Annotated in this window: 57 protein-coding genes (1 of these 57 running past the window's edge); 34 read left to right on the top strand and 23 right to left on the bottom strand. The window is 68.2% G+C overall.

The features are described from left to right. The first annotated feature begins 73 nt into the window (after positions 1-73). A complete protein-coding gene (locus tag ACSVDD_RS04525) occupies positions 74-1,057 on the top strand; it encodes a threonine/serine dehydratase family protein (RefSeq protein WP_448188090.1) in 984 nt (327 codons plus the stop codon). Between the two features lie 4 nt (positions 1,058-1,061). Here ACSVDD_RS04525 and ACSVDD_RS04520 read toward each other — a convergent pair whose 3' ends face one another. Further along, on the bottom strand, positions 1,062-1,844 hold the full coding sequence (locus ACSVDD_RS04520) for an oxepin-CoA hydrolase, alternative type (protein WP_448188089.1): 783 nt from the start codon (positions 1,842-1,844) through the stop codon (positions 1,062-1,064). A gap of 119 nt (positions 1,845-1,963) precedes the next feature. Here ACSVDD_RS04520 and ACSVDD_RS04515 point away from each other — a divergent pair, with 119 nt between their 5' ends. Then, positions 1,964-2,356: a RidA family protein gene (locus ACSVDD_RS04515; protein ID WP_448188088.1), complete on the top strand. Its 393-nt coding sequence runs from the start codon at positions 1,964-1,966 to the stop codon at positions 2,354-2,356. On the opposite strand, the gene ACSVDD_RS04510 is transcribed toward ACSVDD_RS04515, so the two are convergent. Beyond that, positions 2,353-3,189 carry an alpha/beta hydrolase gene (locus ACSVDD_RS04510; RefSeq protein ID WP_448188087.1) on the bottom strand — a complete coding sequence of 279 codons (837 nt, stop codon included), beginning with the start codon at positions 3,187-3,189 and terminating at the stop codon, positions 2,353-2,355. The genes ACSVDD_RS04515 and ACSVDD_RS04510 overlap by 4 nt on opposite strands. Positions 3,190-3,398: 209 nt before the next feature. Beyond that, positions 3,399-5,033 (bottom strand): AMP-binding protein, encoded by a 1,635-nt coding sequence (locus tag ACSVDD_RS04505; protein WP_448188086.1) that lies wholly within the window; start codon positions 5,031-5,033, stop codon positions 3,399-3,401. Positions 5,034-5,225: 192 nt separating this feature from the next. On the opposite strand from ACSVDD_RS04505, the gene ACSVDD_RS04500 reads away from it, so the two are divergent. The 5 genes from ACSVDD_RS04500 (at position 5,226) to ACSVDD_RS04480 (ending at position 9,933) form a co-directional block, all read left to right on the top strand. Next, the gene (locus ACSVDD_RS04500) at positions 5,226-5,915 is read left to right on the top strand and encodes an ABC transporter ATP-binding protein (protein WP_448188510.1); all 690 of its coding nucleotides are present in this window, start codon (positions 5,226-5,228) and stop codon (positions 5,913-5,915) included. A 42-nt stretch (positions 5,916-5,957) separates the two neighbouring features. Further along, positions 5,958-7,121 carry an ABC transporter substrate-binding protein gene (locus ACSVDD_RS04495; RefSeq protein ID WP_448188085.1) on the top strand — a complete coding sequence of 388 codons (1,164 nt, stop codon included), beginning with the start codon at positions 5,958-5,960 and terminating at the stop codon, positions 7,119-7,121. A 162-nt stretch (positions 7,122-7,283) separates the two neighbouring features. Beyond that, entirely contained in the window at positions 7,284-8,213 is a 930-nt protein-coding gene (locus ACSVDD_RS04490; RefSeq protein ID WP_448188084.1) for a branched-chain amino acid ABC transporter permease, read from the top strand. Next, entirely contained in the window at positions 8,210-9,175 is a 966-nt protein-coding gene (locus ACSVDD_RS04485; RefSeq protein WP_448188083.1) for a branched-chain amino acid ABC transporter permease, read from the top strand. The genes ACSVDD_RS04490 and ACSVDD_RS04485 overlap by 4 nt, the downstream gene beginning before the upstream one ends. Beyond that, the gene (locus ACSVDD_RS04480) at positions 9,172-9,933 is read left to right on the top strand and encodes an ABC transporter ATP-binding protein (protein WP_448188082.1); all 762 of its coding nucleotides are present in this window, start codon (positions 9,172-9,174) and stop codon (positions 9,931-9,933) included. Before ACSVDD_RS04485 ends, ACSVDD_RS04480 begins: the two co-directional genes overlap by 4 nt. 405 nt (positions 9,934-10,338) lie before the next feature. Here ACSVDD_RS04480 and fabA read toward each other — a convergent pair whose 3' ends face one another. Further along, the gene (gene fabA / locus ACSVDD_RS04475; RefSeq protein WP_448188081.1) at positions 10,339-10,905 is read right to left on the bottom strand and encodes a bifunctional 3-hydroxydecanoyl-ACP dehydratase/trans-2-decenoyl-ACP isomerase; all 567 of its coding nucleotides are present in this window, start codon (positions 10,903-10,905) and stop codon (positions 10,339-10,341) included. 5 nt (positions 10,906-10,910) lie between these two features. Beyond that, positions 10,911-11,879, bottom strand: a complete 969-nt coding sequence (locus ACSVDD_RS04470) for a class I SAM-dependent methyltransferase (RefSeq protein ID WP_448188080.1) — start codon at positions 11,877-11,879, stop codon at positions 10,911-10,913. A 469-nt stretch (positions 11,880-12,348) separates the two neighbouring features. Here ACSVDD_RS04470 and ACSVDD_RS04465 point away from each other — a divergent pair, with 469 nt between their 5' ends. Next, complete coding sequence (locus ACSVDD_RS04465; protein ID WP_448188079.1) at positions 12,349-13,479, top strand: LuxR C-terminal-related transcriptional regulator; 1,131 nt, start codon at positions 12,349-12,351, stop codon at positions 13,477-13,479. A 72-nt stretch (positions 13,480-13,551) separates the two neighbouring features. Here the strand turns inward: ACSVDD_RS04465 and ACSVDD_RS04460 are convergent, their stop codons facing one another. The 5 genes from ACSVDD_RS04460 to ACSVDD_RS04440 form a co-directional block, all read right to left on the bottom strand. Then, positions 13,552-14,442: an IS1595 family transposase gene (locus ACSVDD_RS04460; RefSeq protein ID WP_448188078.1), complete on the bottom strand. Its 891-nt coding sequence runs from the start codon at positions 14,440-14,442 to the stop codon at positions 13,552-13,554. 245 nt (positions 14,443-14,687) lie between these two features. Further along, the gene (locus ACSVDD_RS04455; protein WP_448188077.1) at positions 14,688-15,122 is read right to left on the bottom strand and encodes a hypothetical protein; all 435 of its coding nucleotides are present in this window, start codon (positions 15,120-15,122) and stop codon (positions 14,688-14,690) included. 1,093 nt (positions 15,123-16,215) lie between these two features. Next, positions 16,216-16,404, bottom strand: coding sequence for a hypothetical protein (locus ACSVDD_RS04450; protein ID WP_448188076.1), 189 nt, complete (start codon positions 16,402-16,404; stop codon positions 16,216-16,218). Positions 16,405-16,587: 183 nt separating this feature from the next. Beyond that, positions 16,588-17,553 carry a CAP domain-containing protein gene (locus ACSVDD_RS04445; protein ID WP_448188075.1) on the bottom strand — a complete coding sequence of 322 codons (966 nt, stop codon included), beginning with the start codon at positions 17,551-17,553 and terminating at the stop codon, positions 16,588-16,590. Between the two features lie 87 nt (positions 17,554-17,640). Continuing rightward, the gene (locus tag ACSVDD_RS04440) at positions 17,641-18,165 is read right to left on the bottom strand and encodes a hypothetical protein (protein WP_448188074.1); all 525 of its coding nucleotides are present in this window, start codon (positions 18,163-18,165) and stop codon (positions 17,641-17,643) included. 189 nt (positions 18,166-18,354) lie between these two features. Between ACSVDD_RS04440 and ACSVDD_RS04435 the strand changes: the two genes are divergently transcribed. After that, positions 18,355-18,597, top strand: coding sequence for a helix-turn-helix domain-containing protein (locus ACSVDD_RS04435; RefSeq protein WP_448188073.1), 243 nt, complete (start codon positions 18,355-18,357; stop codon positions 18,595-18,597). 49 nt (positions 18,598-18,646) lie between these two features. Here ACSVDD_RS04435 and ACSVDD_RS04430 read toward each other — a convergent pair whose 3' ends face one another. Then, entirely contained in the window at positions 18,647-18,904 is a 258-nt protein-coding gene (locus ACSVDD_RS04430; protein ID WP_448188072.1) for a DUF6471 domain-containing protein, read from the bottom strand. A 113-nt stretch (positions 18,905-19,017) separates the two neighbouring features. Here ACSVDD_RS04430 and ACSVDD_RS04425 point away from each other — a divergent pair, with 113 nt between their 5' ends. Then, on the top strand, positions 19,018-20,010 hold the full coding sequence (locus ACSVDD_RS04425) for an IS1595 family transposase (RefSeq protein WP_448188071.1): 993 nt from the start codon (positions 19,018-19,020) through the stop codon (positions 20,008-20,010). A 4-nt stretch (positions 20,011-20,014) separates the two neighbouring features. Further along, entirely contained in the window at positions 20,015-20,272 is a 258-nt protein-coding gene (locus ACSVDD_RS04420; protein ID WP_448188070.1) for a hypothetical protein, read from the top strand. A gap of 92 nt (positions 20,273-20,364) precedes the next feature. Here ACSVDD_RS04420 and ACSVDD_RS04415 read toward each other — a convergent pair whose 3' ends face one another. After that, positions 20,365-20,793, bottom strand: coding sequence for a hypothetical protein (locus ACSVDD_RS04415; RefSeq protein ID WP_448188069.1), 429 nt, complete (start codon positions 20,791-20,793; stop codon positions 20,365-20,367). Between the two features lie 214 nt (positions 20,794-21,007). Beyond that, on the bottom strand, positions 21,008-23,287 hold the full coding sequence (locus tag ACSVDD_RS04410) for a bifunctional salicylyl-CoA 5-hydroxylase/oxidoreductase (RefSeq protein WP_448188068.1): 2,280 nt from the start codon (positions 23,285-23,287) through the stop codon (positions 21,008-21,010). A gap of 142 nt (positions 23,288-23,429) precedes the next feature. Between ACSVDD_RS04410 and ACSVDD_RS04405 the strand changes: the two genes are divergently transcribed. From ACSVDD_RS04405 to boxB, 7 genes are all read left to right on the top strand, one after another. Then, positions 23,430-24,194, top strand: coding sequence for an SDR family NAD(P)-dependent oxidoreductase (locus ACSVDD_RS04405; RefSeq protein ID WP_448188067.1), 765 nt, complete (start codon positions 23,430-23,432; stop codon positions 24,192-24,194). A gap of 2 nt (positions 24,195-24,196) precedes the next feature. Beyond that, positions 24,197-24,703 (top strand): MarR family winged helix-turn-helix transcriptional regulator, encoded by a 507-nt coding sequence (locus ACSVDD_RS04400; RefSeq protein WP_448188066.1) that lies wholly within the window; start codon positions 24,197-24,199, stop codon positions 24,701-24,703. Then, positions 24,700-25,494 (top strand): enoyl-CoA hydratase family protein, encoded by a 795-nt coding sequence (locus tag ACSVDD_RS04395; protein ID WP_448188065.1) that lies wholly within the window; start codon positions 24,700-24,702, stop codon positions 25,492-25,494. Before ACSVDD_RS04400 ends, ACSVDD_RS04395 begins: the two co-directional genes overlap by 4 nt. After that, a complete protein-coding gene (locus ACSVDD_RS04390; protein ID WP_448188064.1) occupies positions 25,494-26,669 on the top strand; it encodes an acyl-CoA dehydrogenase family protein in 1,176 nt (391 codons plus the stop codon). The genes ACSVDD_RS04395 and ACSVDD_RS04390 overlap by 1 nt, the downstream gene beginning before the upstream one ends. Beyond that, positions 26,662-27,069, top strand: coding sequence for a RidA family protein (locus ACSVDD_RS04385; RefSeq protein WP_448188063.1), 408 nt, complete (start codon positions 26,662-26,664; stop codon positions 27,067-27,069). The genes ACSVDD_RS04390 and ACSVDD_RS04385 overlap by 8 nt, the downstream gene beginning before the upstream one ends. 112 nt (positions 27,070-27,181) lie before the next feature. Beyond that, a complete protein-coding gene (gene boxC, locus ACSVDD_RS04380) occupies positions 27,182-28,807 on the top strand; it encodes a 2,3-epoxybenzoyl-CoA dihydrolase (RefSeq protein ID WP_448188062.1) in 1,626 nt (541 codons plus the stop codon). A 2-nt stretch (positions 28,808-28,809) separates the two neighbouring features. Beyond that, positions 28,810-30,237, top strand: coding sequence for a benzoyl-CoA 2,3-epoxidase subunit BoxB (gene boxB, locus ACSVDD_RS04375; RefSeq protein ID WP_448188061.1), 1,428 nt, complete (start codon positions 28,810-28,812; stop codon positions 30,235-30,237). A gap of 1 nt (position 30,238) precedes the next feature. Here boxB and msrA read toward each other — a convergent pair whose 3' ends face one another. Continuing rightward, on the bottom strand, positions 30,239-30,871 hold the full coding sequence (msrA, locus tag ACSVDD_RS04370) for a peptide-methionine (S)-S-oxide reductase MsrA (RefSeq protein WP_448188060.1): 633 nt from the start codon (positions 30,869-30,871) through the stop codon (positions 30,239-30,241). Between the two features lie 279 nt (positions 30,872-31,150). Here msrA and ACSVDD_RS04365 point away from each other — a divergent pair, with 279 nt between their 5' ends. From ACSVDD_RS04365 to ACSVDD_RS04315, 11 genes are all read left to right on the top strand, one after another. Then, positions 31,151-32,191, top strand: coding sequence for a C-terminal binding protein (locus ACSVDD_RS04365; protein ID WP_448188059.1), 1,041 nt, complete (start codon positions 31,151-31,153; stop codon positions 32,189-32,191). A gap of 3 nt (positions 32,192-32,194) precedes the next feature. Next, positions 32,195-33,268 carry an ABC transporter ATP-binding protein gene (locus ACSVDD_RS04360; RefSeq protein WP_448188058.1) on the top strand — a complete coding sequence of 358 codons (1,074 nt, stop codon included), beginning with the start codon at positions 32,195-32,197 and terminating at the stop codon, positions 33,266-33,268. 72 nt (positions 33,269-33,340) lie between these two features. Then, on the top strand, positions 33,341-34,648 hold the full coding sequence (locus ACSVDD_RS04355; protein WP_448188057.1) for an ABC transporter substrate-binding protein: 1,308 nt from the start codon (positions 33,341-33,343) through the stop codon (positions 34,646-34,648). Positions 34,649-34,709: 61 nt separating this feature from the next. Beyond that, complete coding sequence (locus tag ACSVDD_RS04350; protein ID WP_448188056.1) at positions 34,710-35,654, top strand: carbohydrate ABC transporter permease; 945 nt, start codon at positions 34,710-34,712, stop codon at positions 35,652-35,654. Between the two features lie 12 nt (positions 35,655-35,666). Further along, positions 35,667-36,563 carry a carbohydrate ABC transporter permease gene (locus tag ACSVDD_RS04345; protein ID WP_448188055.1) on the top strand — a complete coding sequence of 299 codons (897 nt, stop codon included), beginning with the start codon at positions 35,667-35,669 and terminating at the stop codon, positions 36,561-36,563. A 4-nt stretch (positions 36,564-36,567) separates the two neighbouring features. Continuing rightward, positions 36,568-37,269 (top strand): RraA family protein, encoded by a 702-nt coding sequence (locus ACSVDD_RS04340; RefSeq protein WP_448188054.1) that lies wholly within the window; start codon positions 36,568-36,570, stop codon positions 37,267-37,269. A gap of 4 nt (positions 37,270-37,273) precedes the next feature. Then, a complete protein-coding gene (locus ACSVDD_RS04335) occupies positions 37,274-38,008 on the top strand; it encodes a FadR/GntR family transcriptional regulator (RefSeq protein ID WP_448188053.1) in 735 nt (244 codons plus the stop codon). Next, positions 38,005-39,735, top strand: a complete 1,731-nt coding sequence (gene araD, locus ACSVDD_RS04330) for an L-arabinonate dehydratase (protein ID WP_448188052.1) — start codon at positions 38,005-38,007, stop codon at positions 39,733-39,735. Before ACSVDD_RS04335 ends, araD begins: the two co-directional genes overlap by 4 nt. Before the next feature lie 10 nt (positions 39,736-39,745). Continuing rightward, a complete protein-coding gene (locus ACSVDD_RS04325; RefSeq protein ID WP_448188051.1) occupies positions 39,746-40,492 on the top strand; it encodes an SDR family NAD(P)-dependent oxidoreductase in 747 nt (248 codons plus the stop codon). A gap of 19 nt (positions 40,493-40,511) precedes the next feature. Continuing rightward, a complete protein-coding gene (locus ACSVDD_RS04320) occupies positions 40,512-41,255 on the top strand; it encodes an SDR family oxidoreductase (protein WP_448188050.1) in 744 nt (247 codons plus the stop codon). 16 nt (positions 41,256-41,271) lie between these two features. After that, on the top strand, positions 41,272-42,114 hold the full coding sequence (locus ACSVDD_RS04315; RefSeq protein WP_448188049.1) for an ureidoglycolate lyase: 843 nt from the start codon (positions 41,272-41,274) through the stop codon (positions 42,112-42,114). A 40-nt stretch (positions 42,115-42,154) separates the two neighbouring features. On the opposite strand, the gene ACSVDD_RS04310 is transcribed toward ACSVDD_RS04315, so the two are convergent. Together ACSVDD_RS04310 and ACSVDD_RS04305 are read right to left on the bottom strand one after the other, a co-directional pair. Then, positions 42,155-42,547 (bottom strand): type II toxin-antitoxin system VapC family toxin, encoded by a 393-nt coding sequence (locus ACSVDD_RS04310; protein WP_448188048.1) that lies wholly within the window; start codon positions 42,545-42,547, stop codon positions 42,155-42,157. Then, positions 42,544-42,798, bottom strand: coding sequence for a type II toxin-antitoxin system VapB family antitoxin (locus ACSVDD_RS04305; protein ID WP_448188047.1), 255 nt, complete (start codon positions 42,796-42,798; stop codon positions 42,544-42,546). The genes ACSVDD_RS04310 and ACSVDD_RS04305 overlap by 4 nt, the downstream gene beginning before the upstream one ends. A 205-nt stretch (positions 42,799-43,003) precedes the next feature. Between ACSVDD_RS04305 and ACSVDD_RS04300 the strand changes: the two genes are divergently transcribed. The 5 genes from ACSVDD_RS04300 to ACSVDD_RS04280 all read left to right on the top strand — a co-directional run bounded on the left by ACSVDD_RS04300 (position 43,004) and on the right by ACSVDD_RS04280 (position 49,275). After that, positions 43,004-43,558, top strand: coding sequence for a gamma carbonic anhydrase family protein (locus tag ACSVDD_RS04300; RefSeq protein ID WP_448188046.1), 555 nt, complete (start codon positions 43,004-43,006; stop codon positions 43,556-43,558). A gap of 201 nt (positions 43,559-43,759) precedes the next feature. Next, positions 43,760-45,553, top strand: a complete 1,794-nt coding sequence (locus ACSVDD_RS04295) for an FAD-dependent oxidoreductase (RefSeq protein ID WP_448188045.1) — start codon at positions 43,760-43,762, stop codon at positions 45,551-45,553. Further along, positions 45,538-47,379, top strand: a complete 1,842-nt coding sequence (locus ACSVDD_RS04290; RefSeq protein WP_448188044.1) for a 2-oxoacid:acceptor oxidoreductase subunit alpha — start codon at positions 45,538-45,540, stop codon at positions 47,377-47,379. Before ACSVDD_RS04295 ends, ACSVDD_RS04290 begins: the two co-directional genes overlap by 16 nt. Continuing rightward, complete coding sequence (locus ACSVDD_RS04285; protein ID WP_448188043.1) at positions 47,376-48,428, top strand: 2-oxoacid:ferredoxin oxidoreductase subunit beta; 1,053 nt, start codon at positions 47,376-47,378, stop codon at positions 48,426-48,428. Before ACSVDD_RS04290 ends, ACSVDD_RS04285 begins: the two co-directional genes overlap by 4 nt. 34 nt (positions 48,429-48,462) lie before the next feature. Beyond that, positions 48,463-49,275 (top strand): universal stress protein, encoded by an 813-nt coding sequence (locus ACSVDD_RS04280; protein ID WP_448188042.1) that lies wholly within the window; start codon positions 48,463-48,465, stop codon positions 49,273-49,275. Between the two features lie 149 nt (positions 49,276-49,424). On the opposite strand, the gene ACSVDD_RS04275 is transcribed toward ACSVDD_RS04280, so the two are convergent. From ACSVDD_RS04275 to ACSVDD_RS04245, 7 genes are all read right to left on the bottom strand, one after another. Next, positions 49,425-50,081 (bottom strand): hypothetical protein, encoded by a 657-nt coding sequence (locus ACSVDD_RS04275; RefSeq protein ID WP_448188041.1) that lies wholly within the window; start codon positions 50,079-50,081, stop codon positions 49,425-49,427. 323 nt (positions 50,082-50,404) lie between these two features. After that, on the bottom strand, positions 50,405-51,508 hold the full coding sequence (locus ACSVDD_RS04270; RefSeq protein ID WP_448188040.1) for an NAD(P)H-dependent flavin oxidoreductase: 1,104 nt from the start codon (positions 51,506-51,508) through the stop codon (positions 50,405-50,407). Positions 51,509-51,603: 95 nt separating this feature from the next. Then, positions 51,604-52,491, bottom strand: coding sequence for a LysR family transcriptional regulator (locus tag ACSVDD_RS04265; protein WP_448188039.1), 888 nt, complete (start codon positions 52,489-52,491; stop codon positions 51,604-51,606). A gap of 38 nt (positions 52,492-52,529) precedes the next feature. Further along, entirely contained in the window at positions 52,530-52,844 is a 315-nt protein-coding gene (locus ACSVDD_RS04260) for a hypothetical protein (protein WP_448188038.1), read from the bottom strand. Positions 52,845-52,901: 57 nt separating this feature from the next. Beyond that, positions 52,902-53,075: a hypothetical protein gene (locus tag ACSVDD_RS04255; RefSeq protein WP_448188037.1), complete on the bottom strand. Its 174-nt coding sequence runs from the start codon at positions 53,073-53,075 to the stop codon at positions 52,902-52,904. Positions 53,076-53,293: 218 nt separating this feature from the next. After that, positions 53,294-54,451, bottom strand: a complete 1,158-nt coding sequence (locus ACSVDD_RS04250; protein WP_448188509.1) for a Rid family hydrolase — start codon at positions 54,449-54,451, stop codon at positions 53,294-53,296. Between the two features lie 21 nt (positions 54,452-54,472). Next, on the bottom strand, positions 54,473-54,720 hold the end of the coding sequence (locus ACSVDD_RS04245; protein ID WP_448188036.1) for a 2OG-Fe(II) oxygenase family protein. It continues 430 nt past the right edge of the window; 248 of the gene's 678 nt are visible here — the last part of the coding sequence; its start codon lies off the right edge, out of view; its stop codon occupies positions 54,473-54,475.

The following is a 54,720-nucleotide window of genomic DNA, read 5'->3' as shown; positions in this document are numbered from 1 at the left end:
CGCCGCGCCGTGCTAAAGCGCCTGCAAGCAGCTGTAAGGCGTGAACAAAACAACGGGTTGGGGAGAGACGCTCATGCGGAATGAGACCCTGTCCATCGGCTTTGCCGACGTCGAAGCCGCCGCCGCCCGGCTCGCCGGCAAGGCGGTCGTCACGCCGCTGCTGGAGAACCGCCAGCTCAACGAGCGCGTCGGCGGGCGCGTGCTGCTCAAGCCGGAGACGCTGCAAGTCAGCGGCTCGTTCAAGTTCCGCGGCGCCTACAACCGGCTGAGCCAGCTCGACGAGGCGCAGCGCCGCGCCGGAGTCGTCGCGTGGTCGTCGGGCAACCACGCGCAAGGCGTGGCGGCGGCGGCGGCGATGCTCGGCGTGCACGCGACCATCGTCATGCCCGAGGACGCGCCCAAGCTGAAGATCGCCAACACCCGCGGCTACGGTGCGGAGGTGCGGCTGTACGACCGCTGGCGCGAAAGCCGCGAGGAGATCGCCCAATCCATCGCCGCGGAGCGCGGCGCCGTTGCCGTGCCGCCCTACGACGACCCGCACATCATCGCCGGGCAGGGCACGGTCGGCCTGGAACTGGCCCGGCAGGCGCACGCTCTGGGCGCCACGCTCGACGCCGTGCTGGCGCCGTGCAGCGGCGGCGGCCTGATCGCCGGCATCGCCACGGCGGTCAAGCACGGGGCGCCGCGCGCGCAAGTCTACAGCGTCGAACCCGCCGGCCTCGACGACCTCGCCCGGTCCTTGGAGGCCGGCGAGCGTGTGCGCAACGCGCCCGACGCGCGGTCGTTCTGCGATGCGCTGATGGCGCCGACGCCGGGCGAGCTGACCTTCCCGATCCACCGGGCGCTGCTGGCCGGCGGCCTCGCGGTGACCGACGAGGAGGTGGCGCAGGCCATGGCCTACGCCTTCTCCGTGCTCAAGCTGGTGGTCGAGCCGGGTGGGGCGGTGGCGCTGGCGGCGGTGCTGACCGGCAAGCTGCCCACCGCCGGCCGCACCGTCGCCGTCGTGCTGAGCGGCGGCAACGTCGACTCCGGCACCTTCACCAAAGCGCTTGGCTGACCGGTCAGCTCTTGTGGAACACCGGCGGCCGCTTCTCGAAGAAGGCGGTGATCGCCTCGTGCGCCTCGGGGTGGTGCAGCGCTTCGACGAACTGGTCGCTTTCGCGGCCGAGCTGGGCGAGCAGTGAGCTGTAGGCCTGCTCGATCAGCCGTTTGGCGCGCCCGATGGCGACGGTCGGCCCTTCGGCCAGCCGGTTGCCCCAGGCCACCGCCTCGTCCAGCGCCTGCCCCTTGGGCACCACCTTGTTGACGACGCCCAGCGTGTAGAGCCGTTGCGGGTCGATCCCGCCGCCCTCGAACAGCAGCTCGGCGGCGAGCTGGGGCGGCAGGGCGCGGGCCAGCGAGCCGGAGATGCCGCCGTCCGCGGTCAGGCCGACCTTGGCGTAGGCGGCCAGGAACTGCGCGTCTTCCGCCGCGACGATCAGGTCCGACGCCAGCGCCAGCGCGAACCCGGCGCCGGCCGCCGGCCCTTCGACGGCGGCGATCACCGGCTTGGCGCAGTCGCGCATGGCGCGAATCCAGCCGTGGAAGCGCTCGATGCCGGTGCGGTTCTCCGAGCGCGCCTGGGTGCGGTGGTTGTACAGGCGTCCGAGGTGGCCGCCGGAGCTGAAGGCATCGCCGGCCCCGGTCAGCACGACGGCGCCGACTCCGGAATCCTGGATCGCCTGATCGAACGCGTCGCGGGCGCCGTCCATCATCTCCACGCCCAGCGCGTTGCGGCTCGGCGGATCGTTCATGGTGAGAACCAGGACACGCCCCTTGCGTTCGACGTCGATACGACCGGTCATCGTCAGCCTCCCCTTGGTTTCGTGGTCCCGGACAAAGGATGGCCCCGTTTCGTCCGTTCGTCCAACGCACCATTGCCGCAGGCGTGTGCTATCCTCGGGGAAAACAGGGGAGGCGACCGATGGATATCCTGCAACCGCCGGGCTGGGTGCGGCCCAAGGGCTACAGCAACGGAATTGCCGCGCGCGGCCGCACGGTGTTCGTCGCCGGCATGGTGGGCTGGAACGCTCGGGAGTGCTTCGAAGCCGATGATTTCGTTGGTCAGGCCGCCCAGGCGTTGCGCAACATCGTTGCCGTGCTGGCCGAGGCGGGCGCCCGGCCCGACCACCTCGTCCGCCTGACGTGGTTCGTCACCGACAAGCGCGAGTACCTCGCCAGTGGCAAGGAATTGGGCGCCGCTTACCGCGACATCATCGGCCGCCACTACCCCGTCATGTCGGTGGTCGAGGTGAAGGGCCTGATCGAGGACGGCGCCAAGCTGGAGATCGAGGCGACCGCGGTGGTGCCGGATTAGCCGGCCAACGCCTCCACCGTCCACCACGGCCGCCCGTAGGGCGAGGCGAGGTCGTCGAGGACGTCGAAATGGTGCCGTCCCTCGACCTCCAGCAGCTTCGCCCCGGTCGCCGCGGCGTAGTCGGCGGACTGCCGGCGGAACTCGGCGCTCTCGGCACCGCCGACGGCGACGGCCAGCGGCACGGGCTGTGTGGGCCGGTGGCGCATGGGGCTCTGCGCAAGGACTTCGTCGCCGCTCAGCTGGAGGGTGGGCTGAAGCCACGACCAGCGGAGCGGCTCCAGGTCGAACAGGCCACTGATCGGCAGCGCCGCCTTGATCACGTCGTCGGGGATGCCGTAGTCGCGCTGCCACGCGGTGGCCAGCAGCCGCGCCACCAGATGCCCGCCGGCGGAATGGCCGGACACGCTGATGCTCTGCCGGTCGGCGCCGAATTCGACGGCATGTTGCCACGTCCAGGCCAGCGCGGCGCGGGTCTGCCGGACGATCTCGGTGATGCTTACCTGCGGGCACAGCGCGTAGTTCATCACCACCGTGCAGCAGCCGCGCGCCACCGGCCCTTCGGCGATGAACGAGAAGTCGCGCGCGGTGAACGACCGCCAGTAGCCGCCATGCACGAACAGGTGCACCGGCGCGTTCGGCCGCGTCGCCGGGAAAACGTCCACATACTCCGCCAGAGTCGGCCCATAGGGAATGCCGAGCCGCCCGCCGAGCTTACGCCGCGCTTCCTCGCTGCGCTGCGTCCAGCCGGCCATCAGCGCCTCGGCATCCGGCACGCCAAGGCGCGGGTTGTACTCGCGGTCGATCGCGTCCTGGGTGGTGAGGTGACGGTACATGGGGGCTTCCGTGAGGAGCGTGGTGAAAACCCTCTCCCGCCCCGGGAGAGGGTGGACGGCGCCAGACGGCCGGGTGAGGGTGCGTCCAAGGATCCTTGCCTTACCCTTACCCGGCGCTTCGCGCCACCCTCTCCCGGGGCTCTCGGCGGCCAAAGGCCGCCTGACGCCGTCAGCGCCCGCAAGCGGGCGCGAGAGGCGGGAGAGGGAAATCAACCCGCCTTCGGCAGCGCCTGCTCATCCATCTGGCGCAGCTTGAAGCGCTGGACCTTGCCGGTCTCGGTGCGTGGCAGGGTGTCGATGAACTCGACGGCGCGGGGGTATTTGTACGGCGCGATGGTCTGCTTGACGAAGTCCTGCAACGCCTTGGCGTCCGGCACCGCGCCCTCGCGCAGCACGACGAACGCCTTGACGATGGCGCCGCGCTCGGCGTCGGGCGCGCCGACCACCGCGCACTCCGCCACGTCCGGGTGGGCGAGCAGTGCCTGCTCGACCTCCGGGCCGGCGATGTTGTAGCCGGACGAGATGATCATGTCGTCGTTGCGCGCCTGGAACCAGAAATAGCCGTCCTCGTCCATCACGTAGGCGTCGCCGGTGACGTTCCAGCCATTCTCCACATAGACGCTCTGCCGCGGGTCGGCGAGGTAACGGCAGCCCGTCGGCCCGCGCACCGCCAGCCGCCCGACCTGACCGGGAGGAAGCGGGGCGCCCGCGGCGTCGAGGATGCAGGCCTGATAGCCGCGGACCGGCTTGCCGGTGGCGCCGGGACGGATGTCGTCGTCGGCCGAGGCGATGAAGATGTGCAGCATTTCGGTCGAGCCGATGCCGTCGATGATCTTGATGCCCGTCGCGTCATAGAACGCCTGCCACGTCGGCAGCGGCAGCGTCTCGCCGGCCGACACGCATCGGCGCAGCGAACTTATGTCGTGGCTGGGAATCAGCGGCAGCATGGCGCGGTAGCCGGTCGGCGAGGTGACGCAGACGCTGGCCCGCTGCCGCTCGATGGCCTCGGCCAGCAGCACCGGCGGCGAGGCGGCGGGCAGCAGCAGCGTGCTCGCCCCGAAGCGCATGGGGAAGATCACCAGCCCGCCCAACCCGAAGGTGAAGGCCAGCGGCGGGCTGCCGCAGAACACATCGTCCGGCTCCGGCTTCAGGACCCCGCGCGGGAAGCAGTCGGAGGCCGCCATCACGTCGCGATGGAAGTGCATGGTTCCCTTCGGCACACCCGTGGTGCCGGAGGTGAAGGCGATCAGGCAGACGTCCTCGGCTGAGGTGTCCACGTTGGCGAAGTCGCTGCCCTTGGTCCGCATACGCGCTTCCAGCCCATCGGCGGCGTCGCTGTCGAACATCGCCACATGGCGCAGGGTGGGGCATTTCGGCCGCGCCAGATCCAGTTCCTCGGCCAGCGCCGCGGCGCACAGGGCGTGGCTGACCTGCGCCTTGTCGATGATGGTGGACAGTTCCCTGGCGCGCAGCAGCGGCATGGTGGCCACGGCGATGCCGCCGGCCTTCATCACCGCGAACCAGCAGGCGACCATCATCGGCGCGTTGGCCGAGCGCAGCAGCACGCGGTTGCCGGGCACCAGGCCGAAGTCCTCGGTCAGCACGCGGGCGATGCGGTTGGCTTTCTCCAGCAGGTCGGCGTAGGTCCAGCGCTCGGCCGGCGACAGCACGCACGGGCGGTCGGCGAAGCCGCCGGCCACCATGCGGTCCAGCAGCTCGACGCCGCAGTTCAGACGCTTGGGGTATTGCAGTTCCGGCAGATCGAAGCTCATGACCGGCCAGAGATCCCGCGGCGGCAGGTTGTCGCGGGCGAAACGGTCCACATGCGCGGTGTCGTCCGACATCGGTCCTCCCCGAGCGCTTTTGCTTGAAGCTTAAAATTGGTCGATTCGGTTGTCCACGTACAAATCGGCGTATCGGCCGAAGGACGGCCCACCAGCAGAAAAAGCCTTGAGCCACCGTATGCGTGGCTTATCCTGGCGGCGAGCGCCGACACGCGGCACGGGGAAGATGGGGGTATGGGATTGGCCGTGCCGATGCTGGAGGTGTCGGGCCTGCAAGCGTCGTACGGCGCCGGGCAGGTGCTGTTCGGCGTCGACCTTCGGGTGGGCGAGGGCGAGGTGGTGACGCTGCTCGGCCGCAACGGCATGGGCAAGACCACCACCATCAACGCCATCATGGGGCTGCTGGCGCCCAAAGCCGGGCGCGTGGCGTTCTGCGGCCGCGAGCTGACCAGCCGACCGCCGCACGAGGCGGCCCGCGCCGGCCTGGGCCTGGTGCCCGAGGGGCGGCAGATCTTCGCCAACCTCTCTGTGCGCGAGAATCTGGTGGCGACGGCCAACGGCGGCGGCGCCTGGACGCTGGAGCGGGTGTTCGACCTGTTCCCGCGCCTGCACGAACGGCAGGACCAGATGGGCAGCAGCCTGTCGGGCGGCGAGCAGCAGATGCTCGCCATCGGCCGGGCGCTGATGACCAATCCGCGCCTACTGCTGCTGGATGAGGCGACGGAGGGCTTGGCGCCGCTGATCCGCAAGGAGATCTGGCAGGTGCTGGTGAACCTCAAACACGCCGGGCAGTCGATCCTGGTGATCGACAAGAACCTCAAGGCGCTGAAACGCATTGCCGACCGCCACTATGTGCTGGAAAAGGGGCGCATCGTTTGGCAGGGCACCAGCAACGAACTGGACGCCGACCGCGACCGGCTGGAACGCCATCTCGGCGTATGAACACAGAAGAACGATCCGATTAAGAAGGACTGGGGGAAGATCATGAGGACACGTGCACTGGCGGCCCTGATGGCGGGGGCGGCGCTGCTGGCGATGCCGGCGGGGGCCGAGGAACTGCGCATCGGCTTGATGTCGACGCTGACCGGGCCGCAGGCGGTGACCGGGCAGCATCTGCGCGACGGCTTCATGCTGGGCGTCGAGCACGCCGGCGGCAAGCTGGGCGGCATGGACACTAAGATCACCGTCGCCGACGACCAGCTCAAGCCCGACGTGGCGGTGCAGGAGGTCGAGGGCCTGCTGAAGCGCGACAACGTCCACATCGTGGCCGGTGTCGTCTACTCCAACATCCTGATGGCGGTGTACAAGCCGGTGGTGGAGTCGGACGCCTTCCTCATCTCGTCCAACGCCGGGCCGGCGCCGGTGGCGGGCAACCGCTGCTCGGAGAACTTTTTCGCCACCTCCTGGCAGAACGACCAGACGCACGGCGCCGTCGGCAAGTACGTGTCCGACAGCGGCATCAAGAAGGTCTTCCTGCTCGCCCCCAATTATCAGGCCGGCAAGGACGGCTTGACCGGCTTCAAGCGCCATTACAAGGGCGAGGTGGTGGACGAGGTCTACACCAAGCTCGGTCAGCTCGACTTCTCCGCCGAGATCGCCAAGATCCAGTCGGCGAAGCCGGATGCCGTCTACACCTTCATGCCCGGCGGCATGGGCGTGAACTTGGTCAAGCAGTACGCGCAGGCCGGGCTGAAGGACAAGATCCCACTGTTCTCCGCCTTCACCGTCGATGAGTCGACGCTGCCGGCCACCGAGGACGCGGGATTGGGCCTCTACAGCGCATCGATCTGGACGCCGGACCTGGACAACGCGGCGAACAAGAAGTTCGTCGAGGACTTCCGCAAGAAGTACGGCTACGTCCCGTCCTTCTTCGCGTCGCAGGCGTACGACGCGGCGCGCCTGATCGACGCGGCGGTGCGCCAAGCAGGCGGCGTGGCCGACAAGGCCAAGCTGCGCGCGGCGTTGCGGCAGGCGAAGTTCGACAGCGTGCGCGGCAGCTTCAAGTTCAACACCAACCACTTCCCGGTCAGCGACTTCTACCTCGTGCAGGCGGCGAAACTGCCGGACGGCGCGCCGGCCATGCTGAAGCGCAAGCTGGTGTTCGAGAACTACGCCGACGACTACGCCAAGGACTGCCCGATGAAGTGATGAGTGGGTGAAGAGCCCTCTCCCCTCCGGGGAGAGGGTGGCCGCGCAGCGGCCGCCCGCAAGTCGGGCGACCGCGCTACGCCTACGATCGCCTTCGGCGCTCGTTGCCTTCGGCACCGGCTCCACGCTCCCGGGGCGGGAGAGGGAAATCTAGGAGACCCCATGGACCCCATCCTGCTCGCCGTCCAGACGTTGAACGGGCTGCAACTCGGCGTGCTGCTGTTTCTGGTGGCCGCCGGGTTGACGCTCGTCTTCGGCATCATGGACTTCATCAATCTGGCGCATGGCGTGCAGTACATGGTGGGCGCCTATCTCGCCGCGACCTTCACCGCACTCACCGGCTCGTTCCTGCTCGGCGCCGCGCTGGCGCTGCCTGCGGCGGTGCTGGTCGGTGTGGTGCTGGAGCGCGTCGTGTTCCGCCATTTCTACGGCCGCGACCACCTCGATCAGGTGCTCGCCACCTTCGGCGTCATCTTCTTCCTGACCGAGCTGGTGCGGGTGATCTGGGGGCCGACGCCGCTGTCGTTCCCGGTGCCGACCTGGGCCAAGCATTCGGTCGAGCTGTTCGGCGGCGCCACCTACCCGGCCTATCGCCTGTTCATCATCGCCGGCGGGCTGGCGGTGGCGGCCGGGCTGTACGTCCTGGTGGCGCGCACGCGCTTCGGCATGCTGGTGCGCGCCGGGGCGAGCAACCCGCGCATGCTCCAGGCGCTGGGCACCGACATCAAGCGGCTGTTCCTGCTGGTCTTCGCGCTGGGCGCCATGCTCGCCGGCTTCGCCGGGCTGATGGCCGGGCCGATCCTGTCGGTCGAACCGAGCATGGGCGACAATTTGCTGATCCTCGCCTTCGTCGTCATCGTCATCGGCGGGTTGGGCTCCATCCAGGGGGCGTTCCTCGGCGCGCTGCTGGTCGGGCTGGTGGACACGCTCGGGCGCTCGTTCCTCACCGATGCGGTCAAGCTGGTGCTGCCGGCCTCGGCCGCGGTGGATGTCGGGCCGGCGCTGTCGTCCATGCTCATCTACGTGCTGATGGCGGTCGTGCTGATCGTCTCGCCCACCGGCCTGCTGCCCGCCAAGGGGGCCACGCGGTGACCTCACAAACCCTTGCTCCACCGCGCCAATTCCGTGTCCGCGGCGCGCTGCTGCCTCTGGTGCTGTTCGCGCTGCTGGCGGCCGTGCCGTTCGCGGCCGGTGCGCTCGGCCAGCCGTTCTACGTCAGCCTGTTCACCCGCATCATGATCTTCGCCATCGCCGCCCTGGCGCTCGACCTCGTGCTCGGCTACGGCGGCATGGTCAGCCTGGGGCACGCCGCGTACCTCGGCGTCGGCGCTTACGCGGTCGGCATCCTGTCGTTCCACGGCGTGGACAGCGGCTGGGTCCAGTGGCCGGCGGGGATCGCCGCCTCGGCGCTGGCGGCGCTGGTGGTCGGCGCGCTGTCGCTGCGCACGCGCGGCGTCTACTTCATCATGATCACGCTGGCCTTCGCGCAGATGCTCTACTACACGGCCAACGCGCTGAGCACCTACGGCGGCGATGACGGCATGACGCTGTGGGCGCGCAGCAGCTTCTCCGGTCTGGTCAAGCTGTCCGACGCGCGGACCTTCTACTGGATCGTCTTCGCCATCCTGGGCCTCAGTTACCTGATCCTGCGCCGCGTCGTGGCGTCCAAGTTCGGGCGGACGCTCCGCGGCTGCAAGGAGAACGAGCGGCGCATGGCGGCCATCGGCGTCAACCCCTACGCCTACAAGCTGGCGGCCTTCGCGCTGTCCGGCGCGCTGGCCGGGCTGGCCGGCGTGCTGCTCGCCAACCACACGGAGTTCGTCTCGCCGGCCTACATGAGCTGGGTGCGCTCGGGAGACCTGATCGTCATGGTCGTTCTGGGCGGGCTCGGCACGCTGCACGGCCCCATCGTCGGCGCAGTGCTGGTGCTGGTGCTGGAGGAGGCGCTGTCCAAGCTGACCCAGCATTGGTGGCTGATCTTCGGGCCGCTGCTGGTCCTGGTGGTCTGGCGGGCCAAGGGCGGCGTGGTGCGCCTGTTCGGGGGACGGCCATGAGCGCCCTCCTCACCGTCGAGCGCCTCGCCAAGAGCTTCGGCGCCCTTGCCGCCACCCGCGACCTGTCGCTGGAGGTGGAGGAGGGCGCCATCCACGCCATCATCGGTCCGAACGGCGCCGGCAAGACGACGCTGGTGGCACAACTCGCCGGTGAGCTGCGGCCGGACAGCGGCCGTGTCCGGTTCGACGGGCGCGACATCACGCGGCTGCCGGTGCACAAGCGCGTGCACCTCGGTCTGGCGCGGTCGTTCCAGATCTCCAGCACATTGCTGAGCTTTTCCCTGCTGGAGAACGTGGCGCTGGCGGTGCAGGCGCGGCGCGGCCACAGCTTCCGCTTCTGGGCCGATGCCTCGCGCGACGAGCGCATCAACGCCGAGGCGCTGGCGGTGTTGCAGAGTGTCGGCCTCGCCGACCGCCGCGACCGCTTGGCATCGGAGGTCAGCCACGGCGAGCGCCGCCTGCTGGAGATCGCCGCCGCCCTGGCGACCGGCCCGAAGATGCTGCTGCTCGACGAGCCCATGGCCGGCGTCGGCCCCGAGGAGGGCCAGCGCATGGTGGAGATGCTGCGCAGCCTCCGCGGCCGAGTGACCATCCTGCTGATCGAGCACGACATGGACGCGGTGTTCCGCCTCGCCGACCGCATCACCGTGCTGGTCTACGGCCGCCCCATCGCCACCGGCACCCCGGAAGAGATCCGCGCCGACGCCGCCGTTCGCGAAGCGTACCTCGGCGAGGAAGACGACGAACTGGTGGGGTGAGCGTTCGGTTCGCGCCGGTGAATGGAACAGAGTGGAACAGTTTGAAACAGTGTGCGGTATTATGGCGCAAACGCCACCACGACCAAGCTTCTTAGTTATATTGCCTTATTGGTGGGATAATTGAAATTTTTCGTCGAACAGGGCGCGATAATCATGTGGCCAGTTAGGTGTTAGGCTGACCGCTTAGGTAGAACCATGTCGGCCCCGCACTTAGCGCCATTGGGATCACTTCCGCCGTGCGTTCGAAGCTACCGGGAGGCCGGACTTCAAAATGCTCGTTGGAAAATTCCCTAGTGCACTGACTCATTCAGAAGGTGCAGGCAGCCTGTCGAGTTTGGCGAAGATGGTGTCGGCGGGCTTGGTCCATCAGGAGGATTGCTTCCCCCGCACCGGCCCGACGTCTGATTAAAGGAATTGCCCACCTCCACGTGTGACGATGACCACTGAGAGAGTGCTGACGGTGAGGCAGACCATGCCACTGGCTGACACGGTTCCTTCAGCCACAACCACTTGGCTTCGGCGGAAGATCCGGCGGACATCGATGCGATACGAGATGGCCTCGGGTGCGGGCGTCACCTCGCGAAGGAAGCGAACCTTCTCCATCCCCGTCGCCCGGCCCAGCCCCGAAAAGCCGAGAACTCCTCCAAACAACCCGGTCAGTTGCAGCAGCCCATCCAACATCAGGGTTCCCGGCAGAACGGGATCGCCGCGGAAGTGAGAGGCGAAGACCCACTCCATGCCTGCGGTGCCTTTCCGAGCCGTAGCAAAGCCCCTCCCGTGCCCGCCGCCGGTCAGCGAGAGACAGGGGATCTCGTCGAAGCCGAGCAGCGGTGGAGCGGGCAGCCGAGGCGCGTTCGGACCGAGCAGAGCTCCGTCGGCCGCCAGCAGCAATTCGGCAAGGCCGAAGCGCCGGCTGGCATCCCGCTGTCCGTCGAGGCCCAGCTCGTGAGCGCGGAGCGCGTTATCGGGCATGACGATCACCGCTCCTCATTCGCCATGAGCCCGTAGACGATGTTTCCGTTGGCGCCCGGGAACGTCTCTCGCCGGTAGGCGTCCGCATTGGGAACCGCCTCCATGATGTCCGCCAGTTCCTTCTCGCTACGGAAGATGAGCTCCCACCGCATGAAGCTCTCCATGTATCCCTGATCGAAGATGCGGGGGGCGAAGTTGCCGAACAGGAAGCAGCCCCCGGGGCGCAGCATCCCAGCAGCCGTCGCGGTGAGGCGCTTCGCCGCCTCGATCGGCAGGTAGTCGTACAGCCCCGACGCGTAGATCAGGTCGAAGGTCCCCAGTTCACCGGCTCCGACGATGAGCCGCCGGATTGAGGCGTTCACCGTTCGCACGAAGGGGAACGCGTGGGTGCGCCGAACGAACTCAAGGGTCTCGGCGTCCTGGTCGAGGCAGATCCATTCCCCGATCCGCCCGTCGGCAGCGGCGCGGGAGAGATGGATCTCGCGCAGGTGGCCGCCGGCGATCGCAAGAATGCGGGGAGCCTCTCGGCATTCGGCCGCCGCATCAATCAAACGCGCGACGATCTCCCGCCGCTCCCGGACGGCAGCGCAGGCCGGAGAGGAACTGGTGTAGGTATAGATAGCCTTTCCGCATCCCGTCAGAGCCTTCGCCTCCGAAGGCATGCATTCGCCGCCATAGATAAAATCTATCAGGTAGGCGTCGCCCGCGTAGCCTCGGGGCTTTTCGTAAGCGCGCCGCGTGAACGGATCGGAGTGGATGACCCCGGCGAGCGGATGCCTGAGCGCGTGACCGACGAAGTCCTGCCAAGCATCGTAGCCCATGCGGCTCCTGATGAGCCGAAGTCCGAGGACCAGCGTGTCCACCGCCACCTCGGCAGGCACCCCACGTTCGAGATAGGAATGGACTCGATCGAGGAGGACCAGTTCGGGGGCAGAACAGAACTCATCGGGAATCGCGGTAAGTGCTCCGTCCATCCAAATGCCTCCACGCCTTCCAAGCCCGCCATGATTTGGAGTACCGCCGCAGAGCAGATCGGCATGCCTTCGGACTGCCGATAGGGCTGCGGTGTCAGTCGCCGTCCCGCCGGTGCAGCGTCTTGTAGGCGGAGCACTCCGCCGACAGACGTGGCCGCCACAAAAAGCCAAATGAATGCCGAGGGTAGCGGTGGCCACAAGACAGGCCATCCTTCATGTTGATGACGCGGTGGAGGTGCAGCCCTTTGGATCTTCAGGCGAAAAAGGCGTGACGCGCCCCCCGCAACCACATCGAAAGCAGCACCCCATCAGCCGTAGGCTGTTCGGACCGGTTGACGGCCGTGGCGTGCATGTGGAACGTGCTTCGTATGCAGCCCTCTGCATGACGGAACTCGGTGAGCGTGCGCTGAGGGAAATAGCCCGCAGCCCACTCAGCGCATGCCAATGTCCACGAGGGACATCGCTTGACATGCTTCCGGACGAGCTACAGTCCCTCATCATTCTGTTCTACGAGGCGGCAGCCCGGCCGGAACTCTGGCAGGAGGCTCTGGTCCGGCTGGCCGACGCATTGGACGCCGACGAGGCCGTCCTTAACATCTGGGTCGGTAACACGCCGCTCCTGGTCCAGACCGCTGGTCGGCGCTACGGGGGTGACGGGCTGCGCGACTATCAAGCTCACTACGGCGCCCTCGACCCGTCGCGCCTTCATACGGAACGGGCCGCCGAGGGCGTGATCACCAACTGCGTCGACTACGTGCCGCAGGACGGCGTCGCGAAGTCGGAATATTACCAGGACTTCCTCATCCCGGTCGGCGGCCGGTGGGTGATGGGATCGAAGCTCTTCTCGGCGGACAGCGCCCTGGCAACCGTGGGCATTCACCGCGGCCTGCCCGACGAGGCATTCGCATCGGCGGACATGCGGCAGTTCGCGCTCATCGCCCCACACCTCCGCCAAGCCGCGGTGCTGCATGCCAAGCTCAATGCCCTCGAGACGCGGGCCGAGCGCGCGGAGGCAGCCTTGAACGCCACCCCAACGGGAGTGATCGTTGTGGACGGGGCGGGACGCATCTTGCGGACTAACGCGGCGGCGGAGATCTTGCTGAGGGCCGCCGATGGGGTGCGCGTCAGCGCGGGTCTGCTCGCGGCTGCTCAGCCGCGCGAGACGGACGTCCTTCGGCGCATGATCCGCGGGGCGGTCGCTGCCGTCTCGGGGCGAAGCAATTCAGAGAGCCCGCGCGGCATGACGTTGAGCCGGGCTGCGGGACGCAGGCCCCTGGTCATCCACGTGCTTTCACTGCCCGGCAGCGCGGCACAGCGATTCGCGCTTCTGGCGCCCGCTGCGATGGTAACGGTGACGGATCCGGAAGCCCAGCCGCGGCCGCGCGAAAGCATACTGCAGGAGGCATTCCGGCTCACGCCGGCGGAGGCACGGGTCGCTATCCGGCTTGCGGAGGGCATGGAGGCCAAGCAGATCGCAGTCGAACACGGCGTCAGCATAGCAACCGTGCGCACCCAGATCGCCGCTATCCTGAGCAAGACCAACACCTTGCGACAAACTGAACTCGTCAGCCTTCTGGTGCGCCTGGGAAGTGGGAGGTGAACGTCAGGTGGCATAACCGTCGGAGAGTTGGAAAACCGCGCAGTGCGCGGCAAATCTTTCTAATGGCGCACATCAGACGGAGCCGCGCCAGTATCCCACCCACGTCAGCGATTTCCCTCTCGACAGCGCCATCTCCACCAACTCCTCAAGCATGCTGCCGTTCTCTACCCGGCGCCGGTCTTCCCGGTAAGCCATCTCGGCCGCATAGGCATGGAGGTGCTTTCTGCTGAACCGATGGTACTGCCCGCGCGCGCCACGGCGCATGCGCGCGTGAAACGACTCGGCGACGTTGGTCGATGCGCCGTTTTCCGAATAGGCCCAGCCGTGATTGATGCGCATCGTGCGGTATCTGGCGTGCAGGGCATCGTAGGCTCTGTGCTCGTCGGCGTAGAGCGTGCTGCCGGGCAGGACGTGCGCGCTCGCCGCGGCGAGCACGACGTCGCTGCGCTCCGTCGCCACCACCTTCACGACTGTGGCGCCGTCGCGTTGCCGGAACGTGAGCACGCAGAGCTTCTGCCCCTTCCGCTTCAGCCGCTTGCCCTGTCTTCCGGCGTTCGGAGGACGGATGTGCCCCAGATAGTAGGCGCCATCGACCTCGACCTCGCCGCGGAGCCGCATGTTCGAGCGCGTGTCCTCGATGGCTTCGCGCAGTTTGTGCAGGAGGACGAACGCCGCCTTGTGAGAGATGCCCACGTCGCGCGCGACCTGCAGCGCGGAGATGCCTTTGTGCGCGTTGACGAACAGCGCGATCACCGCCAGGTAGTCGCGCAGCTCCAACTTGGCGGAGTGGAAGATCGTGCCGGACGTTTCGGAGAAGTTGCGCCGGCAGCGGGCGCACCGAAGCGCCCGCCGGGTGCGGAGTTCGTAGCAGCGCTCGGACGAGCAATGTGGGCATATCGGACTCCCGTCGCTGTCCGGCCACCGTCGCCTTCGGAATTCCGCGCGCGCCTCGTCCTCGGTCATGCGCATGACCTGCTTCACGGACAGGGTCCGGGCCTTCGCCGAAGCGAGGAAGTGCTGTCCTGGTGGTGCACGCCGGCGCGAGCATACCGATGCGCTGTCCGGCCACTCGCGTTGGAACCCCGATTCGAATGTCGCGGTGGGCAGCAACGAGTGTCCCAGGCTCTGAAAAGCCGACGAGAGATATCCAGCGATCGGGCCAAGAGCGCGGCTCAGCGCCGCGTCGAGGGGGTCGAGGGGAGACGCCATCACAGCAGATCCTCATCCTTGCCAAGGGCAAGCAAACGGTCGACGTCGTCGAGAGCGCCCATGCCGGACGCGTTCGCAACGATCTGGACACCCCCTCTGGAGAGCTTCACCCACCCCCTTCGATGAGCAACGTCGAGCGCCCTGACCACCGAAGGCCGCAGGAGATCGTGGCCGTTCTCGCGAGCCAGTTCGATCAGCTCGGACATGGCAAACCGCTTCTTCGGGTTCTCACGCAGGATGTCCAGAAGCGGGCGCAAGGTCATCTGGCGCTTGGGACGGTGTTCGTTGCGCGATTTGGGTGTCGCAGCCGTCGGCGCCATGGCATCGTTGAGGCCGGAAAGGCTCTCGAGCGCATCGGCCATGCCCCTCATGTACTGAATCCGTTCCCGGATCAGTGCTGCGCGCCGCTGCAGCGCGGCAGGGTCAATGCTCATGACCGCCTCCCTATCGGCCGCCGCACGGACTTTCCATCCAGGGGGATCGGCTCCTGATCGGGATGGATCAGCCCCTTCATGACCCGGCACACGGTCGTCTTGCAGACGTTGAGGCGGTTCGCGGTTTTTCGTTGGCTCAACCCTTCCGTTCCGATGGCGAAACGGATCTGTCCCGCTTGGTGTGGGGTGGTTGCGGGTCGTCGGGAAGACATGGGGCTCTCCGTTGCGAGGGCGCAATGAAGCGCCGCGCCGAAAGGCGCGCTTGACTCGGGCGGCGGACCGCGCGACCATGTCCTCGACTGTGAGGTCGCGAGATCCGCCTATGGCGGTTCCAAGCAAGCGGGGCTGGATGTGGCGCATCCGGCCCCTGCTGCTTTCAGGAGCATGCAATCAGCCCATTGGCGCCTCCATCTCCGGACGAGGAGATGCGTACACGGCCCGCCGTGCGGGCAGCGCATCTCGTCGGGCAACGATATCGCCGCAGCTTGGAGTATGGACCACCTCCCCGTACAGACAAAAAATCACGGGGCAAGTCGTGCCGGTGTAGGGAGCCCTTTCGTTCGCGCATTGGCGCGCTCGTGCTCTTTGCAGTATCTGTTTCGGTGTTTTTGGTCCACCGCCGCCGCTCTCAAGATGAGCCCCTGTACCCGACCAGATTCTGGAATCTGGTAAGTATCCACACAAGCCTCGTGCGTTTGGTCATCATGCGATCATGCGCGCTGATTGCGGGCGACTCGCGAAAACGGGCCAACCGAGGGCTGAAGCTCTCCTCCGCCCCCGGGACGCAAGGAGCGCATCTACGGCGCGACTGTGAACTTGTGTCGGGTTTGATGGCTGGCGAGGGCCGCCTTCGAGGTTATGCTACCACCTCTGAGAAGGGCCGGGCCCCTGACCGACGAGACACCGAAGCATTTACTCACGCCGATCATGCCCGGTGGCACTGGCACGATGGTCTATGTTTGATGACGGGCGTGCATCGGAAGGAAAGCTTTGCTTGCCCTGATTGAAAGGCCGCCGCCCCTTACCTTTCGCTCCCCCCTTGAAGCAGGGGAGGACCCAGCGACCAGCTTCAGCGAACTCAAAGCGCGCTCAATCATGCCTCCGGCAAAGGATCGTCCGGCTCGTAGCGAAACATCGCCGGCGGTGCGCCAGGCTTCGGGGGTTCGACCGGCGCATTCCGCAGAAACGTGAGCGGCCAGTTCCTCAGGGAGTCGTCGAGCGTCATATGATCCCAGCTCGTACCGGGCGCTGCCGGGATGATCCGGATGTGGTTTTCAGCCATTTCAGCCTCTACACAAGGGCAACGGGGCGCTTTGCGGTTCCTGGCCCACTGGCAAATGCAGTTCTCATTTGTCGGAGACATTCTCCGATGAAGACAGATCAGGCGAGTCCCGATCTGTCTTGCTGCCGGTCGGATTTGTCGCCAGGGCGCGGATGCGATTCTGGCAAAAGAGGGACGTGCCGGCTACGTGGATGCGATCCATGCGGTATCGAAAGCACCGGCGGCGATGTTGGAGAGCGTCACTTGGTCCTTGGCGCTGAAGACGATCACCGTGTCGCCCGCCGCGTTGGACGACAGCGTGTAGCCGATGCCGCTCAGCCGGATGCGGTCACCTTCGCCGGCATTGAAGTCGGTGATGGTGTCGCGTCCGCTGCCGGCGCCGAAGGCGAAGTGGTCGGCGCCGCCGCCGCCGGTCAGCCGGTCGTCGCCGACGTCGCCCGACAGCAGGTCGTCGCCGGCGTCGCCGAACAGCACGTCGTCATCGACGCCGCCGAACAGCGTGTCGGCGTCGCGCCCTCCGAACAGCGTGTCGGCGCCGGTGTTGCCGAGCAGCAGGTCTTCACCGGCGTTGCCGAGCAGCAGGTCACCGCCCTGGCCGCCGGCCAGCGTATCGGCGCCGTCGCCGCCGGCCAGCGTGTCGGCGCCGCCCAGGCCCTGCGCGTTGTCGGCGAAGGCGGTGAGCGTGGCGGCGTTGGCGGCGCCGTCGCCGACGATGAGCGGCGGCCCGGCGGGGTCGGCGGCGACGCCGAGATAGACGGAGGTCAGCCCGCCGCTCGTGCCGATGCCGATCACCCGATAGGCGCCCTCGAGCAGCTGCGCGTTGTGCGGCGCGCTGCCCTGCCAGCCGCGCAGCGCGGCGTCCGGGTCGGCGGTGCCGGCCAGCACCTCGTAACCGGTATCGGGGTAGCCGGTGAGCGCGCGCGCTGCCCCCCACTGGTCAAGCCCGGTGGAGGAGCCCCAGCCGTGCTCGAAGGCGCCGCGGTCCGCCAAGTCGAGCACATGGCGGTTCGCCGTGGTGCTCAATCCTTTCGACAGCTGCAGCTGGCCCAGGCCGTTCGCCACGCGATAGGCGTTGATCCGCTTGTAGAGGTCGAGTTCGGACAGGCTCAGTGAGTCGCCCGCATCGGCGGCAAAGACGTTGACGGTCATGGTGTCTCTCGCTTGATGAGCTTCATGGCGGCGGGGAAGCGGACCGAATTGCCGCCCGGTCCCTGCTGGATGCGGCGCGGGGGCTGTTCACGGCGCAAAGCCGATGCGGGTGTAACCTTTGCCGGAACCCCACCGCCAGAGCTCCTTGGACGTGAGCAGGAGGTCGCGGGGAGTGCCCGCCGGCTGGTCCTCCCGTCGATCATAGACCTTGATGCTGCCGGCAATGGCCCCGTTCACGAGCGGAGCCCACACGGCGCCTTCCTTGCGGAACACCCATGTCGAACACCCCGCGGAGCCGCAAGTGTCGTAGCTCTCGATCTGGGCAATCAGTTCTGGGCTGCCGACACCGTCGAGGTCGACATAGGCGGCCCCAACATGAATCGATTGCGAAGGGTCGATCTTCGCGATCTCCGCCTGCAGCAGCCGACGCGCCTCCATCACGGCCGGATCCCGGGCTCCGGTGGGCAGTGGAACAGGCGTCGTGCCGACCTCCGCGGCCGCGCCTTCAAGGCCGGCGAGCGAGGCAATGACAATGATGGCGATCAGGCGCAGCGTGTTGGGGTTTGTCGGGGGCAACCAGCCGGGCCGGATGGTGCGTGGAGGTCGCCTCACGCTTGATTCCTCATTGGAAGGGGGGCCGCGGGCATCGCTTGATGCGCGCAATTTCGCCGCGCATGTGGATTATATTCTACATTCCTGGGACCGACAAGCCAACACCGCAGCGCACTGCGCTGTGCTGTCCGCTACCGATGTGGACTATCGTCCGTGGTGCTATAGTCCACAACCGGGCTGTCTGCGTGCATGGACGTACGCAGGCTGGTTGGCCAAAACCTTCGCCGGCTCCGCAAGGCTGCCGGCCTTTCCCAGGAGGAGCTGGCCCACCGCGCACGCCTCGACCGCACCTATGTCAGTGGCGTCGAGCGCGGGATTCGGAACCCGACCGTGCTCGTGCTGCAGGACTTGGCCGGGGTGCTTGGGGCCAAGCCGGCGGATCTCCTCGACGATGCCGAGGAAGGTCAAGGCCCCTCTCCATCAGGCAAATAGGACGGAGGGGGGTGTGCATGCCCCTTTCAGGGCCGGAGTCACAGGTTGCCTACCCCTGCGGCGCGGCGGTTCCGTCGGGCGGGTCGATCCGCAGCGTCGTGCAGCCGATCGCCGTCAGCACCTGAAGCATGAACGTGGCGCTGAAGGTGCCACGACCAATCTTGTTGCTGACGTTCCGGCCGCTCTCCTCGATCCCGAAGGTCTTCAGCCGTTCCGCGACCTCCACGAACGTGAGGTTACGCCGGCTGATCTCAGCCTTGAGCACCCCCTTGGCCCACTCGTTCCACTGTTCCTCGTTCAACGACATGGCGGCGCTCCGCTTGTGATGATGATGCATCATAAACGATGACTTTTCCTCTCGACAAGGCGGCAAATATGGTGCATAATCCTCATATGTGATGCATATGAGGGTTCGGCGCCGTGCCCCAGCACTTCCTCCTCACCGCCGCCGCACGGAGCATTTCGCTCCGAAGCGTGCTGCGCATGGAGGACAAGGAGGCCTGGGACGTGTTCTGCCGCATCCGCTGGCACAGCACCGAAGGCAAGCCGATCTGCCCTCACTGCGGCTCGCTGACATCCTACGACGTGTCGCGCGGCACGCATCCCCGCTATCGCTGCAAGGACTGCCGCAAGGACTTCAGCCCGACGTCGGGCACGCTGTTCGCCTACCACAAGCAACCGATCACCGTGTACTTGGCCGCCATCGTCCTGTTCGTGAACGCGGTGAAGGGCATCAGCGCCTTGCAGATCGGCCGCGACCTCGATGTCTCCTACAAGACGGCGTTCGTGCTGGCGCACAAGCTGCGCGAGGCCATGGCGTCCGAGATGAAGGGCGTCGTCGTCGGCAGCGATGGTGGCGTGGTGGAGGTCGACGGCTGCCATGTCGGCGGCCACGTCCGCCCCGAGAACCACAAGGACGACCGGAAGGACCGCCGCCTGGCCGAGAACCAGACCGGCAAGCGCCGGGTGGTGGTGGCGATCCGCGAACGCAACGGCCGCACCCTGACGTCGGTGTTCCCCTCCGAAGACGCCTCGATCGCCTTCATCAAGGCCCGCATCGCCAAGGGGGCGACCGTTCACGCCGACGAGGCCGCGTGCTGGGACGACCTGCACGCCAAGTTCGCGATGAAGCGCATCAACCACGCGCAGGCCTACAGCGAGGACGGCGCCTGCACCAATCAGGCGGAGTCGTACTTCTCTCGCCTGCGGCGCGCCGAATGGGGCCAGCACCACCACATCAGCGGCACCTATCTGGCCCGCTACGCCGGCGAGATGGCGTGGCGCGAGGATCACCGCCGCCGGCCGAACGGCGAACAGTTCACCCTCATCGTCGCCCGCGCCGCCGGCATGGGGGCCTCGGTGGACTTCACTGGGTACTGGCAGCGGCACCGTGACCAGCGAGTCGGAAACTGAGCCCATGGCATATAACGACGACTCTTCCGGCGGCCTGCTCGACATCCGCAATGGGGCGCGGGTGGCCGGCTTCCTCGTGCTGATCGACGGAACGGGGCGGCGCTACGCCCTGCGCCTGAACGCGATCCTCGGTCTCCAGGATGTTGACGAGTGTGGTGACCAGACGCTCGTCACGATCACGGGCGGGCGCAGCTTCGTCGTGCCGAAGGGCCTGGATGAGGTGCTGGGCTGGCTGTCGGCCGGCGTTTCTCCGTCCGTATAGCGGTCGTGCCCAAACTTTGGCCGCATCCCATTGCGGGCCGTGTTCCGCTTGGACGGAGATTGGCTGATGGGGGCGCTCCTTCTCCCACGGTCCTATGTGCCTAGGGTCCAGCTCTTTTCCCTGTTCGCTCCCACCTCGCAGACGAACAGCTCGCATCGACTGAGCGTGTTGGAAGCCAGTGTCTTGCGGATGCGGCTGGCGGTTGGATAGTCGGCCGGATCAAGCCCCCGCTGCACCATGAGCCGCCGCGCGATCTCGATCGTGGTCAGCGGTTGGCCTGCTTCGCGAAGGATGTCCAGTACGGCCCGCTTCGCCTCGCCCGGCTTGCTCAGCCATGAGGTGCGGTACTTGGTGGTGGGGAGGGCTTCGGGATCCACGTCCTTGACCAGCAGGCGCAGCACGGCGTCCAAATGCACCAGATCAGCGCGGATCTGCGCGGCCCGATCCTCACAAGCTTTCATCTCTCCGGCCAGCTTGGAGCGAAGCCGCATGAGGGTGGAGACGGCGACGGGTTCGCCCATGGTATCCTCGGCGGCGGTGGGGGATGCCGACGAGTCTACCGGCCAAGTCCATGCTTAGCTATCTAAGTGCTGGTGGCGTTTGCGCCGTAATGCCGACAGTGTGCGGGGGGTGTTCCGTTCGGCACCCGCACCGGCAAGGCACAGTTCGGGTGCTTGAGGACTATGATCCTAGCGCAAGCCGGCGCGTTTGGCAAGGCGCGATGTACCCCTACGCCTACACGATCACCGCCGTCTCCGTCGCTCGCTGCAAATTCCGCAAATATTGGCTCCGCCCCGGCAGGTACTGGTTCGGCCACGCCTGCCCCTCGTCCCCCAGCGCCGCCGCCGCGTGCAGGGTCCAGTACGGGTCGCTCAGGTGCGGGCGGGCCAGAGCGCAGAGGTCGGCGCGGCCGGACGCCACGATGCTGTTCACGTGGTCGGGTTCGAAGATGTTGCCGACCGCCATGGTGGCGATGCCCGCCTCGTTGCGGATGCGGTCGGAGAACGGCGTCTGGAACATCCGGCCGTACACCGGCTGCGCCTGCGTCGAGGTCTGCCCGGCCGACACGTCGATGAGGTCGGCGCCGTGCCCGGCGAACGCGCGGGCGATGCGCACCGCCTCCCCGGAGTCCACTCCGCCCGGCACCCAGTCGGTGGCGGAGATGCGCACGGCCATCGGCCGATCCTCCGGCCACGCAGCGCGCATGGCGTCCCACACCTCCAGGGGGAAGCGCAAGCGGTTCTCCAGGCTGCCGCCGTATTCATCGTCGCGGCGATTGGTCAGCGGCGTGATGAAGCTCGACAGCAGGTAGCCGTGCGCGGCGTGCAGTTCGACCATGTCGAAGCCGGCCTCCACGGCCCACTCGGTGGCGCGGCGGAACTCGGCGATCACGCGGTCCATGTCGGCGCGGGTCATCGCGCGCGGGACTTGGTTCTGCGGGCTCCATGGCACCTGGGATGGACCCATTACCGGCCAGTTGCCGGCGTCCAGCGGCACGTCGTAGCCCTCCCAGCCCACCTTGGTGGAGCCCTTCGGCCCGCTGTGGCCGAGCTGAAGGCAGATCTTGGTCGGCGTGTACGTGTGGACGAAGTCAGTGATGCGCCTGTACGCCTGTACGTGCTCTGGCGCGTACATCCCGCAGCAGCCGGGGGAAATGCGGCCCTCGGCGGACACGCAGGTCATCTCGGTGTAGACCAGCCCGGCCCCCCCCTGCGCCCGCGATCCCAGGTGCACGAGGTGGAAGTCGTTGGGCGTGCCGTCCACCGCGCTGTACATCGCCATGGGCGACACCACGACGCGGTTGGGCAGTTCCAGCCCGCGCAGGCGGAACGGCGTGAACATCGGCGGCGCAGGCTCGGGGCGGCCGGAGCGCGCGGCGAACCAGCGCTCGACCCCTTCGACGTATGCCCGGTCACGCAGGCGCAAATTCTCGTGGCTGACGCGCTGGCTGCGGGTCAGCAGCGCGTAGGCGAACTGCTCCGGCTCCAGCCGGGCGTAGCGGTCGACGTTTTCGAACCACTCCATGGAGTTGCGCGCCGCTGATTGCAGCTTCAGCACCTCGACCTTGCGTTCCGCCTCGTAGGCCGCCAGCGCCCCCGGAATGTCATTGCCCGTCTGCTGGATCGTACGCGCCAGTGCGATGGCGTCCTCCAGCGCCAGCTTGGTGCCGGAGCCGATGGAAAAGTGCGCGGTGTGCGCGGCGTCGCCCATCAGGACGATGTTGTCCTTCACCCAGGTCTGGTTCGACACCCTCGGGAAGTTGATCCACGCCGAGCCGCGCAGGTGCCGCGCGTTGGTCATCAGCCGGTGGCCGTCCAGATATTTGGCAAACAACGTTTCGCATAACGCCACGCTGGTGTCCGCATCGGCATCCGCCAACCCGGCCCTGGCCCAGGTGTCCTCGTGCGTCTCGACGATGAAGGTCGAAAGATCGTTGTCGAAGCGGTAGGCGTGCACCTGGAACCAGCCCCATTCCGTCTCCTCGAACAGGAAGGTGAAGGCGTCGAAGATCCTGGTGGTGCCGAGCCAGATGAACCGGCACTTGCGCACGTCGATGTCCGGCCGGAAGTGATCGGCGTGCTGGGTGCGCACCTTGCTGTTGATGCCGTCGCTGGCGACGATCAGGTCGGCGTCCGGGAATTGCTGCGCCCCCTCCACCTCCGTCTCGAAGACCAGGGTGACGCCCAGTTCCGCCGCGCGATCCTGAAGGATGTTGAGGAAGCGCTTGCGCCCGATGCCGCAGAACCCGTGCCCGCCGGACGTGATGACCCGGCCCTTGAAATGAATGTCGATGTCGTCCCAGTGCGCGAGGCTGTCGATCAGCGTCCGCTTGGACGGCTCGTCGGCGCCCGCAAGGTTTTCCAGTGTCTGGTCGGAGAACACCACGCCCCAACCGAACGTGTCGTAGGGTCGGTTGCGCTCGATCACCGTGATGTCGTGCGCTGGGTTGGCCTTCTTCATCAGGATGGCGAAGTACAACCCCGCCGGCCCGCCGCCGATGCAGACGATCTTCATCGGAGCATCCCTCCCCAAGATGTTTATGTTTAAACTATCAGCGGGCCGGGTGTATGCCTAGTCGGCAAGAAGGAGAGGTAAGGACCGCACTTGCTCGTCCGGCCAAGTTGCTTTACGTTTAAAGCGTATCGGGGAGGGGCGCATGGAGCGGCAACTGACCGGCCGGCACGCGCTGGTGACCGGGGCTGGGCGCGGCATCGGCGCCGCCGTCGCGCGGGCGCTGGCCGCCGAGGGCGCGCGGCTTACCCTGCTCGGCCGCACGCGCGAACCGCTGGAATGTCTGGCCGCCGAACTCGGCGCGGCGTTGGTGCTGGCCGACGTCACCGACGACGCGGCCCTGGCGCGCGCCTTCATCGAGGCTGGCACCGAGGCCGGCCCCGTGGACATCCTGATCAACAACGCCGGCACGGCGGTGACGGCCCCCTTCGGCAAGACCGACCGTGCGCTGTGGGACTCCATGCTGGCGGTCAATCTCACGTCGGTGTTCGCGTGCTGCCGGCTGGCCTTGCCGGGCATGGTCGGGCGCGGCTGGGGCCGCATCGTCACCGTGGCGAGCACGGCCGGCCTGCGCGGCTACGCCTACTGCTCGGCCTACGCGGCGGCCAAGCACGGGGTGATCGGCCTGACCCGCACGCTGGCGCTGGAGACGGCGCGCCAGGGCGTCACCGTCAACGCCGTTTGCCCCGGCTTCACCGACACCGACATGACGGCGGCCTCGCTGGAGCGCATCCGCGCCAAGACCGGCCGCTCGCCCGACGAGGCATTGGCCGAGTTGACCCGAACCAACCCGCAGGGGCGTCTGGTGAGGCCGGAGGAGGTGGCGGACGCGGTGGCGTGGCTGTGCCGGCCAGCCGCGGCCTCGGTCACCGGCCAAGCCATCGCCGTGGCCGGCGGCGAAGTGATGTGACGATGGACGAGACGATGACCACCCCGACCGACTACGAAACCGCCACCGAACGCTGCAAGGCGGAACTGCGGCTGTGGCTGCGTCTGTTGTCCTGCACCAACCTGATCGAGACCGCGGTGCGCACCCGCCTGCGCGAGACGTTCGAGGTGACGCTGCCACAGTTCGACCTGCTCGCCGCCCTGGAGCGCGAGCCGGACGGGCTGACCATGGGCGCCCTGTCGCGCCGGCTGATGGTGTCGAACGGCAACGTGACGGGCGTCACCGAGCGCCTCGTCGCCGAAGGGCTGGTGGTGCGTGAGCCGTCGCCCTCCGACCGCCGCGCCTTCCTGGTCAAGCTGACGCCGGCAGGGCGGCGCGCCTTCCTCGCCATGGCGATGGTGCACGAGGGCTGGATCGCCGACTTCTTCGACGACCTGCCGGGCGAGGACATCGAGGCGTTGATGGGCTTGCTCGGCAAGGTCAAGCTCGCGGTCCACGCCAAGACCCGAAACGGGAGGGAGACATCATGACACCTCGGCACTTCCTCTGGACCGTTGAGGATCGCGTCGCCACGGTGACGCTGAACCGGCCGGAGAAGAAGAACCCGCTGACCTTCGAATCCTACGCCGAACTGCGCGACACCTTCCACGCGCTGCGCTTCGATGCAGACATTAAGGCGGTAGTCGTCGCCGGGGCCGGCGGCAACTTCTGCTCGGGCGGCGACGTGTTCGAGATCATCGGGCCATTGACCGACATGGCGATGCCCGAACTGCTGCGCTTCACCACCATGACCAGCGACCTCATCAAGGCCATGCGCGCCTGCCCGCAGCCCATCATCGCCGCGGTGGACGGCGTGTGCGCCGGGGCGGGGGCGATCATCGCCATGGCGTCCGACCTGCGGCTGGGCACGGCGCGGGCCAAGGTGGCCTTCCTGTTCACCCGCGTCGGCCTGGCCGGCTGCGACATGGGGGCGTGCGCGATCCTGCCGCGCATCATCGGGCAGGGGCGGGCGTCGGAGCTGCTGTACACCGGCCGCAGCATGCCCGGCGACGAGGCCGAGCGCTGGGGCTTCTTCAACCGCCTGTGCGAGCCGGACGCGGTGCTCTCCGAGGCAACCGCCCTGGCGCGCAGCCTCGCCGAGGGGCCGAGCGTCGCGCACGCCATGACCAAGCGCATGCTGCACCAGGAATGGAACATGGGCGTGGACGAGGCGATCACCGCCGAGGCGCAGGCGCAGGCCCTGTGCATGGCGACCAAGGATTTCCGCCGCGCGTATGAGGCGTTCGCGGCGAAGCGGAAGCCCGTGTTCGAGGGGAACTGATGCCCGACAAGACCTTCCTGTCCTGGCCGTTCTTCGACGACTCCCACCGCCGGCTTGCCGAGGATCTGGACGCCTGGGCCGCGCGCGACGTGGCCCCTCTCGCGCACGCCGGCGAGCACGATTTGGACGGCACCTGCCGCACCCTGGTGCGCCTGCTCGGCGAGGCCGGCTGGCTGCGCCACGCGGTGCCGGAGCTGGGCGGGCGGCTGGACGTGCGCACCCTCTGCCTGATCCGCGAGACGCTGGCGCGGCACGCCGGGCTGGCGGATTTCGCCTTTGCCATGCAGGGCCTGGGCACCGGGCCGATCACGCTGTTCGGCTCGGACGCACTCAAGGAAAGATACCTCTCTCCGGTGCGCGAGGGCCGGCACATCGCCGCCTTCGCCCTCTCCGAACCGGAGGCCGGATCGGACGTGGCGGCCACCGCCACTACGGCCACCCGCGAGGGTGACGCTTACGTTCTGGACGGCGTCAAGACCTGGATCTCCAACGGCGGCATCGCCGACCATTACATCGTCTTCGCCCGCACCGGCGAGGCGCCCGGTGCCAAGGGGCTATCCGCCTTCGTGGTGGACGCCGACACGCCCGGCCTGAGCATCGCCGAGCGCATCGAAGTGACCGCGCCGCACCCGCTGGCGACACTGCGTTTCGACGGCTGCCGGGTGCCGGCCGACCGGCTGCTCGGCCGGCCGGGGGAGGGGTTCAAGATCGCCATGGCGACGCTGGACGTCTTCCGCTCCACCGTCGGCGCCGCGGCTCTGGGCTTCGCCCGCCGGGCGCTGGACGAGGCTTGCGCACGCGCGTCCACCCGCACGCTGTTCGGCGGTCCGCTGGCGGATCTCCAGATGACGCAGGCCAGGCTGGCCGACATGGCGACGGAGGTGGACGCGGCGGCGCTGCTGGTCTACCGCGCGGCCTGGACCAAGGACCATGGTGCTGCGCGGGTGACGCGCGAGGCGGCCATGGCGAAGCTCTACGCCACCGAGGCGGCGCAACGCGTCATCGACGCCGCGGTGCAGATCTTCGGCGGCCTCGGCGTGACCAAGGGGCAGGCGGTCGAAGCGCTGTACCGCGAGATCCGCCCGCTGCGCATCTACGAGGGCGCGTCGGAGGTGCAGAAGATCGTCATCGCCCGCCAAGTGCTGGCCGACCACGCGGGAGAGCGGCATGGCTGACGGCTCCGTCCACACCATCCTCCAGCCGCCGTCCTGGCCCGCGCCGAGGGGCTATTCCAACGGCATCGCCGCCACCGGCCGCACGGTGTTCGTCGGAGGCCAGATCGGCTGGGACGAAACCGGCCGCTTCGCCGCCACCGACCTCGTCGGGCAGGTGCGGCAAGCGCTGGTGAACATCGTCGCCGTGCTGGCCGAGGCCGGCGCCGGGCCGGAGCACATCACGCGGCTGACATGGTACGTGACGGACATGGACGCCTACCGCGCCGCGCAACGCGAGTTGGGCGCGGCCTACCGGGCCGTCATGGGCCGCAGCTTCCCGGCCATGGCGCTGGTGCAGGTGGTGTCGCTGGTCGAGCGCGAGGCGCTGGTGGAAATCGAGGCGACGGCGGTCGTCCCTTAGGCACCCTTGCCTTTTGGCGTTCTTGACAACGATACCAACTCGCAACACCATTATGGCAATCCGGTACCAAAATCATAATTTAAGCCGGATCGCACCCCTGGGGAGGGAGGCCATGGAGATAAGCGCGCCGATCGATTTCCGCACGCACCCGGACCGCTACCGGCACTGGCGCCTGAGCGTCGATGGTGCCGTCGCCACGCTGACGCTGGATGTCGCCGAGGATGGCGGGCTGGTGCCGGGCTACCAGTTGAAGCTCAACTCCTACGACCTCGGCGTCGACATCGAGCTGTACGACGCCGTGCAACGCCTGCGCTTCGAGCACCCGCAGGTGCGCGCCGTGGTGGTCGCCTCGGGCAAGGAGCGGGTGTTCTGCGCCGGGGCCAACATCCCGATGCTGGCGCAGTCCTCGCATCACCACAAGGTCAACTTCTGCAAGTTCACCAACGAGACCCGCAACACCATCGAAGAATCCGGCGCCAAGGCCGGCCAGACCTGGATTTGCGCGGTCAACGGCACGGCGGCCGGCGGCGGCTATGAGCTGGCGCTGGCGACGGATTGGATCGTCATGGCCGATGATTCCTCCACCGCGGTGTCGCTGCCCGAGGTGCCGCTGCTGGCGGTGCTGCCCGGCACCGGCGGGCTGACGCGGCTGGTGGACAAGCGCAAGGTGCGCCGCGACCACGCCGACGTGTTCTGCACGCTGGAGGAGGGCATCCGCGGCCGCCGCGCCGTCGAGTGGCGGCTGGTGGACGAGGTGGTCCCGCGCTCCAAACTGATGGAGGCCGCCCAGGCGCGTGCCCAGGAATTTGCCGAACGGTCCGGCCGCACCGGCACCGGCATCGCGCTGCCGGCCATCGAGCGCCGCACCGGGGGCGACCGCATCGACTACACGCACGTCTCCGCGACGCTGGACCGCTCCGCCGGCACGGTCACCATCACCGTGCGGGCGCCGACGACGACGCCGAAGCCGGAAGACGGCGCCGCGTTCTGGCCGCTCGCTATGGCGCGGGAGTTGGATGACCTGATCCTGCACCTGCGCTTCAACGAGACGACGCTCGGCACGTGGCTGCTGAAGACGGAGGGCGACGCCGCCCTGGTCGAGGCCGCCGACGCGGCGTTGCTCGCCGACCCCACGGACTGGTTCCTGCGGGAAACCACGCTGTATCTCGCCCGCGTGCTCAAGCGCCTGGACGTGACGGCGCGCAGCCTGTTCGCGGTGATCGACGCCGGTTCCTGCTTCACCGGCACGCTGCTGGAGTTGGCGCTGGCGTCCGACCGCAGCTACATGCTGGACGGTGGCGACGACGCGCCGGTCCTCCGCCTGACGGCCATGAATTTCGGCCCGTTGCCGATGCCCAACGGCTTGACGCGCCTGCAAAGCCGCTTCCTCGCCACGCCGGACCACGCCGAGGCTTTGCAAAAGCTCATCGGCGAAGACCTCGACGGCGACGATGCGCTGGACCAGGGTCTCGTCACCTTCGCCCCCGACGACATCGACTGGGACGACGAGATCCGCGTCGCGGTCGAGGAGCGCTCCGGCTTCTCCCCCGACGCGCTGACGGGCATGGAGGCGAGCCTGCGCTTCGCCGGCCCGGAGACCATCGAGAGCAAGATCTTCGCCCGCCTGTCCGCGTGGCAGAACTGGATCTTCCAGCGCCCGAACGCGGTCGGCGAAGCCGGTGCCCTGAAACTCTACGGAACCGGCCGCCGCGCCGCGTTCGACAAGGTGAGGGTGTGACCATGACCACCGCCATCGACTACGTCAGCCGCATCCCCAACAACGTCAACCTTGCCGACGACAAGCGCCTGCAACGCGCGCTGGAGCAGTGGCAACCGGGCTTCCTGCGCTGGTGGCAGGACCTCGGTCCGGTGGGCACCGGCGATCTGGACGTCTATCTGCGCACCGCGGTCGGCGTCGATGCCGGCGGCTGGGCGCACTGGGGCTACGTCAAGATGCCCGAGTACCGCTGGGGAATCTTCCTTTCCCCGCAGGAGCAGGACCGCCGCATCGCCTTCGGCGTCCACAAGGGCGAGCCGGCGTGGCAGCAGGTCCCCGGCGAGCACCGCGCGACGCTGCGCCGCCTGATCGTCACCCAGGGCGACACCGAGCCGGCCTCGGTCGAGCAGCAGCGCATTCTCGGCCAGACCTGCCCGTCGCTGTACGATTTGCGCAACCTGTTCCAGGTCAACGTGGAGGAGGGGCGGCACCTGTGGGCGATGGTCTACCTGCTGCACGCCTATTTCGGCCGCGACGGCCGCGAGGAGGCCGAGGCGATGCTGGAGCGCCATTCCGGCGACCCGGACAAGCCGCGCCTGCTCGGCGCCTTCAACGAGCGCACGCCGGATTGGCTGTCGTTCTTCATGTTCACCTTCTTCACCGACCGCGACGGCAAGTACCAGCTCGCCTCCCTGGCCGAGAGCGGGTTCGATCCGCTGGCGCGCTCCTGCCGGTTCATGCTGACCGAGGAAGCGCACCACATGTTCGTCGGCGAGACCGGCGTCGGCCGCATCATCCAGCGCGCCTGTGAGATCATGCGCGAGCACCGCACCGACGACGTGCGCCGCTTCGGCGGCATCGATCTGCCCACCTTGCAGAAGTACCTGAACTTCCACTTCACCGTGTCGCTGGACCTGTTCGGGCAGGAGCTGTCCACCAACGCCGCCAATTACTACACGCTGGGTCTGAAGGGCCGGTACAACGAGGAGAAGATCGACGACGACCACGTTCTGGCCGACGCCGCCTACAGCGTCACCACGGCCGAGGACGGCCGCATCGTCACCCGCAACGCGGCGGCGCTGACCGCGCTCAACGAGCGGTTGCGCGACGACTACATCCGGGATTGCCAGCGCGGCGTCGACCGCTGGAACAAGGTGATCGAGGCGCATGGCATCGACGTCCGGCTGACGCTGCCGCACCGCGCCTTCCACCGCGCCATCGGCAGCCTGTCGGGGCTGCACGTCGATCCGCAGGGCAGGGCGGTGTCGGCCGAGGAATGGCAGCGCCGGCAGTTCGAGTGGCTGCCCTCACCGGAGGATCAGGCGTATGTCGGCTCACTGATGGTGGCGGTCACCGAACCGGGCAAGTTCGCCAACTGGATCGCCCCGCCGGCCAAGGGCATCGACAACCGCCCGTTGGATTTCGAGTACGTGCGGCGGGGCGCGCACTGAGTCACCCCGCGGGCGCCGCACCCCACACCGCCTCCAGGCGCTTATCGCGCCCGCAGGAATAGCGGTAGTAGTGATAGCGGATGGGGTTCTTCTGGTAATAGTCCTGGTGGTAGTCCTCGGCCGGGTAGAAGGTCGTCGCCGGCACGATCTCCGTGGCGATCTTCTGCTTGAGGCGGGCGGCCACCTCTTCCTTGGATTGTTCGGCCAAGCGCTTTTCCTCGTCGTTGCCGACGAAGATGGCCGAGCGATACTGGTTGCCGCGGTCGCAGAACTGGCCCCCGGCGTCCACCGGGTCGATGTTGTGCCAGAACACCTCCAACAGCTTCGCGTAACTGACCTTGGCTGGATCGTAGCGCACCTGCACCGCCTCGGCGTGCCCGGTGCGGCCGGCGGAAACCTGCTGGTAGGTCGGGTTGGCGACGCTGCCGCCGGTATAGCCGGACGTGGTCGAGGCCACGCCGTCCAGCTTGTCGAACGGCGGCTCCATGCACCAGAAGCAGCCGCCGGCGAACACCGCGGTCGCCAGTCCGGGCTTTTCCTTGGGCATGTCCTGCGCCGACCCCGGCCGCATCGTCCCGAACACCGCGGCGAGCAGCGCCGCCCCCAGCAGTCCCGTCCACGCCGTGCGAGCCATGGCATCCTCCCTTGGTCGTTCCTGAGCAAGGATATAGCGGATCTCATCCGTCCCGCGGCGTCACACCGGATCACAAGCGCGCGAGGGGGCCGCGACCTGGCTCATTGGGTTACCCCCTTTGCATTTTCGCGGCCGGGTGGGATCGGGCCTAGATTTGTATGATGAATGATCCGTGCGCCGGATCGTTCGCGCCGAGTTCGGGACAACCGGGCCGGCGTCCAGGGAGGAGACTATCATGCCCGTTTTCCGCGTTGCGGTGCGCCGCCGCCATGAGGCGCCATGCGCGTCCTGATTCCCGACGCCAAGTTCACTGATGCGGCGGAGGTCGAGACCGGCGTTGCCGGCCCCGGTATCGCCTTCATCCCGCGCCACCATGTCGCCCAGACCGACATCCCGCCGGAGGATTGGGAGAGTTGCGACGCCGTCCTCGCCTACGACGAGGTGCGGCTCGACCGGCTGTGGCTGGAGCGCATGCCGCACGCCCGGATCATCGTCCGCGCCGGTGTCGGCTACGACAACGTGGATTTGGACGCCGCGGCCAAGCTGGGCATCGCCGTGTGCAACGTGCCGGACTACGGCACCACCGACGTGGCCGACCACGCCATCGCCATGCTGCTGACGCTGACGCGCGGCACCGCGCTCTTCGACGAGGCGTTGCGCCGCGACCCGCAGGCGGGCTGGGCGTTCGATACGCCGCCGCTCCTGCGCCGGCTGCGCGGACAGGTGTTCGGCGTGGTCGGGCTGGGCCGCATCGGCCTCGCCACCGCTTTGCGCGCCAAGGCGTTCGGCATGGAGGTGGTGTTCTACGATCCGTACAAGCCGACCGGGACCGAGCTGTCGCTGGGCTTCGGCCGGGCGGACGGCTTGGCCGACCTGATGGCGGCGGCTGACGTGGTCAGCGTGCACACGCCGCTGACCCGCGAGACGAACCGGATGCTCGACGCCGCGGCCTTCGCGGCGGCGAAGCCGGGGCAGATCCTGTTCAACACGGCGCGCGGGCCGGTCATCGACCTCGATGCGCTGCACGAGGCGCTGGCGGGCGGGCGGCTGGCCGGGGCGGCGCTCGACGTCATGCCGCTGGAGCCGCTGGCGCGCGGCATCGACCACCCGCTGTTCGCCGCGTGGCGCACCGCCGAATCCTGGATCGCCGGCCGGCTGCTGCTGAGCCCGCACGCGGCCTTCTACTCGCCGGAGAGCATCCGCGACCTGCGCCGCAAGTCGGCCGAGGTGGCGGTGGCGGCGCTGCGCGACGGCCGCCTCGTCAACTGCGTCAACCGCGCGTGGCTGGCGCCGCAGCGCGGCTGGTCTTCGGAGGGATAGGGCATGGCGTCCGTCGACATCCGCAACGTGCGCAAGTTCTACGGTGGGCTGGAGGTGATCCACGGCATCGACGTGGACATCGGCGACGAGGAGTTCGTGGTGCTGGTCGGCCCGTCCGGCTGCGGCAAATCCACGCTGCTGCGGATGATCGCCGGGCTGGAGCAGATCAGCGACGGCGAGATCGTCATCGGCGGGCGCGTCGTCAACCAGATGCCGCCGAAGGAACGGGACATCGCCATGGTGTTCCAGAACTACGCGCTGTACCCGCACATGAACGTGTTCGACAATATGGCGTTCAGCATGAAGCTGCGCAAAGCCCCCGCAGACGAGATCAAGCGGCGGGTGGAGCAAGCGTCCGACATCCTCGACCTCGGGCCGTACCTGGGCCGCTACCCCCGCCAGCTCTCCGGCGGGCAGCGCCAGCGCGTCGCCATGGGCCGCGCCATCGTCCGCGATCCGCAGGTCTTTCTGTTCGACGAGCCGCTGTCCAACCTCGACGCCAAGCTGCGCGTGCAGATGCGCACCGAGATCAAGGCGCTGCACCAGCGCCTGCGCACCACGTCGGTCTACGTCACGCACGACCAGATCGAGGCGATGACCATGGCCGACCGCATTGTCGTCATGCACGACGGCAACGTCGAGCAGATCGGCACGCCGCTGGAACTGTACGACCGGCCGGCCAACCTGTTCGTCGCGGGCTTCATCGGTTCGCCCGCCATGAATCTCTTCCGCGGCACGCTGCGGCGCGAGGACGGCCGGGTGTGGGTGGTGACGCCCGACACCCTCGTGCTGGAGGCCGATCAGGGCGTCGGCGGCCGCGACGGGCAGGAGGTCGTCTACGGCATCCGGCCGGGGCACCTGCGCATCGCGTCCGACGCCGGGCCAGGCTTGCCGGCCGAGGTCGAAGTGATCGAGCCGACCGGCGACAACACGCTGGTTTTCTGCAAGGTTGGTGGCACGGTGGCGTGCGCCGCCACCACCGACCGCCACCCGCTGCATCCCGGCGAGCGGTTGCGGCTGGTGCCGAAGGCGGACGCCGGGCACGTCTTCGACGCGGGCACCGGGCAACGGCTTTAGTGGACGTTTTCGGGGGCAGGGCAAACAACGGCCGACCGGCGAAGCCGGCGACCCAACCAGGGAGGGACGGTCATGGAGTTCACCAGACGCGACGTTCTGAAGGCGGGCGCCGCTGTATCCGCTCTCGGCATGGGCTTGGGATCGGGCGCCTTCGCCGCGGATCTCAACTTGGTGCCGGAGAAGGGCGCCGAACTGCGCGTCCTGCGCTGGAAGAAGTTCGTCCAGGGCGACGAGGACGGCTGGATGGCGAACACCGAACGGTTCACCAAGGCCACCGGCATCAAGGTTCGCATCGACGCCGAGTCCTGGGAGGACATCCGGCCGAAGGCGGCCGTGGCGGCCAACGTCGGCAGCGGGCCGGACATCATCTTCGGCTGGTTCGACGACCCGCACCAGTACCCGGACAAGCTGGTGGACCTGACCGACGTCGCCGAGTACCTCGGGGCCAAGTACGGCGGCTGGTATGACGCGCCGAAGCGCTACGGCATGCGCGACGGCAAGTGGATCGGCCTGCCGGTGGGTGCGGCCGGCAACTGCATCGTCTACCGCAAGTCCTGGCTCAATGAGGCCGGGTTCGAAACGATGCCGCGCGACACCGACGGCTTCCTCAAAGCCTGCCAGGCCATGCACAAGAAGGGGCACCCGGCCGGCTTCGCGCTGGGCAACGCGGTGGGCGACGGCAACACCTGGACGCACAGCATCCTGTGGGCGTTCGGCGGCCGCATGGTGGACGACGGCAACAACGTCGTCATCAACAGCCCGGAAACCATCCGCGCGCTGGAATACGTGGCCGAGCTGTACAAGACCTTCGTCCCCGGAACGCTGTCGTGGCTCGACCCCAACAACAACAAGGCGTTCCTGGCCGGCGAGATCGGCTGCACGGCCAACGGCATCTCGGTCTACTACGCCGCCAAGAACTCGCCCGACCCGTCCATGCAGGCGATGGCCAAGGACATTGAGCACGTGAACATGCCCATCGGCCCGGTCGGCAAGCCGACCGAGCTGCACCTGTTCACCCAGGCGATGGTGTTCAAGTATTCCAAGTACCCGACCGCGGCGAAGGAATACCTGCGCTTCATGATGGAGAAGGAGCAGTACGAGCCCTGGCAGCAGGCCGCCATCGGTTACATCACGCAGCCCCTGGCCGCGTACGAGAACAACCCGATCTGGACCGTCGATCCCAAGCACACGCCGTACCGCGACACGGTGAAGAACATGCTGTGGAACGGCTACAGCGGAAAGCTCGGGCCGGCGTCGGCGGCGGCGATGGCGGACTATGTGGTGGTCAACATGTTCGCCGAGGCCGCAAGCGGCCAACAGACCCCGAAGGAAGCCGCATCCCGCGCCGAGAAGCGGGTCATGCGGTACTACAAGGTGTGATTGTTTGAAGCCCTCCCCCGGCTCCGCCGGGGGAGGGACTTGGTTGCTTTTGAGGCCACCAATGTACGTCGACACCAAAGCCCACCGCCCAACCCGCGCGTTGCCGGCGCCTCGCTTCCGCTTCAGCGAGAGCCGCGGCTTTCTCGGCTTCCTGTTCATGCTCCCCGCGGCCACGGTGCTGCTGGTGTTCCTGGCCTACCCGCTGGGCCTGGGCGTCTGGCTGGGCATGACCGACACCCGCGTCGGACGGGCCGGCGTGTTCATCGGGCTGGAGAACTACGAGATGCTGTGGTCCGACAGCGTGTTCTGGCTGTCGGTGTTCAACACGCTGCTCTACACGGTGGTCGCCAGCGTCTTCAAGTTCGCGCTCGGGCTCTGGCTGGCGCTGATCCTGAACCGGCGCCTGCCGTTCAAGGCGTTCCTGCGCGCCATCGTGCTGCTGCCGTGGATCGTGCCGACCGCGCTGTCGGCCATCGCCTTCTGGTGGATCTACGACAGCCAGTTCTCCATCGTCTCGTGGACCCTGCTGCGCCTCGGCCTGATCGACCATTACATCAACTTCCTGGGCGATCCCGTCTGGGCGCGGGCCAGCGTCATCATCGCGAACATCTGGCGCGGCATCCCCTTCGTGGCGATCACGTTGCTGGCCGGCTTGCAGACCATACCGCCGTCGCTGTACGAGGCGGCGACCATCGACGGCGCCACGGCGTGGCAGCGCTTCCGTTTCGTCACCTTTCCGATGCTGACGCCGATCATCGCCGTGGTGATGACGTTCTCGGTGCTGTTCACCTTCACCGACTTCCAGCTGATCTACGTGCTGACGCGCGGCGGGCCGCTGAACGCCACGCACCTGATGGCGACCCTGTCGTTCCAGCGCGCCATCCCCGGCGGCCATTTGGGCGAGGGGGCGGCCATCGCCGTCTCGATGATCCCGTTCCTGCTGGCCGCCATCCTGTTCAGCTATTTCGGCCTGCAACGCCGCCGCTGGCAACAGGGCGGCGATTGAGGAGGACATGCGATGCCCCCCTTCAAAGCAAAGGGCAAGATTGACGAGGTGCCGAGCGACGGCATGGACTACCTGACGTCCATCCCGCGCCGCGTTGTGACGGTGTACATCCCGCTGCTGCTGTTCCTGTTCGTGCTGCTGTTCCCGTTCTACTGGATGGGCATCACCGCCTTTAAATCGAACGAGGAACTGTACGACTTCCAGCATTTCAGCCCGTTCTGGGTGTCGCACCCGACTCTGGCCAACATCGACAAGCTGCTGTTCCACACCGCCTACCCCGAGTGGCTGCTGAACACACTGCTGGTTTCGGTGGTGTCCACGGTGCTGTCGCTTTTCTGCGCGGTTTGCGCCGCCTACGCCATCGAGCGGCTGCGCTTCAAGGGCGCGCGCTTCGTCGGTCTGGCAATCTTCCTCGCTTATCTGGTTCCGCCGTCCATCCTGTTCATTCCGCTGGCGTCCATGGTGTTCGCCTACGGGCTGTTCGATACCAAGTGGGCGCTGATCCTTACCTACCCGACGTTCCTCATCCCGTTCTGCACGTGGCTGCTGATGGGCTACTTCCGCTCGATCCCCTACGAGCTGGAGGAATGCGCGCTGATGGACGGGGCGTCGCGCTTGCAGATCCTGGTGAAGATCCTGCTGCCGCTGGCGGTGCCGGGGCTGATCTCGGCCGGCATCTTCGCCTTCACGCTGTCGTGGAACGAGTTCATCTACGCGCTGACCTTCATTCAGTCGTCTGAACAAAAGACCGTCCCGGTCGGCGTCATCACCGAACTGGTGGAGGGCGACGTCTACCATTGGGGCTCGCTGATGGCCGGAGCGCTGTTCGGCTCGCTGCCGGTGGCGATCCTCTACTCGTTCTTCGTCGAGCACTACGTCGCCAGCATGACCGGCGCGGTCAAGGAGTGACGCCATGGAACCCATCACCCAAACCGATCTGGACGCGCTGTCGTCCATGGACACGCCGACGGTCTGCAACGCGCTGGAACTGCTGGTCCCGGAGCGGCGCGGCCACGGCTACTCGACCAAGCCCTTTTTCTGCCCGTGTCCCGAACTGAAGCCCATCGTCGGCTACGCGGTGACCGCGACCATCCGCGCCATGCACCCGCCGCAGGAGAGCGCCGCGGCGTTGGCCGAGCGCCGGCTCGCGTGGTACCGCATGGTGGATTCCAACCCGCGGCCGAGCGTCGTCGTCATCCAGGACCTCGACCAGCCCAAGGGCTTCGGCGCCTTCTGGGGCGAGGTGCACACCGCCGTGCATCAGGGACTGGGCGCGCTCGGCGTCATCACCGACGGCAGCATCCGCGACCTCGACATGTGCGCGCCGGGCTTCCAGATGCTGGCCGGCGGCGTCGGCCCCTCGCACGCCTGGGTGCGGGTCGAGCAGATCGGCGTCACCGTGACCGTGCACGGCATGACCGTCCACCCCGGCGACCTGATCCACGCCGACCGGCACGGCGCCGTGGTGATTCCGCACACCGTCGCCCGCCACGTGCCCGACGCCGCAGCCCGCGTCGCCCGGCGCGAGGCGGTGATCCTCGACGCGGCACGCGCCCCCGGCTTCGACGCGGAGGCGCTGGCCCGCGCCATCGGTTCCGCCGACGAGATCCACTAAGGCCATGCTGGACGCGCCTATGCTGGAGATCGGCGGCACCTACTCGCGCCGCAGCCTGCACGGGCGGGTGGCGCACGATCTGGGCGCGCGGATCGCCGGTGGCGACTACGCGCCCGGCTCAGTGCTGCCCAACGAGACGGCGCTGGGGGCGTCGTTCGGCGTCAGCCGCACGGTGCTGCGCGAGGCGGTCAAGGTGCTGGCCGCCAAGGGGCTGGTCGAGGCGCGGCCGAAGATCGGCACCCGTGTGCGGCCACGTGACGACTGGAACATGCTCGACCCCGACGTGCTGGCGTGGCAGTGCGCGGGCGCCGACCTGCCGGTCGTCGCCGAGGATCTGCTGGAGATCCGCCGCGTCGTCGAGCCGCACGCCGCAGCGCTTGCGGCGGGGCGCGCCAGCGATGCGGAAATCCTCGGCATCGCCGCGGCTTACGCCGCCATGGCGGACGCGCCCGACGCCGAGACCTCGGTCGAGCCCGACGTGCGCTTCCACCTCGCCATCATGGAGGCGACGCACAACGCCTTCCTGCGACCGCTGGGCGCGCTGATCCGCACGGCGCTGCGCGCCAGCTTCCGCCTGTCCAAGTCCAGCCCCGGCGCGCACGAGCGCTCGCTGCCCGGCCACGCGGCGGTGCTGGAGGCCATCCGCAACCGCGACCCCGAGGCGGCGCGCGCGGCCATGCGCGACCTGCTCGACCGCACCGCCGAGGACATCCGCAGCGTCAAGGAGAGCATTCGATGACCGAAGCGAAGAAGCCGCTGCGCTCGCAGGCGTGGTTCGGCGGGCACGACAGGGACGGCTTCATCCACCGCAGCTGGATGCGCAACCAGGGCCTGCCGAGCCACCTGTTCGACGGCCGCCCGGTGATCGGCATCTGCAACACGTGGTCGGAACTGACGCCCTGCAACGCGCACTTCCGCCTGCTGGCCGAGCGGGTCAAGCGCGGCGTCTACGAGGCCGGCGGCTTCCCGCTGGAGTTCCCGGTGATGTCGCTGGGCGAGACCAATTTGCGCCCGACCGCCATGCTGTTCCGCAACTTGGCGTCAATGGACGTGGAGGAGTCGATCCGCGGCAACCCCATCGACGGGGTGGTGCTGCTGTGCGGCTGCGACAAGACCACGCCGTCGCTGGTCATGGGCGCGGCAAGCTGCAATTTGCCGACGCTGGTGGTGTCGGGCGGGGCGATGCTGAACGGGCATTACCGCAACCGCCTGATCGGCTCCGGCACCTCGGTCTGGGAGTTCAGCGAGGACGTCAAGGCCGGCACCATGAGTCTTGAGGATTTCATGGACGCCGAGGCGTGCATGTCGCGCTCGGTCGGCCACTGCATGACCATGGGCACGGCGTCCACCATGGCGTCGATGGTCGAGGCGCTGGGCCTCGGCCTGCCGCAGAACGCCGCGATCCCCGCCGCCGATTCCCGCCGCAACGTGCTGGCGCACATGGCCGGGCAGCGCATCGTCGCCATGGTCCACGAAGACCTGACCATGGACAAGATCCTCACCAAGGCGAGCTTCGAGAACGCCATCCGGGTGAACGGCGCCATCGGCGGTTCGACCAACGCGGTTATCCACCTGATCGCCATGGCCGGGCGGGTGGGCATCGAGCTGACGCTCGACGACTGGGACCGGCTGGGCCGCGAGGTGCCGACGCTGGTCGATCTGATGCCCTCCGGCCGCTTCCTGATGGAGGATTTCTATTATGCCGGCGGCGTGCCCGCCGTGGTGCGGGCGCTGGGCGAGGCGGGGCTGCTGCACAAGGACGCGCTGACGGTGAACCGCAAAACGCTGTGGGAGAACTGCGCCAACGCGAAGAACTGGAACGAGGAGGTCATCCGCGGCTTCGACCGTCCTTTGGTCGAGCACGGCGGCGTCGCGGTGCTGCGCGGCAATCTGGCGCCGGACGGCGCGGTGCTCAAGCCTTCCGCCGCCTCGCCGCACCTGATGACGCATCGCGGCCGGGCGGTGGTGTTCACCAGCATCGAGGATTACCACGCCCGCATCGAGGACCCGGACCTGGACATCGACGAGACCTGCGTGATGGTCCTGCAAAACTGCGGCCCGAAGGGGTATCCGGGCATGGCCGAGGTCGGCAACATGGGCCTGCCGCCGAAGGTGCTGAAGAAGGGCATCACCGACATGGTGCGCCTCTCCGACGCCCGGATGAGCGGCACCGCCTACGGCACGGTGGTGCTGCACGTCTGCCCCGAAGCCGCGGCCGGCGGCCCGCTGGCGCTGGTGCGCGACGGCGACATGATCGAACTGGATGTCGAGGCAAGGCGTCTGCACCTCGATGTGTCCGACGAGGAGCTTGCCCGCCGTAGCGCGGCCTGGACAGCGCCTGAGCCGGCCATGAAGGGCGGCTACCAGTCGCTCTACGTCGAGCACGTCATGCAGGCCGACAAGGGCGCGGATTTCGACTTCCTCGTCGGGTGCAGGGGCGCGGCCGTCCCCAGGGAATCGCATTAGGAGCCTATCCATGAACCGCATCGATCTCGCCGGCCGCCGCGCCGTCGTCACCGGCGGTGCCCAGGGCATCGGCCGGGCCATCGCCGAACGGCTGCTGGAGTCCGGCGCGCTGGTCAGCCTGTGGGACCAGGACGGCGCGCTCGCCGAACAAACCCGCGCCCAACTCGGCGCCGCCGCGCACGCCGTCGCCGTGGACGTCACCGACGTTGCCAGCGTGGACGCCGCCGCCGCCAAAACCGCGAACGACCTCGGCCGCATCGACATCCTGGTCGCCAACGCCGGCATCTCCGGCCCCAACTTGAAGGTCTGGGAATACCCGCCCGAGGAGTGGCGCCGCGTGCTGGAGATCGACCTGACGGGAATCTTCCTGTGTTGCCGCGCCGTGGTGCCGGGGATGATCGCGCAGAACTACGGCCGCATCGTCACCACCGCCTCCATCGCCGGCAAGGAGGGCAACCCCAACGCCTCGGCCTACAGCGCCGCCAAGGCCGGCGTCATCGCGCTGACCAAGTCGCTGGGCAAGGAACTCGCCGGCCACGACATCGCCGTCAACGCCATCACCCCCGCCGCCGCGCGCACGCGCATCTTCGAGCAGATGACCGAAGAGCACATCGGCTACATGCTGTCCAAGATCCCGCGCGGGCGCTTCGTTCAGGTGGAGGAAATCGCCGCCATGGTGGCGTGGCTGGTGTCGGCCGAGAACTCCTTCACCACCGGCGCGGTCTTCGATCTCAGCGGTGGACGGGCGACCTACTGAAAAATTGGGGGAGGGAACCATGAGCGGACGGCTCAGAGGAAAAACCGCGTTGATCACCGCGGCGGGGCAGGGCATCGGGCGGGCCTCGGCGCTGGCCTTCGCGCATGAGGGGGCGAGCGTGCTGGCGACCGACGTCAACGAGGCAACCCTTGCCACGCTGGCCGCCGAGAACCCGGAGATCCGCACGCGCCGTCTGGACGTGCGCGACAACGCAGCGGTGGCGGCGCTGGCCGCCGAGGTGGGCGCGGTGGACGCGCTGTTCAACTGCGCGGGCTTCGTGCACCACGGCACGGTGCTGGATTGCACCGAGGAGCAATGGGATTTCGCCGTCGATCTCAACGTCAAGTCCATGTACCGGATGTGCAAGGCGCTGCTGCCGGCCATGCTGAAGGCGGGCGGGGGCAGCATCGTCAACATGTCCTCGGCGGCGTCGAGCATCAAAGGCGCGCCCAATCGCTTCGTCTACGGGACCACCAAGGCGGCGGTGATCGGCCTGACCAAGTCCATCGCGGCGGACTTCATCGGCCAGGGCATCCGCTGCAACGCCATCTGCCCCGGCACCGTGCAGACACCTTCGCTGGACGAGCGCATCGCCGCGCAGGGCGACGTGGAGAAAGCGCGCGCCGCCTTCATCGCCCGCCAGCCCATGGCGCGGCTGGGCCGGCCGGAGGAAATAGCGGCACTGGCGGTATACTTGGCCTCCGACGAGTCCGCCTTCACCACCGGAGCCATTCACGTTATTGATGGCGGCTGGACGCTGTAGGGGAGAGGAAATAGCCATGAAATTGCTGCGCTACGGCCCCAAGGGCCAGGAGCTGCCCGGCCTGCTCGACGGCCAAGGCCGCATCCGCGACCTGTCCGCCACGGTCGGCGACATCGCCGGAGAGGTGCTGACGCCGGGCGGCCTCGCCCGCCTGCGCGGGATCGATCCGGCCTCGCTGCCGCTGGTGCCGGGCACCCCGCGCATCGGCCCGTGCGTCGGCGCCGTGGGCAAGTTCGTCTGCATCGGCCTCAACTACGCCGATCACGCCGCGGAGTCCGGCATGGCGGTGCCCAAGGAGCCGGTCGTCTTCATGAAGGCCACCAACTCCATCTGCGGCCCCGACGACGACGTGGAGATCCCCCGCGGCTCGGAAAAGGCCGACTGGGAGGTCGAGTTGGGCGTGGTCATCGGCGCCCCGGCCAAGTACGTGAGCGAGGCGGATGCGTTCAAGCACGTCGCCGGCTACTGCGTGGTCAACGACGTCTCCGAGCGCGCCTTTCAGTTGGAGGGCACCGGCCAGTGGGTGAAGGGCAAGAGCCACGATACCTTCGGCCCCATCGGCCCCTGGCTGGTGACGGCCGACGAGGTGGAGGACCCGCAGGCGCTCGACCTATGGCTGGAGGTGGACGGCCGCCGCTTCCAGAATGGCAGCACCCGCACCATGGTCTACGGTGTCGCGCACCTGGTGAGCTATCTCAGCCGCTTCATGAGCCTGCAACCCGGCGACATCATTTCCACCGGCACGCCGCCCGGCGTCGGCATGGGCCAGAAGCCGCCGGTCTTCCTGCGCGCCGGCCAGACCATGCGGCTGGGCGTTCAGGGGCTGGGCGTGCAGACGCAGAAGACGGTGCAGGCGTGATCTTGCAAGGGGCCAGGGGCCAAAAAGCCCCTGCATCCCGTTAAAGCGCTGCGGCTATGTCCGTGCGGGAGAAATCGTTGCCTTTGAAGAGCAAAGGCTCGCCCGTGGCTTTCGCGAGCGCATAGGCGAAGCAGTCTCCGAAGTTCAGCTTGGCGGCGTGGCCGCTTCCCCGGCCGAAGTCGCGATATGCGTCACGGGCAATTTTCGCGTGCGTTTCTGTGATGGGATCGATGGTGATGCTCGCTTCGCGGATGAGGTCGTCGAACCGGCGGCTTGCGATCGGATCGCGGCTGCCGTCGATGACGACGGCGGCTTCCAGAAAGTTGGCGGCTGAAATGCGCCGCACCTTCGCCTGTTCGATGGCTGCGGCAAAGACAGGAGCATCCTCTTCATCACGGAGCACAGCGATCAGCGCCGACGTGTCGATGATCATCGCGGAAGGCCCTTGTCGTCATAAAGCAGATCGCCATGATCGGCGGAGCGATAGGGTTCCTTCAGCCGGGATGCGCAATCGCGGCCGATGGCCAGCAGCCGGTCCGCGAGTCTTCCGCTCGTGTCGCCGCGAACACGGTTCAAGCGTTCGCGCAACGCTTCTGTGACAGCCGTCGTCATGCTCTCACCGGTCAGCGTCGCAAGCTCCTGCGCAAGGCGATGTGCTTCTTCGTTCTTGATGTTCAGGCCCATCCGGGTTCCTTTCCACCATGCAAGGCGACCAGTCTACCCCGGTTCCGCGGCAAGCAGCAACCTCGACCGGTCATGCACGGCCGGCATCCCTCATCGAAGCCGTCTGCGCTTGCCGCCTGATGTTCGGTGTGCCAACAGTCCATGGAAGCAGGGGCCGGCCGGAACGAAGCCGAAGCGCTGAGGCCCGAAAGAGAAAGGGAAGAGCATGGTGTCGAACACTGATCTGGCGGCGCGCCATCCCGGCGCGATCATCCTGCCGTTCCGCGGCGTCTGGCCGCGCATCGCCGACGATGCCTACATCGCCCCCGGCGCCGCGGTGATCGGCGACGTGGAGATCGGCGCGGAGGCCAGCGTGTGGTTCGGCTGCGTGCTGCGCGGCGACGATCACGCCATCAAGGTCGGCCCGCGCACCAACGTCCAGGACGGCACGATGATCCACGTGACGCTGGAGTCGCACGCCACCAGCATCGGCGCCGGGGTCACCATCGGCCATGGCGCCCGCCTGCACGGCTGCGTGCTGGAGGACGGCTGTCTGGTCGGCATCGGCGCCATCGTGCTGGACGGTGCGGTGGTCGAGACCGAGTCCATGGTTGCCGGCGGCGCCGTGGTCACGCCGCGCAAGCGCGTGCTGAAGCACCAGCTCTGGGGCGGCAGCCCGGCGAAATTCATGCGCGATCTCAGCCCCGACGACGTCGCTTTCCTGGCCTGGGACGCCAACCATTACGCCAAGCTGGCCCGCACGTATCGCGAGGCCGGCTGACAGTCCGGACAGCGGACCTCTTGCGAATTCGCCCCGCAAGTGCATGTAATAAGGGTGAGCGGCTTCGGCTGTAAGAGAACCCGGCACCCCCAATGACGGCCGGGACTTGGGAGGGTACATGAGGTCCAGCAAGGCCCGCCGCGTCGTCGCGGCGGTTGACGGGCCGTCGCCAATGTCTGGCGTGGGCCGGGGAGGTGCGGCATGAAGCCGACCGACACCGGCACCCCGGACTATTTCCACAAAGTCGTCGATTGCCAGTGGGCCTGCCCGGCCCACACGCCGGTCCCCGAGTACATCCGCCTGATCGCCGCCGGCCGCTACGACGACGCTTATCTCATCAACTGGAAGTCCAACGTCTTCCCCGGCATCCTCGGCCGCACCTGCGACCGCCCCTGCGAGCCCGCCTGCCGTCGCGGCCGGGTGGAGGCGGAGCCGGTGGCCATCTGCCGCCTGAAGCGCGTCGCCGCCGACAACAAGCGGACGGACGTAACCGCCCGCTTCCCCAAGGTGCCCGTGCAGAAGAACGGCAAGCGCGTGGCGCTGATCGGCGCCGGCCCGGCCTCGCTGACGGTGGCGCGCGACTTGGCTCCGCTGGGCTATCACGTCGTGGTCTACGACGGCGAGGCCAAGGGCGGCGGCATGATGCGCAGCCAGATCCCGCGCTTCCGCCTGCCCGACGAGGTGCTGGACGAGGAGGTCGGCTACATCCTCGGCATGGGCGTCGAGACCCGTTTCGGGACCTGGGTCGGCAGCCTGAAATCGGTGCTGGACGAGGGTTACGACGCCGTGTTCGTCGGCACCGGCGCGCCGCGCGGGCGCGACGTGGACGTGCCCGGCCGCGCCGAGGCCGCCGCCAACATCCACATCGGCATCGACTGGCTGGCGTCGGTGTCCTTCGGCCACACCGGGCGCATCGGCAAGCGGGTCGTCGTGCTGGGCGGCGGCAACACCGCCATGGACTGCTGCCGCACCGCGCGCCGCCTGGGCGGCGAGGATGTGCGGGTGGTGGTGCGCAGCGGCTTCGAGGAGATGAAAGCCTCCCCCTGGGAGAAGGAGGATGCCATGCACGAGGGCATCCCCATCCACAATTACCTCGTCCCCAAGGCGTTCACCCACACCGGCGGCACGCTGACCGGCGTCCTCTTCGAAAGGGTGGAAGCCCGCTACGACGAGACGGGCCGCCGCAGTCTGGTCCCGACCGGCGAGCCGGATATTCACATGGCCTGCGACGACGTGCTGGTCGCCATCGGCCAGGACAACAGCGTCCCCTGGATCGAGCGCGGCATCGGCATCGAATTCGACCGCCGGGGCATGCCGGTGGTGGACAAGGTCACCTTCCAATCCACGCTGCCGCGGGTGTTCTTCGGCGGCGACGCGGCGTTCGGGCCGAAGAACATCATCACGGCGGTCGCCCACGGCCATGAGGCGGCGATTTCCATCGACGCCTTCTGCCAGGGCGCCGACCTGCGCGAGAGGCCGCCGCCGCACGTGACGCTCATCAGCCAGAAGATGGGCCTGCACGAGTGGAGCTACGACAACGACCCGTCGAACGACCCCCGCAACAAGGTGCCGCTGCGCGACACGGCGGTGGCGCTCAAGGACGTGCGGGTGGAGGTGGAACTCGGCTTCGACCTCAAGCTCGCCTGGGAGGAGGCGCAGCGCTGCCTGAACTGCGACGTGCAGACGGCTTTCGCCACCAACCTGTGCATCGAGTGTGACGCCTGCCTCGACATCTGCCCGGTGGACTGCCTGACCATCACCGAGAACGGCGAGGAGGCCGACCTGCGCTCGCGCCTGAAGGTGCCGGCCGCCAACCTCGACCAGCCACTCTACGTGTCGGACGCGCTGAAGACCAGCCGGGTGATGATCAAGGACGAGGACGTCTGCCTGCACTGCGGCCTGTGCGCCGAACGCTGCCCGACCGGAGCCTGGGACATGCAGAAGTTCTTCCTCGAAATGAGCCACGCGGGAGGCACCGCATGCCACAGCCGCTAACGCGCACCAACGACTTCGTCGTCAAGTTCGCCAACGTCAACGGCTCCGGCTCGGCCAGCGCCAACCAGCTGTTCGCCAAGGCGATTTTGCGCATGGGCGTGCCGGTAGCAAGCCGCAACATCTTCCCCTCCAACATCCAGGGCCTGCCGACGTGGTACGAGGTGCGGGTGTCGGGGGCCGGCTACCGTGGCCGGCGCGGCGGCGCGGACCTGATGGTCGCCATGAACCCGCAGACCTGGGACCGCGACGTGGCCGAGGTGGAGCCCGGCGGTTACCTGCTCTACGACAGCACCAAGCCGATGCCGGCGGCCAAGTTCCGCGACGATCTGACGGTGATCGGCGTGCCGCTGACCGCCATCTGCAACCGGGAATACGCCGACCCGCGCCAGCGCCAGCTGTTCAAGAACATCCTGTACGTCGGCGTTCTGTCGGCCCTGCTGGACATCGACCCCGCGGAGATCGAACGCCTGCTGGCCGAGCAGTTCAAGGCCAAGGAAAAGCTGATCGCCGCCAACGTGCACGCGCTGCACCTCGGCCGCGATTACGCGCTGGCGAACCTCACGTGCCCCATCGGCCTGCGTGTCGAGCGTTCGGACGCGGTGGGCGAGCGCATCTTCGTGGACGGCAACAACGCCGCGGCGCTGGGCTGCGTCTACGGCGGCGCCACGGTGGCGGCGTGGTATCCCATCACCCCCTCCACCTCCGTCGCCGAGGCCTTCGCCAAGCACTGCAAGACCCTCCGCACCGACCCGGAGACCGGAAAGGCGCGTTACGCCATCGTTCAGGCAGAGGACGAGCTGGCCGCCATCGGCATGGTCATCGGCGCTGCGTGGAACGGGGCGCGGTCCTTCACCGCCACCTCCGGGCCGGGCGTCTCGCTGATGCAGGAGTTCCTCGGGCTGGCCTACTTCGCCGAGATCCCGGCGGTGCTCATCGACGTGCAGCGCGGCGGCCCGTCCACCGGCATGCCGACGCGCACGCAGCAGTCCGACCTGCTGCTCGCCGCCTACGCCTCGCACGGCGACACCAAGCATGTGCTGCTGTTTCCCGAGGACCCGCGGGAGTGCTTCGAGTTCGCGGCGACCGCGCTGGACCTCGCCGACCGTTTGCAGACGCCGGTCTTCGTCATGACCGACCTGGACATCGGTATGAACGAGTGGCTGTGCGAGCCCTTCGCCTGGGACGACACCCGCCGCATGGACCGCGGCAAGGTGACGGGTTTCGAAGAGTTGGAGGCCGGGAAGGACTTCGGCCGCTACAAGGACGTGGACGGCGACGGCATCCCCTACCGCACCTACCCCGGCACGCACCCCGAGCGCGGCGCCCACCTGACCCGCGGCACCAGCAAGGACGCCTACGCCCGCTACACCGAGGAGGGCGCGGTCTACGTCGACAACATGGAGCGCCTGCTGCGCAAGTTCGCCACCGCGGCCACGCTGGTGCCCGCCGCGGTGCCGCGCAGGGCCAAGCAGCCGACCCGCTTCGGCCTGATCCACTACGGCTCGACGGCGCCGGCCATGCACGAGGCGCTGGACGCGCTGGAGGCGCAGGGACTGCACGTGGACGCGCTGCGCGTCCGCGCCTTCCCCTTCGGCGACGAGGTGGCCGCGTTCGTCGAACGGCACGACATCGTGTTCGTGGTCGAGCAGAACCGCGACGCGCAGCTCCGCACGCTGCTGGTCAACGAGGGCGCCGTCGATCCGGCCAAGCTGATGCCGGTGCTGCACTACGACGGCACGCCGATCACCGCGCGCTTCATTGCCGGGGCCATTGCCGAGAAGCTCTCGGCGCTCAACGTCGTTCCGCTGCGGAAGGCCATGTCATGACCTACCTGAAGCCGAAGCTTCACCACCCCGCGCTGCCGGCCAACGCGCTGGGCTTCACCCGGCGCGATTACGAGGGCGCGGTGTCCACGCTGTGCGCCGGCTGCGGGCACGATTCGATCAGCGCCGCCATCGTCCAGGCCTGCTTCGAGCTGGATCTGCCGCCGCACCGGCTCGCCAAGCTGTCGGGCATCGGCTGCTCGTCGAAGACGCCGACGTACTTCCTGGGGGCCTCGCACGGGTTCAACAGCGTGCACGGGCGCATGCCCTCGGTGCTGACCGGGGCGAACCTCGCCAACCGCGATCTGGTCTATCTGGGCGTGTCAGGCGACGGCGACAGCGCGTCCATCGGCCTGGGGCAGTTCGTCCACTCGATCCGGCGCGGCGTGAACATGCTGTACGTCGTCGAGAACAACGGCGTGTACGGCCTGACCAAGGGGCAGTTCTCGGCCACCGCCGACCGCGGCTCCAAGAGCAAGAAGGGGGCGATCAACCCTGACGACCCCATCGACCTCGTGAGCCTCGCCTTGCAGATGGGCGCCACTTTCGTCGGACGGAGCTTTTCGGGCGACAAGGCGCAGCTGGTGCCGCTCATCAAGGCGGCGCTGCGCCACCGTGGGGCGGCCTTCCTCGACGTGCTGAGCCCGTGCGTGACGTTCAACAACCACGCCGGCTCGACCAAGAGCTATGATTACGTGCGCGAACACAACGAGGCGATCAACCGGCCCGACTTCGTGCCGCACCGCGCCGAGATCACCGCCACGTCCGAGCCGGGGATGGTGGGGGAGGTGACGCTGCACGACGGTTCGGTGGTGCGTTTGCGTGCGGTGGCGGGCGATTATGACGTACACGATCGCGTCGCGGCGATGAATCATCTTGCCGAACGGCAGGCGGAGGGCGAAATCGTTACCGGTCTGCTCTACGTCGAGCCGGACTCCGGCGATTTGCACGACCGCCTGAACACGGTGGCGGTGCCGCTGAACCGGCTGGGCGACGCCGAGCTGTGTCCGGGGGCTGCGGCCCTCGCCAGGGTGAACGCCGCGCTGCGCTGAAAAACGAATCCAGGGGAAGGGGACAGGGATGAGCATGAAGCATCTTCTCGTGCACGTGGACGCCAGCGAGCGCTCGACGGCACGGCTCGATTTCGCGGTGGCGCTGGCGAAGCGCTTCCAGGCCAAGCTGACCGGGCTGTTCGCCCAGAAGGAGACGTCAGGCCCGAGCCTCGTCGCCCGGCGCGCCAGCGACCATCTGCTGAAGTCGATGGCCGACACCCAGGCCCGGTTCGAGGAGGCCACCAAGGCCGCCGGCGTGCAGGGGGAATGGTGGCAGGTCGAACACGGCGAGCACACCAACGTGGTGACGCAGACGGTGATCTGCGCGCGCTACGCCGATCTGGCGATCCTCGGCCAGCACGACCCGGCGGCGTCCGTAGTGCCGGAGGATCTGGTGGAGCAGGTGCTGCTGAACTCCGGCCGGCCGGTGCTGGTGTTCCCGCACATCGGCCGCTATGGCGCGCCGGGCCGCAAGACGCTGATCGCCTGGAACGGCAGCCGCGAGGCGGCGCGGGCGGTGAACGACGCCATCCCGCTGATGCAGGGTTCGGAAGCGGTGACGATCCTCGCCGTGCACGCCGGTGCGGTGCCGCCCGACGCCGGCAAGGTGCCGCAGGTGGACATCGTCGCGCACCTGGAGGCGCACGGCATTCAGGCGACGTTCGAGCGCCTGCCGCTCAGCGAGATCGCCTTCGCCGACGCCGTGCTCAACCGCTGCTACGAGACCGATTCCGACCTGCTGGTGATGGGCGGCCACGGCCAGTACGGCTTCCCCATGCTGTACCGCGGCTCCAACACGCGGCACATCCTGCGGACGATGACGCTGCCGGCGCTGCTGTCGCATTGAGGGGGGAATAAGCCCCTCTCCCCTTGCGGGAGAGGGGTTGGGGAGAGGGGGAATTACGCCCGGCAGGGCGGAAGATAAGTTCCTGGCCGGCTGCGCCGGCGCCACCCTCTCCCCAACCCCTCTCCCGTCGAGGGAGAGGGGGTTATGGGTCAATGCACCGTCGTCGGCCGCCCGTCGCCACTGCGGCGGCCGCGGACGGAGGTCAGGCAGAAGGCGTGCCAGCACAGATCCATCATGGCGGCCGGCACCTCCTCGGTGTCGTAGCCGGCCATGGCGTACGTGCCCGACGCGTGCGCCATGGCGGCGCCGATGGCGTTGGCGCTCAGCCCTGTGGCCGCTCCCACCAGCGCCAGCGTCTGCCCCAGCGCCCCCGCGTCCAGCCGGACCGAGGCCGGCGCCACCGTCATCTCCAGCGTCTCGCCGCGCAGCCGGCCGACCGCCACATAGGCTTCCAGCAGATCGTCGCGATCCTCCGGCCGCAGCACGGCGGCGACCACGCGGCTGCCAGACAGGCGGCCGACGCCGTCGAACTCGAACACCACGCCGCGCTCGGACTGCCGGGCGCCGGCCAGGGTGGCGGCCTTGCCGGGCAGCGGGCCGCTGGAGATGCGCGCCGCTTCCTCGAACAGGTCCGGGTTGCCGCCGCCTTCGGTGTGGACGATCAGCGGCCCCTCGGTCACCGCGACGGTCGCCAGCAGGCGCGCCATGAAGTCGACCGTGGTCGCCGGCTGGCCGTCCTCGTTGCCTTGCAGAAGGTCGGTGCCGCGGCGGAGCATGATCTCCGCGAAGCTGAAATCGTTGTCCAAAATGCTGTCTCCCGAAACGCGCGGCGGACGCTAGCGCAGCGCAGCCTCACTCCCAAAGCGAAAAGGGGCCCAAAGCAAAATGGGGCGAAAAAGCGAAAAGGCCGGACTTGCGTCCAGCCTTTTCGGTCTCCGCAAGCGGAGGCTTCCGGCGGTATTCCCCATCGCTGGGGTCTCGCGCAAGACGTAGCCGCCGGCTGTGCGTCTGCGCACCAGGAGCCCGCCTTGGCGGGACACCTACGTGGTACGTGCCGTTTCCAGTCGCGTCCACCGGACAAACGATGCGCCGGTCACAGGGACGAGTCAAACACGCTGACGGCGTAGCCTTACCCCGAATGGCCGATGACCGAGGCGGTGCGGCGCACCGCCGCCTCCGTCTCCTCCACCAGCTTTTCCATCAGCGCCGCCGCCTCCTGCCGCCGGGCCAGGCGCACGCCCTGGCCGGCCCACAGCGACAGGAACTCCGCCCGGCCCTGCTTGCCGGCGGCCGTCCGCATCGGGCGGGTCAGCGCGTTCTGCAACGGGAAGGGCAGGATCGCCTCGGGCGCCGCGTCCACCTCGTCCATGAAGCGGTTGGCGATGCCGCGCGCCGGGCGGCCGGAGAAGGCCCGCGTCACGCGGGTCTCATGGTCGCGGGCGGCGAGGATCGCCTGCTTATAGGCCTCGGTCACGCCCGCCTCGTCGCAGGTGAGGAACGCCGTTCCCATCTGCGCCGCCGCCGCCCCCAGCGTCAGCACCGCGGCGATTCCCCGCCCGTCCATGATGCCTCCCGATGCGATCACCGGAATGCGCACGGCATCCGCCACCTGCGGCACCAGTGCCAGCGTGCCCACCATTCCCGCGCCGAAGTCGTTCGCGAAGGTGCCCCGGTGCCCGCCGGCCTCGCTGCCCTGCGCCACCACGGCGTCGGCGCCGGCCTGCTCCAGAGCCACCGCCTCGTCCACCGTGGTCGCGGTGCCGACGAACAGCATGCCGCGTGCCTTGATCGCCCGCACCACGTCGGCCGACGGAATGCCGAAGGTGAAGCTGAACACCGCGGCTCCGCTGTCCAGGCAGGCCGCCACCTGCCCGGCGAACCCATCGGTGGGCAGCGTCGGGGCGGCCAGCGTCGGAGCAGTGGGTGCGGGCAGGCCCAGTTCGGCGTAGTACGGCGCCACCCGGTCCAGCGCCGGGGCGGGATCGGCCGCGGCAGGGGCCGGCGTCGGGGCGAAGAGGTTGACGCCGAACGGCCGGCCGGTCGTCGCGCGGACCGCCTGCGCGGCCTCGGCGATCTGCGCCCCGGTCAAATAGGCGACCCCCATCGAGCCGAGCCCGCCGGCCTCGCTGACGGCCGCCACCAGCGCCGGCGTGTCGCCGCCGCCGGCCATCGGCGCCTGGATGATCGGGTGGGTCAGGCCCAGGCGCTGTGTCAGGATGGTCTGGAACGGCATGCTTCACTCCTCCGCTTTGGTCGAAGCGCGAGAGTACGGCGGCGCCGCGAGCGCGAAAAACGCTTTTCCTTGATAGAAGCTATCGGTTTCGGCGATCACTCCGCCGCGTCGGCGTGCAGCACCCGTGGCCGGGCGTGGCGCAGGAAGGCGCCGAGCGCGCTGGACAGGAAGGCGTCGCGGCGGCGGATGAACACCGTCTCCACGTCGGCTTCGGCCGGCGGCAGGTCGTGCACGGCCACCAGACCATCCCGCACGGCCCGCGCCGCCACGGCGCGCGGCAGCATGGTGATGCCGATGCCGGCGCCGACGCAGGCAAGGATGCTGTCCAGCGTGCCGAACTCCAGCAGGCGCAAGGACACGATGCCGCGCCTGGCGAGGATCGCCTCCAGCCGGTGGCGGTAGGAACAGCCGGCGCGGAACACGACGATTTTCAGCTCGCTCTTGCGCGCCAGTTCGTCCAGCGAACGCACCGCCCGCGCGGTTACCACCACCATCTCCTCGTGGAAGACGGCCTCCTCCTCCAGGTCGGGGTGGTCCACCGGGCCGCAAACGAAGGCGCCTTCCAGGCGGTGCTCCAGCACGTCGGCGATCAGTTCGGCCGTGGTGCCGGTGCGCAGCACGAGGTCCACATCCGGATGGGCCGCCGCGTAGGAGGCCAGCACCGGCGGCAGCCGCAGCGCCGTCGTCGTCTCCAGCGCACCCAGCGTCAGCGCCCCCCTGGGAGTGCCGTCGTCCTTCACCGCTCGGCGCGCATCGTCGAGCAGCAGCGCCACCCGCTCCGCGTAGGGCAGCAGCCGGCATCCGGCGTCGGTCAGCGCAACGCCGCGGCTGTGCCGGTGGAAGAGCGGCACGCCCAACTCCTCTTCCAGCGTGCGGATGCGGGCGGTGACGTTGGATTGCACGGTGTTCAGCGCGGCCGCCGCGCGGTTCATGCCGCCCAGCCGCGCCACCGCCTCGAACACCCTGAGATCGCCCGCGTCCATGCCCGCCCTCCGGCCGCCTTCGGTTCACGGGCAGGATACTACACCGGCGGTTCGTCGCCCAGCCAGCGCACGGCGAGTGCCCGCAGACGGGCGGTCTGCTGGCGCTGGCGGCTGCTGGAGACGGCGTAGCCGAACCATGTCAGCGCCACGATGGCGACCCAGGAGGTCACCAGATACCGCCAGTCGGCCCCGGCGATCATCAGGACCAGCACCACCAGCGTGACGATTCCCAGCACCACCCAGCACAGGATGCGCGTGCGGCGGAAGGCGGCTTCGTCGCCGGCCTCGAACTCCTGGGCCAGCGCCTGGATCTCCAGGCCGGCCTGCCGCCGGGCGTCGCTTATGGTGTCCATCGTGCTCTCCCTTCGATTCCCTCACGGAAAACGCCTGGAGGGCCGGTGCGGATCGCTTCAGGCAAGGTCCGGCTGGTTCACCGGGAAGCGCGGGTCGTGCGGATCGGTCGGGTGGCCGGGGATCTTGCCCGGAATGATGCCAATCTGGTCGGGGCGCTTCCGGTCCTGCTCGTCCTCGGGCGCTTCGGCCGGGGGCGTTTCGCGCGGGTCGGTGGTTTTCGGGTCGGTCATGGCGTCCTCCTTCCCTGAGAACACCACAGGCCTCCGCCTGTCTCGCGGCACCCCCGCTGCATAGCCCTGTGTGCATTTGCCGCGTTGCCGGCCCTCGATTGCCTGCCGAGGATGGTGGCTGTCACTCACCGAGTATGGCGGGTGTCACTCTAGTGTTTTGGCACAAACAAACTGGCCGCCGCTGCCCTTCACCGGGCGAAGGCGGCCCTTTTTTGTTTCTAGAACCGCGGCAGCGTCGGCGCGTCGTTCGCCGAGATGGCGATGCCTTCGATCTCGATCAGCCATTCCGGCCGGCAGACGGCGCCGTGCACGAGCAGAGCCGGCACGTCCGGCAGGCGCTCGGCCAGATGGGCCTCGACGCGCGGGTGGTCGGTCGGGTCGCGCAGGTAGACCAGCAGGTGGGTCATGTCCGCCAGCGTCGCCGCACCCGGCCGCAGGATGGCGTCGACGTTCTCCAGCGCGCGGTCGAGCTGGGCGATCACGTCGCCGGGGTGCACCACGGCGCCAACCTTGTCGATGCTCGCCGTGCCGGAGATGAAATGGTGCGCCCGGTCGGCGTAGCCGATCCGCGTGCCGCGCTCGAACGTGACGTTGTAGTCCTTGGTGGCGCACATGTAGTCGAGGTCGTTGAGGAACGACATCTGCTCCGGCGCCATGCCGAGCACCGAATAGGCGTCCATCGCCACCACGTCGAACTGGTGCGCGCACGCCCCCTCGATGCCGGTGCTGGCGATGTAGTGGGTGTCGGCGGTCAAGCCGTGTTGCTCGAACAGTTCGGTGCGGCTCTTGACCATGCCGTGGTAGAAGACGTCCACGTCCTTGACGTAGATCCAGGTCCGCACGCAGTGGTCGCGCAGAGTGCCGCCCTGGGCCGTCAGCGTCCCGGTCAGCGCGTCGAAGACGCCGCGCGTCTGCGCCTGGGCCGAGACCTCGGGATCGCGGCTGCCGGCGCACAGCCGCGTGCTCCACAGATGGCCGAGGCCGTTCTTTTCGACCAGCACGTGGTTCCGCGACAGCCGGCGCTTGGTGACCGTGTCGGGGCTCTCGACGTGGTAGGCGAGCAACGCCACCTTGGCGCCGGGCAGGGGCTGCTGCTGCACGATGGACACCGCGACCGGGCTGTCGGGCGCATCGTGGGTCAGCGGGCTCGCCTGGATCGCGCCGATCTGGTTCAGGATGTCGCTGGCGAAGACCCGCCGGAACACCGCCGTCTCCGGGTCGAGACCCAGCGCCCGCTGCGCCTCGGCGTAGCGGCGTTCCAGGGTGCGGAGCTGCTCGTCGAAGGAGAGGTCGGCGGGCGCCTCGACGGTGATGTAATGCTCCGTCGCGGCGTTGGCGCGGCGAAAGCTCCGGGCGGCGATGCCAGCGGTGGCCATGTGCACGTCGAACGCTCCTGATTAGCGGATCGAGACCGGACGGTCGGGGAAGCAGAGCTGGTTCTTGTCGCGCCAGCTCGGGTGGACGTAGTTGATTTCCAGCAGGCGGCGGATGCCGACGATCTTGCGCTTCTCGAAGCCGTGCCAGGTGTTCTCGCCGGGAATGAAGATCGCCGCCGAATTGAACTCGGCCGAGGAGCGCCCGACCCAGCGCCGGTCAGCGTCGTAGATGTCCGTGCCCCAGTCGGCGGTATTCGGCCCGGTGCACA

This window comes from Azospirillum terrae (genome assembly GCF_053470425.1).
This window is presented reverse-complemented; position numbering and strand designations above follow the sequence as displayed.

What these genes read in the sequence shown, in the direction of transcription:
- ACSVDD_RS04525 (WP_448188090.1), top strand. Translation starts at nt 74, where the DNA reads ATGCGGAATGAGACCCTGTCCATCGGCTTTGCCGACGTCGAAGCCGCC.
- ACSVDD_RS04520 (WP_448188089.1), bottom strand. Translation starts at nt 1,844, where the DNA reads ATGACCGGTCGTATCGACGTCGAACGCAAGGGGCGTGTCCTGGTTCTC.
- ACSVDD_RS04515 (WP_448188088.1), top strand. Translation starts at nt 1,964, where the DNA reads ATGGATATCCTGCAACCGCCGGGCTGGGTGCGGCCCAAGGGCTACAGC.
- ACSVDD_RS04510 (WP_448188087.1), bottom strand. Translation starts at nt 3,189, where the DNA reads ATGTACCGTCACCTCACCACCCAGGACGCGATCGACCGCGAGTACAAC.
- ACSVDD_RS04505 (WP_448188086.1), bottom strand. Translation starts at nt 5,033, where the DNA reads ATGTCGGACGACACCGCGCATGTGGACCGTTTCGCCCGCGACAACCTG.
- ACSVDD_RS04500 (WP_448188510.1), top strand. Translation starts at nt 5,226, where the DNA reads ATGCTGGAGGTGTCGGGCCTGCAAGCGTCGTACGGCGCCGGGCAGGTG.
- ACSVDD_RS04495 (WP_448188085.1), top strand. Translation starts at nt 5,958, where the DNA reads ATGAGGACACGTGCACTGGCGGCCCTGATGGCGGGGGCGGCGCTGCTG.
- ACSVDD_RS04490 (WP_448188084.1), top strand. Translation starts at nt 7,284, where the DNA reads ATGGACCCCATCCTGCTCGCCGTCCAGACGTTGAACGGGCTGCAACTC.
- ACSVDD_RS04480 (WP_448188082.1), top strand. Translation starts at nt 9,172, where the DNA reads ATGAGCGCCCTCCTCACCGTCGAGCGCCTCGCCAAGAGCTTCGGCGCC.
- fabA (WP_448188081.1), bottom strand. Translation starts at nt 10,905, where the DNA reads ATGCCCGATAACGCGCTCCGCGCTCACGAGCTGGGCCTCGACGGACAG.
- ACSVDD_RS04470 (WP_448188080.1), bottom strand. Translation starts at nt 11,879, where the DNA reads ATGGACGGAGCACTTACCGCGATTCCCGATGAGTTCTGTTCTGCCCCC.
- ACSVDD_RS04465 (WP_448188079.1), top strand. Translation starts at nt 12,349, where the DNA reads ATGCTTCCGGACGAGCTACAGTCCCTCATCATTCTGTTCTACGAGGCG.
- ACSVDD_RS04460 (WP_448188078.1), bottom strand. Translation starts at nt 14,442, where the DNA reads ATGACCGAGGACGAGGCGCGCGCGGAATTCCGAAGGCGACGGTGGCCG.
- ACSVDD_RS04455 (WP_448188077.1), bottom strand. Translation starts at nt 15,122, where the DNA reads ATGAGCATTGACCCTGCCGCGCTGCAGCGGCGCGCAGCACTGATCCGG.
- ACSVDD_RS04450 (WP_448188076.1), bottom strand. Translation starts at nt 16,404, where the DNA reads ATGGCTGAAAACCACATCCGGATCATCCCGGCAGCGCCCGGTACGAGC.
- ACSVDD_RS04445 (WP_448188075.1), bottom strand. Translation starts at nt 17,553, where the DNA reads ATGACCGTCAACGTCTTTGCCGCCGATGCGGGCGACTCACTGAGCCTG.
- ACSVDD_RS04435 (WP_448188073.1), top strand. Translation starts at nt 18,355, where the DNA reads ATGGACGTACGCAGGCTGGTTGGCCAAAACCTTCGCCGGCTCCGCAAG.
- ACSVDD_RS04430 (WP_448188072.1), bottom strand. Translation starts at nt 18,904, where the DNA reads ATGTCGTTGAACGAGGAACAGTGGAACGAGTGGGCCAAGGGGGTGCTC.
- ACSVDD_RS04420 (WP_448188070.1), top strand. Translation starts at nt 20,015, where the DNA reads ATGGCATATAACGACGACTCTTCCGGCGGCCTGCTCGACATCCGCAAT.
- ACSVDD_RS04415 (WP_448188069.1), bottom strand. Translation starts at nt 20,793, where the DNA reads ATGGGCGAACCCGTCGCCGTCTCCACCCTCATGCGGCTTCGCTCCAAG.
- ACSVDD_RS04410 (WP_448188068.1), bottom strand. Translation starts at nt 23,287, where the DNA reads ATGAAGATCGTCTGCATCGGCGGCGGGCCGGCGGGGTTGTACTTCGCC.
- ACSVDD_RS04405 (WP_448188067.1), top strand. Translation starts at nt 23,430, where the DNA reads ATGGAGCGGCAACTGACCGGCCGGCACGCGCTGGTGACCGGGGCTGGG.
- ACSVDD_RS04400 (WP_448188066.1), top strand. Translation starts at nt 24,197, where the DNA reads ATGGACGAGACGATGACCACCCCGACCGACTACGAAACCGCCACCGAA.
- ACSVDD_RS04395 (WP_448188065.1), top strand. Translation starts at nt 24,700, where the DNA reads ATGACACCTCGGCACTTCCTCTGGACCGTTGAGGATCGCGTCGCCACG.
- ACSVDD_RS04390 (WP_448188064.1), top strand. Translation starts at nt 25,494, where the DNA reads ATGCCCGACAAGACCTTCCTGTCCTGGCCGTTCTTCGACGACTCCCAC.
- ACSVDD_RS04385 (WP_448188063.1), top strand. Translation starts at nt 26,662, where the DNA reads ATGGCTGACGGCTCCGTCCACACCATCCTCCAGCCGCCGTCCTGGCCC.
- boxC (WP_448188062.1), top strand. Translation starts at nt 27,182, where the DNA reads ATGGAGATAAGCGCGCCGATCGATTTCCGCACGCACCCGGACCGCTAC.
- boxB (WP_448188061.1), top strand. Translation starts at nt 28,810, where the DNA reads ATGACCACCGCCATCGACTACGTCAGCCGCATCCCCAACAACGTCAAC.
- msrA (WP_448188060.1), bottom strand. Translation starts at nt 30,871, where the DNA reads ATGGCTCGCACGGCGTGGACGGGACTGCTGGGGGCGGCGCTGCTCGCC.
- ACSVDD_RS04365 (WP_448188059.1), top strand. Translation starts at nt 31,151, where the DNA reads ATGCGCGTCCTGATTCCCGACGCCAAGTTCACTGATGCGGCGGAGGTC.
- ACSVDD_RS04360 (WP_448188058.1), top strand. Translation starts at nt 32,195, where the DNA reads ATGGCGTCCGTCGACATCCGCAACGTGCGCAAGTTCTACGGTGGGCTG.
- ACSVDD_RS04355 (WP_448188057.1), top strand. Translation starts at nt 33,341, where the DNA reads ATGGAGTTCACCAGACGCGACGTTCTGAAGGCGGGCGCCGCTGTATCC.
- ACSVDD_RS04350 (WP_448188056.1), top strand. Translation starts at nt 34,710, where the DNA reads ATGTACGTCGACACCAAAGCCCACCGCCCAACCCGCGCGTTGCCGGCG.
- ACSVDD_RS04345 (WP_448188055.1), top strand. Translation starts at nt 35,667, where the DNA reads ATGCCCCCCTTCAAAGCAAAGGGCAAGATTGACGAGGTGCCGAGCGAC.
- ACSVDD_RS04340 (WP_448188054.1), top strand. Translation starts at nt 36,568, where the DNA reads ATGGAACCCATCACCCAAACCGATCTGGACGCGCTGTCGTCCATGGAC.
- ACSVDD_RS04335 (WP_448188053.1), top strand. Translation starts at nt 37,274, where the DNA reads ATGCTGGACGCGCCTATGCTGGAGATCGGCGGCACCTACTCGCGCCGC.
- araD (WP_448188052.1), top strand. Translation starts at nt 38,005, where the DNA reads ATGACCGAAGCGAAGAAGCCGCTGCGCTCGCAGGCGTGGTTCGGCGGG.
- ACSVDD_RS04325 (WP_448188051.1), top strand. Translation starts at nt 39,746, where the DNA reads ATGAACCGCATCGATCTCGCCGGCCGCCGCGCCGTCGTCACCGGCGGT.
- ACSVDD_RS04320 (WP_448188050.1), top strand. Translation starts at nt 40,512, where the DNA reads ATGAGCGGACGGCTCAGAGGAAAAACCGCGTTGATCACCGCGGCGGGG.
- ACSVDD_RS04315 (WP_448188049.1), top strand. Translation starts at nt 41,272, where the DNA reads ATGAAATTGCTGCGCTACGGCCCCAAGGGCCAGGAGCTGCCCGGCCTG.
- ACSVDD_RS04310 (WP_448188048.1), bottom strand. Translation starts at nt 42,547, where the DNA reads ATGATCATCGACACGTCGGCGCTGATCGCTGTGCTCCGTGATGAAGAG.
- ACSVDD_RS04305 (WP_448188047.1), bottom strand. Translation starts at nt 42,798, where the DNA reads ATGGGCCTGAACATCAAGAACGAAGAAGCACATCGCCTTGCGCAGGAG.
- ACSVDD_RS04300 (WP_448188046.1), top strand. Translation starts at nt 43,004, where the DNA reads ATGGTGTCGAACACTGATCTGGCGGCGCGCCATCCCGGCGCGATCATC.
- ACSVDD_RS04295 (WP_448188045.1), top strand. Translation starts at nt 43,760, where the DNA reads ATGAAGCCGACCGACACCGGCACCCCGGACTATTTCCACAAAGTCGTC.
- ACSVDD_RS04290 (WP_448188044.1), top strand. Translation starts at nt 45,538, where the DNA reads ATGCCACAGCCGCTAACGCGCACCAACGACTTCGTCGTCAAGTTCGCC.
- ACSVDD_RS04285 (WP_448188043.1), top strand. Translation starts at nt 47,376, where the DNA reads ATGACCTACCTGAAGCCGAAGCTTCACCACCCCGCGCTGCCGGCCAAC.
- ACSVDD_RS04280 (WP_448188042.1), top strand. Translation starts at nt 48,463, where the DNA reads ATGAAGCATCTTCTCGTGCACGTGGACGCCAGCGAGCGCTCGACGGCA.
- ACSVDD_RS04270 (WP_448188040.1), bottom strand. Translation starts at nt 51,508, where the DNA reads ATGCCGTTCCAGACCATCCTGACACAGCGCCTGGGCCTGACCCACCCG.
- ACSVDD_RS04265 (WP_448188039.1), bottom strand. Translation starts at nt 52,491, where the DNA reads ATGGACGCGGGCGATCTCAGGGTGTTCGAGGCGGTGGCGCGGCTGGGC.
- ACSVDD_RS04260 (WP_448188038.1), bottom strand. Translation starts at nt 52,844, where the DNA reads ATGGACACCATAAGCGACGCCCGGCGGCAGGCCGGCCTGGAGATCCAG.
- ACSVDD_RS04255 (WP_448188037.1), bottom strand. Translation starts at nt 53,075, where the DNA reads ATGACCGACCCGAAAACCACCGACCCGCGCGAAACGCCCCCGGCCGAA.
- ACSVDD_RS04250 (WP_448188509.1), bottom strand. Translation starts at nt 54,451, where the DNA reads ATGGCCACCGCTGGCATCGCCGCCCGGAGCTTTCGCCGCGCCAACGCC.